This window comes from Sorangiineae bacterium MSr11954 (assembly GCA_037157815.1).
GTDB classification, from domain to species: Bacteria; Myxococcota_A; Polyangia; order Polyangiales; family Polyangiaceae; genus Pendulispora; species Pendulispora albinea.
In genome coordinates, this window is record CP089984.1 from 230,686 (window position 1) to 288,356 (window position 57,671).

Consider the following 57,671-nt stretch of genomic DNA (forward strand, 5'->3'; position numbering starts at 1 on the left):
GCCGCCCGCGCCCCGTGATCCCGAGCGGCAGACGCCCGCGATCCGCGCACGGCAGCCGGCCGCGATCCCGAGCGGCCCGCGCCCGCGATCCCATACGACAGACGCCCGCGAGCCCGTGCGCGGTAGACGCACGCGATTTCGCCGTCCCGGCGGTAAGGTTGCGCTGCGAGACGGAATTTGGTCGTGGGTGGTATAGATGGTCATCGTGCACCACCCTGCTCTGGAGCTTCACGAGGTTACGAAGCGGTTCGGCGAAAAAGTTGCCGTCGATGGCCTCTCGTTGTCCCTCGAACCTGGCGCGTTTCTTGGGCTCCTCGGCCGCAATGGGGCGGGCAAGTCGACCACGCTCAAGATGGTGACCGGCCTCCTTGCACCCACCTCGGGGAGCATTCGCGTGCTCGGCCTCGATTTGGCGGCCGATCCAATGCAGGTGAAGCGCCAGATTGGGGTCATGCCCGAGGACATGGCGCTGCTCGATATGCTCACCGGGCCTCAGTACTTGCGCTTCGTCGGCCGCATGTATGGCCTCGAGGACGAGGTCATCGACGCGCGCGCCGAGGAGCTCTTCATCAAGCTCGATCTCGCGGCGGGCCCCCGCGCATTGCTTGCAGAATACAGCTTTGGAATGAAGAAGAAGATCGCCCTCTGCGCGGCGATTTTGCACGCACCCCGCCTCGTCTTTTTGGATGAGCCCTTCGAGGGGATCGATCCGGTGACCAGCCGCACCATCAAGGACATTCTCCTGGCCATGCGCGGTCGCGGCACCACCCTCGTGCTCACGTCGCACATCCTCGAGGTGGTGGAGCGTCTCTGCCCGCTCATCGCCATCCTGCACGACGGCCGCCTTCATGGGTTCGGGCCCATCGAAGAGCTCCGCGCGGGCGGTGCATCGCTGGAGTCCGTCTTCGTCGATCTGGTGGGCGGCGCACGAACCGGGGAGCTTTCTTGGCTCTAAATTCCCCTGGTCGAAAGCCGCTGGCAGCGTTTCTCGTCCTTCGCGCGGTCATCGCCAGCCATGTGCAGACGGCGACCAACCGCGTGCGCCGCGAGATGGGCCGCCGCGGTCTCATCGCGATGGTGGCGCTGGTGATCGTCTTGATGGCGACCATGGTGCTGCCGCTGGTGGCGTGGGCGGCCACCATTGGGTACCTCGCCGGAGAGTACATTACGGAGATCGACATGCAGCGCATGCTCGGGCTCTTTCTCCTCTTCGTGTCGTTCGGCGGGGGGATCCTCAGCGGCACCACCGGCGGCGGGCGGCAAATCGCGTGGGAGAGCTACCGCGCGTTCCCCATCCGCCACGCCATTCTGTTCGCGGCCGAGCTCTTGGCGAGCTTGTTCGATCTGGTGCCCCTCCTGCTCTCCACGATGATCCTGGCCAACATGATCGCGCTGGGGATCGGGCAGCCGCGGGCAGCCCCGGTGCTCGTCTTGCTCGCCGTGGAGAGCGCCGGGTTCGTGCTGATCACGCAGACCTTGGTCGCCAGCTTGGCGGCCGCTCTTTTGCGGCGGCTTCGTGTGGCGTTCGGCATGCTCATTCTGGTGGGCGCGGTCGCCACCCAGCTGCTCGTCTCCTTGGGACGGCCGACCTCGAGCGGCACGCCGCTGACGGCGGAGGGGATCGGTGCCCGGGTGACGCAGCTGCGCGCGGCGTTGGAGTCGGCGGCGGAGTGGCTGCCGGGCACGCAGGGCGTTCGCAGCGTGGCGCTCATGGCGGAGGGACGCTATGCCGATGCGTTTGCGTGCCATGCGTACCCGTTGGGGCTCTTGCTCCTGGGCGTCTTCGTGGCGTCGCGTTTCATGGCGCGCGAGGTGGCCTCGGGCGGCATCGCGCCGGCTTCGCAAGGTGCGCGGCTCTGGAGCTTTGGCTCGCCCGTGTGGGGGGTGGCGCGCCTGACGTGGTTGACCTTGATGGATAGCGCCATCGGACGATTCGGGTTGATCGCGCCGCTGCTCACCATCGCGCTGATCCGCCTGCCCTTGCTCCACTGGCTCGGCAGCGCGCTCAGCACCCCGGGCGCATATGCTTACGTGATGCTCTCTACGTCGGCCATCCAGCTCAATCAATTTGGCTTGGACGGACACGGCATCAAGTCGCTCTTTCTCCTGCCCGTCTCCACCGAGACATTGTTTCGCGGCAAGAGCCTCGGCATGGGGGCCTATTGTGCGGTGCAGGCGGTGCTGCTCGCGGCCCTCCTCGGCCTCGTGCAAGAGGCGCCGCCGGACGAGCTCCTCGCCGGATTGTTCCTCGGCGGCTCGTTCTTTCTCGCGCAGAACATGGCCGGCCGTTGGACCTCGGCCTGGCTCCCGAGGCGCTTGCCCCGGCGCGATACGCGCGGGACGAGCGCACCCATCGGGCTCGTGCTCGTCTCCCTGGCGCTCACCATCGTCACCGGCGGCTCGCTCGGCGGGCTCTATGCGGTGTGCCAGCGGACCGCATCGAGCTGGCTGGTCCCCGTCATGGGCGTGGTGTTCGCGGCGCTGCTCGCGGCGCACCGGCTCACGCTTGCATCGGCGGTGCGCTATTTCGACGCGCAGCGGGAGCGGGTGCTCCAGGCCATCGGCTGACGGGGTGAAGGAAGAGGAGGGGCCGCGCGCGCCCTCCCTACAGCGGTTTGGTCTCGCTCAGCATGCGCCGGACGCCTGGCGGGGGACGCGGCGGCTTCGTGGCCCGCCCGGTCAAGCCTCCCCGCACCTCGCCCCAGTCGAAGCAGACACCTCCGACCGCAACGTCGTCCTCGTCGCCTTCCGAGGCCTGCACTTCGTGCTGTTTTGCGCGCGCGACGAGCGTCTTGCAGCGCTGCGCCCAAGCGCGAAGGACGGCATCCACGGGTTTGCCGAGGAGCCGCTCGCAGACCGCGGACGCCAGAAGCTCGTGCGACCGAGCTCCTTCGACGGGCGGCGTTCGCGCGCACCTGGCCTTGGTCGCTCGGCGCGCGCCGTCGTCCGTCAGCGAGAAGGATCCGTCGGGCAGCGATCGCGCTACGAACGATGGCCCGATGGTCATCCATCCGGTGATGTCGCCATCCGTGTTCGACAGCTCGTAATGAAGCGGCGTGAGAAGATCGGGCCTGCCATCGTGATCGACGTCCTCGATGCCCACGAGCTGCGGCCGCGTCATGTCCCGGGCACCGGCCGGACCCAACGCGATCGGCGTGCGCGCGGCCTCCTTCGGCGGCAAAAGCTCGGAGGGCGCGTACGGTACGAGCCGCCGTTCCTTTCGTGTCCAGACCTCCGCCGTTGGAATGCGGGGGCCCGAGCAGAAGTCGCTGCTCATGGTACACGTCGACGATTCGCCGGTGACGAGCAGCTCGTTCTCCCCGTCTCCGTCGAAATCGAACACGGTTGCACCGGTCACGGTCGCCCAACGTCGAGGTTCGGATTCCGTCGCGTCGCCGTCGATGGCGTATACGACATGGTATTGGACGCGTTGCTCGAATCCAAACGCGATGGCTTCGGGGGTGGTGCACTCGTGGACGAGCAGCCCCCACGCCCCGCCGCGCGCACCGGTCAGGCACTGCGTGTAGGGAAGCGCGGCCGCGGAGGGAAAGCACGCAGCCCGGTGATCCGCGGTGGCCTCTTGCCGGCGTTCGATGACGTCGCACCCGTTCGTCGATGCCTGGGCGCGCGACGCGGAGGCACCGGCATCGGGAGCGTCCGCCCGCGATGCGTTCGGCACCATCTGGGTGCGTGCGTGACGTTTGCAGCCCCACGCTCCGATGAGCGCTCCCAACACCAACGCGGCCATCCAGCCGCGGCATCGCGACGGCGTTCGGCTCGAGGAACCGTCAACGAGCGCCAAGAACGCAACCTCGCATTCGCATCCGCGCCACGAAAATAGCACATGGCGCACCGCTTGGAACGTCGACCTCCGCGCCTCTCTGCGGAGAGGCCGGCTAAGGCCGCGCGGTCATGAATCGGTCGACGGGCAGCGCATGGTCCACGATGCGCACATCGCCGAGCGAGCCATCGAAGGCCTGCTCGATTTTGTTGTCGTAGCTGGTGGCGCCCACGAGCCACGCCCGGCCCACGGTGGAGATGCCGATGCTCTCGTTTTGAGGATTGCGAACCACCGGTGCGCCGTCGATATACATGATGGTGCGGTGCCCGTCGTTGACGAGGGCGATGTGCTGCCATGTCTGCGCGTAAACGATATGGCTCCAATTCGTTTTGATGCCATCGTAATTGAGCGGGTAAATCGCCCACTGAAAGCCGCGCCCGTCGGTGACCGACAAGGTGGCCACCGGCTCCAAGAGATCGTCGTGATCGGCCGATCCGGTCTTTCCGGCGTCGCCCCCGGTGCCGAGGCGGCCGAGGAGCCCCATCCAGGCGTGGCCATCGCAGCAGTCGTCGGGCAAGTGCACGAAGGCTTCGATCGTATAGCCCGTCTCCAGCTTCGACCCGTTGAGGGGCGCCGTGTCCACCGTTTGCAAGTACGACGGCGGCGTCGTCTTCGATCCTTTGAAGAGGAGCGAGCCATGGCCCGGCTGGGACGGGTGGTAGTCCTTGGCCCAGGCGAGGTCCTCGTCCTTGCCGCCGGCGGCCGTGACCCGCACGAGATCGTTGCCGCGGCCCGAGCGATCGCGGATCGTCCCGGTGACGGCGCCCGTGCCCGTGTCGCCGCTCTCGTTATCGAACCGCCAATAGGCGAGCGTTCCGGGAATGGTCACTTGCTCGGCCGGGAGCGAGGGCGGCGGGGCAGGGGGCTTGATCCCGCTGAAGGCGGCAAACCGCGATTTGAAGTCGATGGACTCGACGAAACGATCGTTCGGACCGGTCATCTCCACCTCCGCCTGCTGCGCCGGGAGCCGCTGCGCCGCGGGGATGGCCGCCATGTACGGCGAGTGGGTGGAGACGTCGATGGTGTTGCGGTCGAGATCGAACTCGTAGAGCCGAATCATCCCGCTGCCGCCGTAATAACGATCTTGGTAGTTCGTCAGGTGCAGGTGCACATCGTGACCCGATGCATTTTTCTTCGTGGTCCGGGCCGGCGTCCAGAAGTGACCATTGAGGGTTAGAAAGATTTGGTCGTTGTTCTGGATCAGTTCGTTCCAGATCTTCTGGCCATAGTCCCGGAGCACGGCATTGTCGGAGGGCGGATCGGTCGCCACGCCGCGGTGGTCGACCAACTCGTGCGTGGTCACGATGACGGGCAACGTCGGGTGCTGCGCGATGACATCGCGCGCCCATTGCATGGAGCTCGGCGACATGCGCCAATCGAGCGCGAGCAGCAGCCACTTCTGCCCGCCCCCTTCGAAGATGTAAAAGGTGTTGAAGCCGTTGGACGTGGCGCCCCCGAAGGTGCGGTTGCCCATCACGCGCTTCGGCGAAAAGTATTTCAGATACGGCTCGTCCGGGTTGCGCTGGTCGTCGAGCTTCGAGGAGGTCACATCGTGGTTACCGGCCGGAAGGCTGTATTGAACGCCATTCTGGTCGAAAATGTCGTACACGCGATCGATGGCCTCGAACTCCTCCGGCTGATGATTCTCCGTCATATCGCCGAGGCCGGCCGTAAAAACGATGTTGTGCTCGCGCGCGTGCTCGACAATCCACCGGACGCTCGCCTCCAGCACCCTGGGATCGCCGCGATCCTTGTCGAACAGATACTGGGTATCCGGAATCACGGCGAGGGTGAATCGATGCCCAGGCAGCGGCTCCGGCCGGCACGCCGGCACCTCCGCATCGACCGGCGAATGGCCCGCACCATCCTTCGGCGCCGCCGCACCCGAGTCGGTCACGACCCCCGGCGCGCTTCCATCGGCGCGCGGCGGCGGGGCATCGCTGCCCCCATCGTCCAGCCCACACGCGACGAACGCCATCGCCAAACCCACGAACAGAACCGAGGAGCGCCTTCGCGCTTTGTTACACAATGTCACAAGCAGCGCATCGTGGTTCAGCCGCGTCGGCTTTTGGTGACAATTGGGCACCAAGTCCGAGGCGCACTTTGCGCGCGGCGGAGCTCGGCGCCATGAGCGTGCGCTCGAGGCGTTTGCGCGCGAGCCGCGCGCTCGGGGCGACCGCTCTAGGTGCCCACCGTGGCCGCCAGCGCTTCGCCGAGATCCGTATATCGAAACGTGTAACCGCTGCGTAAGGCGGCGCGCGGCACGGCGCGGATCGAGGCGAAGAGCACTTGGCTCATTTCACCGAATGCGACTTGCAGCGCCAGTTTCGGCACGGGAAGGATCGCGGGACGGTGCACGGCATGGCCGAGGGCGCGCGCGAACTCCGCGTTGGTGACCGGATTGGGCGCAACCGCGTTGACTGCGCCCACGACAGCGTCGTTGCCTTTGGCGTGCAGCATGAGCCCAATCACATCATCGATGTGGATCCATGGCATCCACTGCTTTCCGCCGGCGAGGGGGCCGCCCACGCCCATGCGAAAGGGCAAGAGCATCGCTCCGAGGGCGCCTCCGCCCTGTGCGAGCACGATTCCGATGCGGAGACATACGACGCGCACACCGAAGGTGCGTGCCCGGAGCGCCTCGCGCTCCCACTGGACGGCCACCTCCGCCATGAAGTCGCGGCCCGGTAAAGCTTCTTCGTCGAGAACCGTATCGCCGGCATCGCCGTAGTAGCCAACGGCGGACGCCGAGACCAGCACACGCGGTCGCACCGGCGCCGTCTCCAAGGCGGCGACGAGGTTGCGCGTCCCGATGGCGCGGCTGTCTGCAATGCGGCGCTTCTTTTCCTTCGTCCAGCGGCCGGCGACAGGCTCGCCCAAAAGGTTGAATACGACATCCACGCCGCGCAGTGCTTCGCGCGGCGCGGGACCCGTCTCCGGGTCCCAGGCGTACGCTTCGACGGAGCCGAGATCACGATGCATTCGGCCGGTATCGCGCGTTAGGACGACGGCGCTATCGACCTTGGGGAGCAGCTTCCGACCGAGCAGTCCCGTGGCACCCGTGATGAGGGCTCGCATCGGTTGGGAGACTACTTCGCAAAAAAGGTCGTCGAGCGCTTCTCTCCGGTTCGGGTGATCAAATTGGCGTCGAGCGCCTTGGCTGCGGCTTGGCGGAACGGAATTTTCTCGAGCTTGAGCTGAGCGCGAAGCTGCTCGGAGCGAAGCCCCTTCGGGTTTTTGCGAAGCACTTCGACGATGCGATCGATCGACACATCGCCGCTCGCCCCGTTACGCTTTGCCGGGCGGCCGCGTTTTGCGACCGGCTCCGCGATGGCTACGGGAGCGGACGATTTGCGCGGGCGGCCGGCTGTGCGGCGGCCCGGGACAGCGCCGTCGCTCTGGAGAATCTCCTCGAGGGAGGCAGATCGTGCGGCTTGGAGGAGCCCCTCGGCGAATGTCTCGGCGAGCTGGCGAATGGTAGCTTGGAGGTTCTGAGGCATGGGTAGGGAGTAGTTCATTTCCTACTCCCGAGTCCATTCAAACTAGCCATTCGAAGCGCGTTGTGTCGCAATTAGTCGATTGGGTCAGGGGTTGGATGGGATGGGATGGTCGAGTATGGTAAAGGATTGCGCAGCGGCGCGGGTCTCCCGTTCGGACGCATTGCTCGTGGTGCTAATGGCATCTTGGAGTTGCGACGAAACGCGACCGACACGTACGAGGTCCGGACAGCTTCCGACCTCGACAGCGGATCCGAGCGGTCGCATATTCAGCTTCCTTAAGAGGTGTTAAGGTGCGGGAGAGGCCGGTGCTGGGTCACCGCATATCTCGTCGAGCTCTCGAAACACCTGTTTGAAAACTGCAATGTCGTTGCGCGGGCGCTCGAACGAAGCAGCTTGAGCGTCCGAGCATGGCCAGATCCGGCCGTCTGGCCTCCACCAAACGTGGACAATCCCGTGTCCCCCGCGGAAACGTGGACGATTCGGGGAACCCCCACGGAAACGTGGACGATTCGGAGAGCTACTCGCGAAGTGTGCACGATCTGTCGCTTTTCGCGACAGGGACGATTCACAGCTCCGCGCCGGGCCGAATCGGCGCTTCCTCGCGCGATGGGGCTGATTCGGCGCTTCGCGCGCCGGGCCGAATCGGCGCTTCCTCGCGCGATGGGGACGATTGTGTGCTTCTCGTGCGCGGGGGCGATTCGGTGCTTCTCGTGCGATGGGGCCGATTCGGAGCTTCTCGCGCCGAGGCGAATCAGCGCTTGCTCGTGCGATGGGGCCGATTCGGAGCTTTTCGCGAGGGACGGTTCGGTGCTTCTCGTACGACGGGGGCGAATCGGTGCTCCTCGCGTGCCGGGAGATTCGGCGCTCGCGTGCGATGGGGCTGATTCGGAGCTGCTTCTCGCGCCGGGCGGATTGAGCGCTTGCTCGTGCGATGGGGCCGATTCGGAGCTTCTCGCGAGGGACGGTTCGGTGCTTCTCGTACGACGGGGGCGAATCGGCGCTTCCTCGCGCGATGGGCGATTCGGCGCTCGCGTGCGATGGGGCTGATTCGGAGCTGCTTCTCGCGCCGGGCGGATTGAGCGCTTGCTCGTGCGATGGGGCCGATTCGGAGCTTTTCGCGAGGGACGGTTCGGTGCTTCTCGTACGACGGGGGCGAATCGGTGCTCCTCGCGTGCCGGGAGATTCGGCGCTCGCGTGCGATGGGGATGATTCGGTGGGGTTTCGTGAAACCGCCATCCGGAGAGTCGCCTGCAATACGTGAACGGATCGAAGTCCATGTTCGGCCGCCATCGAGGTCGCCCTTTGCGTGATCGCCGGGTGCTCGCGGAGCGAGTTGCGCCAACCTTTTGCGCGATCGCCGGGTGCTCGCGGGAGCGAGTTGCGCCTACGCTGCAACGAATGGGGCCATCGCGCACCGCACCATCGTCGCGCGTTCAAAACGCGCCTTTTTGACGGATCGAGCGCGCGAGGTGGGGTGACGATGTCAAAGCTTCACGATCGGTGAAACGAGGGTGTGCAGGCCTCGCTGGGGCTTGCGTCCCATGAGCGGACCCTGCGGATTTGGCGGGAAGCACGCTCGATGGTGGGCGCCGGCGTCAGCATCCACCGCGACCTCGTCGGCGATTCACCCGGCGCGCGCCGCGCGAAAAGCGCTCTCCGCGTGCCGCGGGCGACGGCCTCGTTCGCCGAACGAACCGGCGACTCCGGCAAATCGGGGACAATCGTTTCGATCGCCTCCTGCGGTCCAACCCGCAAAACACCGCCTCCCGAGGCCGGATCGCGCCCCCTCGGAGCCCGGACACGGGGCGTATTTGGATAATTCGAAATACTTTTTTGGAGCCTTCGAGCCTATCGAACCGCGTGTTTTTGGCCTCGCGGTCGGCTGCGGACGGTTCCCGCGTTCACCAAAAATGAGTCCGTGCGCTCCAGATGGGCGATTGTCGGAGATGGGTGGACATCATAACCGCATGAAGTGACTGCATTGCAAATCCGCCGTGCAGTGAGGAGGACGGCGTGCGTATCCGTATTCGTGGCACTAATGACCGGCCCCGAATCAGCGTGGTTTACACGGTGTTTCGTGGTTGGTGCGAGCAATACTAACCCTCTGATACGAAAACAGGACGCCCAGATTCAAGGAGCGAACTCATGAAGAAGATTTCTTCAAAGTGGAGCATGTTGGCACTGGTTCTCGGAACGACGGTAGCTGCCGGCTGCTCTTCAGGGATGGATGCAAGCCAGGGTGGGGGAGATGAAACTTCTCGAAGTGAGAGCTCTGCCCTCTCGATTGTCCAAGGACGCGTAACGAACGAAGGGAATGGAAAGCCGGAGTGGGGCCTCGCAGGTCCCGGAACCCGCGATATGACGAAGACGATCCGCATCTCGCAACTTTGCGGGGGGCGGGCGATGGGGCCATCGGCGTGCGGACCGAGCGATCCCATCGGAGCGTTGAAGTGGATCGCGGACGCCGCGCTCTCGACCGACGGGACCTTCAACTTGAAGGTGCCGAGCGACTTGAGCCTGCTCATCATCGATGCGCTCGATTATTCGGGCAAAGTAGTGGGCTCGGCCATTCTCGAATCCTCCACGCGAGGCACCGGCGAGGTCGTCATCGCGGCGCCGATATCGACCGAATCGTCGATCGAGGCGAAGGCCCTCCTCGACTGGGCGGCGACCCTCGATAGCTCGCTCGAGTTGAGCGCCTATGCAGCCGCCAGCCTGCGCGCACACATCGACGCGTCCCTCTCGGCCGCCGTCGGAGTGGCCCTCGCAGCCGGCGCCGACATCAAGCTCGTGATCCATGCCCTGGCCAAGGCGTCCTTCGTGGCCGCGCGGGCCGAGGAGATGACCGCCCGCGACAGTGGCATCACGCTCGACGCGCTCCAATTGGACCGTCTGGCATCGCAGGCCGCACAAAACCTCAATCGCGCCCTGGAGGCCAATGGTTGCGGGTGCGGCGGTGGTGGTGGCGGCGGCGGTGGTGGTGGCTCGATCCTCACGATCGACGCCGTCCTCAAGCTGACGGCGGAGTTCTCTGCCAGCCTCGACGCGGCCCTCGACGCCGCGGGCGCACTGTCGGCCGACCTGCGGGCGCGCATCCACGCGGCCGCCAGCCTGACCTTCAGCGCGGCGCTCAACGCGGCGCTGAACCTGACCCTCAACGGGGTCATCGACGCCAAGGCCTCGCTCTTCGCGAGCATCAAGGCCGCGGCGGCCGTCGAGGCGAGCCTGTCGAGCAAGGTGGTGACCGACATCATGCACACCTGCGGGTGCGGTGACTCGGGCAACTCCAGCTTCGACGCGACCCTGAAGCTGGCGCTCCACGCCTCGCTGAAGTTCGCGGCCTCGGTCGCGGCATCGACCAGCATCGAAGCCATCGCCGCGGCGCGCGCGGAGTTCGCGGCGACGCTCACCGGTAGCCTCGCGGGCCACCTCTCCGCCGACGTTAAGGGCGTGGTCGCGCTCTTGTTGAACCTGGTGGTCAATGCGCAAGCGACCCTCGACGCGGTCCTGAACCTCTCGGCCGACTTGAGCGCCAAGCTCGACGTCGATCTGAAGGCCGCCCTGGACCTGCTCGCAAAGGTGAACTTGGACGTCGCTGCCGAAGCGTCGGCCAAGGCCTACGCGGATCTCGATGCGGCGCTGCACCTGGTCATCAAGGCCTACGCCACCCTCTCGTCGAGCCTGAAGGCCGGTAGCGTCGGCAAGCTGGTGAGCGCGGGAGCGACCACCTCGCAAGCCAACGCCATCGCCGACCTGCTCTCTTATGCGAACACCACGCTCCGGGACGTGACCCTCAGCGTGAAGTAACGAGTAACAGTTACGATCTCCGTCGCGGCCCACCCCGCCGCGACGGATTTCCCCCAAAAAAGAGTAAGTCGGAAGCGAACGCCGACTTACTCTTTTTCCTTTTTGGGCAGATCATTCTCGCGCCTTTGAAGAGGCCATTCGCGTTGGAAGTCACTCCTGCCGAGCCCGCGGATGGGTTAGCATCGGAGAAATGCGCATCGCTCTCTGGCTCGGCTTGCTCGCGGTCGTGTGCGGCTGCAGTTCGAACGATGGAGGCAGCGGAGGACCCGGCGGAGCCGATGGCGGACCCGGCACGGGCGGGGGTGGAGGAGGTGGAGGCGGCGGCTCGGGTGGCGATGGCGGAGGTCAGGATCGACCCGCGCCCTTGGGCGAGATGCAAACGGGGCAGGCCACGTATTACGCGGCGAATGGGGGAGGGAACTGCTCCTTCGATCCCTCGCCCGGCGACCTCGATGTGGCGGCCATGAACACGGAGCAATATGCCGGGAGCCAGGCGTGCGGCTCCTGCGTGTCCGTTCGAGGGCCGAAGGGGAGCGTGACGGTGCGCATCGTCGATCGATGCCCGGAGTGCCAGCGCGGTCATATCGACCTCAGCGAGCAGGCGTTCGTAAAAATTGCCGAACGGAACGATGGAAAGGTGCCCATCACCTGGCAGACCGTGGCGTGCAACGTGACGGGGAACGTTGCGTATCATTACAAAGATGGAAGCTCGCGAGATTGGACTGCCATCCAAGTGCGAAACCATCGCATTCCCATTCGTTCCCTCGCGGTCCAAACGTCATCGGGTGTCTACGTCGACGCGACGCGTGAAAATTACAATTATTTCGTGGTGCAAAAGGGGACCGGCCCCGGCCCCGTGAAAGTTCGCATTACGGCCGTCGACGGGCAGGTGCTCGAGGATACGCTCCCCCCGCCCAGCTCGGACGGCGATGCCACGGGGGCCGGACAATTCAATTGATCACGGGAGCTTCGGCGCGGCGATCACGTAGATGGCCGTGCCGGCGCCCGCCGCTTCGGGATCGCCTTCGCTCGATTCGAAGGCGATGAACCGGCCATCGGGCGACCACGAAGGGGCGCCGTCGTAGCCGCGGCTATGGGTCACTCGGGTTCGTTTGCCGCCGCTCGTTTGGCCCGTTTGGTCCGCCCGACGGGCGATGACGAACAAATTGGCGTGCTCCAGCGAACCTTCGTCCGATGAATAAACGATGTGCGTTCCGTCAGGGGACCACGCGGCGTCGGTGTCCTCGGCCGGCGATTGGGTGACGTTCTCGAGGGAGCGGCCGTTGGGGTCGATGGTGTAGATATCGAAATTGCCGCGGCGGTTCGATTGAAAAAGGATGCGATCGCCCGCCGGCGACCAATTGGGCTGTCGGTCGTTGCCGCGGCCGTCGGTCAATCGAACGAGGCCGCGCCCGTCGGTCCCGACGCGCCAGAGCGAGCCGTTCGCCTCGCTGCCGACGGCGTGCGACTCGAAGACGATGAAGCGTCCATCGGGCGAGATGGAGGGCTCCCGTGCCTCCGCATGTTTCCGGCGCGTGACCTGGGTGCGCTGGCTGGTCCGGGGATCGGCCAGATAAATCTCGTCGTGCTCGGCCACGTCGGAGCTGAATGCGATGCGCCCGAGCGCCTTGTTCCAGCAGGAGCCGGGGAGGTTGACGTCTTGGGCCGTGGCCTTTTCCCAGGCGATGGGGGTCCCGTCGGCGACCGCGACCCGCGCGACGAGCGAGAGGCCTTTGTTGTACCCCTCGAGAAACCGCGTGATCACGAGCTCGCGTCCATCGGGCGACCAGCAGGGGTTCTGCAAGCTGCCGGTCCATGGAATCGGGATTCGCCGCGCGCCATCGCGGCGCACGAGACCGGCGGCGGTCAAGTCGGGAGGGGGCGAGCTCGGATCACCGACGGCGGACGAGCCCGGAGCACGGGCGGTCGACGAGGGCAGGGATGCCGTCTTGGGTTCGTCATCGCGCGCGGGGCCGGGGGAGTCCGGGCCGCGGTTTGGCTCGGGGGTCGATCCGCGATGGCACGCGGCCGCGAGCAACGCGAACGAAGCGAACGAACCGAGGAAGCTTATCGCGCGTGCGAAGGCGCTCATGGCCTCACGATAGACGGTTTTCAGGCGCATTTGGCGCCGTCGATTCGATGGCCATCGAAGTGTTCGCGTGCACGCCACGGTATACTCGGCGCATGACCCCCGAGCTCGTACTTCCCGCCAGCCGATTCGACGTCGCGAGCTTCGGTGAGCTCGTCAGTGACACCTCGCGCGCCACGATGTTGCTCGCGCTCATGGACGGCTCCGCCCGACCCGCCACCGAGCTGGCGAACATGGCGGGCGTCACCCCGCAAACGGCGAGCTTCCACTTGCAGCGCCTGGTCGCGGGCGGTCTCGTTCGGGTCGAGCCCATCGGACGCCATCGGTACTTTCGTCTCGCGAACGACCAAGTGGCGGAGGCGCTCGAGGCGGTGGCGCTCCTTCATGGCCCGCTGCGCACGCCGACGGCGTCGCAGAGCCCCACCCGCCAGGCGCTCGCGCACGCCCGCACCTGCTACAACCACCTCGCGGGCCAGCTGGGGGTGGCGTGGCTCGCGTCGCTGGAGAACGCGCGCTTTCTTCGCGTGCGCGAAGGGGCGTTGTCGCTCTCGCGGCGCGGCATCGCATGGGCCGAGGGGGTCGGGCTCTCCACCGAGCGCTGGCCCGGCGGAAAGCCGTGCCTCGATTGGACCGAGCGGCGCCACCACCTGGGCGGCCCGCTGGGCGCTCTTTTGACGGCGCACCTCTTTGCGCTCAAGTGGATCGCGCGCCGCGGCGATGGCCGCGCGGTCCGTGTGACCGCCGTCGGGCAGCGCGAGCTTTCGCAGCAGCTCCAGCTGCCCGAATCGGTTCTTTGAACCCCGTCCGACTTCGGTGAAGAAATGGCGCGCGCCGACCGGCTATTCCGGCGAGGTCCTCCTCGAGGACGACGGCGGCCCGGGGACCTGCGCCTCCTCCAGCGCCCATCGACGAAAGGCGACGACTTTGTCGCGCTCCGCCGTGGCGAAGGGGCACACCAGAAAGAAGCCGTAAGGGCCCCGAACGGAGAGATCGCCGAAGGGGCGCACCAGGCGGCCCGTGGTCCAATCGTCCCCGATGAGCGCCGAGCTCGCGAGCGCCACGCCTTGACCGGCCGCCGCAGCCTGCAGGCTCATATGCGAATAGGAGAAGCACAGATCGCGGTGCGCCTCGACGTCGTGCGCGCCCACCGCGTCCAGCCAACGCCGCCAGTCGATCTGCAGCGGGATGCGGCGCTCCGGCTCGTCGTGCAAGAGCACGTGCTTGGCCAGATCCTTCGGTTTGCGCAGCCGCGGCTTTCGCGCGAGCAACGCGGGGCTGCAAACGGGGTAAAAGTCTTCGCGGAGCAAGAGATCGCTGCGAAGGCCCTCGTACGTTCCGGGGCCCAGGCGGATGGCCACGTCGACCTCCTCGCGCGCAAAGTCGGTCTGCGGCACCGACGCGAGGACGCGCACGTCGAGATCCGGGTGGCGCTCCGTCAAGCGACCGAGCCGCGGAATGAGCCATCGCGCCACGAACGAGGGTAGCGCGCTCACCGTCAGCACCTTCGAAGCTTCCCGCCGCTGGAGCTCGGCGGTGGCGTCCGCGAGCTGATCGAGCAGCGCGCCGACGCGCTCCAGGTAATCGCGCCCCGCGTCGGTGAGCATCACGCCGCGCGCGAGGCGCCGGAAGAGCGCGACCTCGAGCCACTCCTCCAGGATCTTCACCAGCCGCCCCACGGCGTTGGCGGAGACGCGGAGCTCGGACCCCGCGGCGTGGAATCCGCCGCAGCGGGCGGCCGCCTCGAACGCGCGCAAGGCGTTCAGCGGCGGCAAGGGGCGGCGCCCGCCGAGGTTCAGTTTTTCTGAACCTTTGCTTCCGTTATCTCGATTTGTCGAAGCTGCCATGCCGATGAATAACCCTTCGTGGAGCCCGAGATGCCTCACGATCATGGAGCATTTGCACAGCGCAGCAAGGTCCTCGTTCCCTGGGCCATTCAACGCGGCCTGAACCCGCCCACGGTGGTGCGCGGGGAGGGCTGCTTTTTCATCGACCGCGAGGGCAAGCGTTACCTCGATCTGACCAGCGGCTTCGTGGCCATGCCCCTCGGCCACGGGCACCCCAAGGTGGTCGAGGCCATCCGCGCGCAAGCGGGCCGGCTTTGCTGGACGCCCTCCAGCTTCTTCAACGACGTGCGCGCCCAGTACGCCGAGGCGCTCGCGCGCATCGCCCCCTGGAGCCAGGGGAGCGACGAGGGCGCCAGGGTCCACTTTGCGTCGGGCGGCGCCGAGGCCAACGACGACATGATCAAGATCGTGCGCCTCGTCACGCGCCGCCCGAAGATCCTCTGCGCGTACCGCGCGTACCACGGCAGCACCATCGGCGCGAGCGCCCTCACCGGCGTGGATCGCTGGCGCGATCCCTTCCCGAACCTCCCCGGGATCGTCCGCTTCTTCGCGCCGTACCCGTACCGATCGCCGTTTCACGCGAGCACGCCCGAGGAGGAGACCGAGCGGGCGCTCGCGCACCTCGAGACGATCCTCTCCCACGAAGGCGCCTTGAACGTGGCCGCCATCGTGCTCGAGCCGGTGACCGGATCGAGCGGCCTCGTGGTATACCCCCCGGGGTATCTCGCCGGCCTGCGCGCGCTCTGCGACAAGCACGGAATTCTGCTCGCGTTCGACGAGGTGATGACCGGCTTTGGCCGCACCGGCAAATCGTTCGCCGCCGTCCGGCTCGGGGTGACCCCCGATCTGCTCTCCTTCGCCAAAGGCGCCAGCGGCTCGTACGTGCCGTTGGGCGGCGTGTTGGTGCGCGAGAAGGTGGCGAGCTTCTTCGACCGGGAGTACTTCGACGTGGGGCACACGCACGCGGGGCACGTCCTCGGCGTGGCCGCGGGGCTCGCCACCCTCCACGTCTTCGAGGAGGAGGGCCTCTTCGAGCGCGCCATCACCCTCGAAACATGGCTCCGCGAGGGCCTCGAAGCGCTCCGCGCGCGCCACCCGCGCATCGTGGGCGACGTGCGCGGGCTGGGGGCGCTGTTCGCGCTGGAGCTCGTGAGCGATCCGGCGCGCAAGACGCCGCTCGTCCCATGGCATCACGCGCAGGGGTCGGAGCCCATGAAGGCGTTCTACGGGGAGCTCCTACGCCAAGGTGTTCACGCGTACGGGCGCTACAACATCGTCCTGGTCGCCCCGCCGCTGACGATCGCGCGCCACGAGCTCGAGCTCGGCCTTCGCGCCCTCGACGGGGCGCTGTCGGCCGCCTCCCGCGCGTCCAGCCCGTCCAGCGCGCCCGTGGGACGCGTGGCGAACGGCGGCGCCGCATGATATCGAACGGGCATGCGAAGAGTCCCCTTGGTCCTCGTCTTCTTAATGCTTGCATCCTGCAAAGGTTGCACGGAGACCATCGTGGAGAAGGGGGTTCAGGTCTCCAAGGAGACGGCCAAGGGGATCGAAGAAGGCGTCGAGAAAGGCCGAAAGAGCGGTGAATCGGTCGATGGCGCCGTCATCGTTTCGAGCGGCGAGGAGCTGAAAGACAAAGGCTCGCTCCGCGTCTACGCGGTGAACAAGGCCGCCGGGGCGGAGGGCACGTCCGAGGTGGTGCTGGCGGCCGAAAATACGCTCGACAAGCCGCTGCGGCTCACCAAGCTCGAGTTCACCATCCTCGACCGCGAGGGCTTCGTGAAGCGGCCGGCGAGCGTGGCCCCGCGCTCCGAGGTCACCGTGCCCTCCAAGGCCAAAGAGAAAATTACGGTGACCGTCACCGAGCCGCCCGAAAGGCTCGGCAAGTTGCGGGTTTATGGCCTCGAGCTCGATCTGGTGGCGGCGGTGGGGGCGCGCGCGCGATGACCCTGCCGTTCACCGTTCATACGACCGATCCCGGCTCGCGCGCCCGCCGCGGCACCTTCATGACCGCGCACGGGCCGGTGGAGACGCCCGTCTTCATGGCCGTGGGGACGCGCGCCACCGTCACCGGCTTGACCCCCGCGGACTTGAGCGAGGTGGGCGCGCAGGTCGTCCTCGGCAACACGTACCATTTGATGTTGCGACCGGGGCCGGAGCTCTTTCGCCGGGTGGGCGGCATCCACCATTTCATGCGTTGGTCGGGCCCGGTCCTCACCGACTCCGGCGGTTATCAAATCTTCTCGCTGGCCGAAGATCGCACCTTGAGCGAGCGCGGGGCGCGGTTTCGGAGCTACACCGATCAACGGATGCACATGCTCTCGCCCGAGCGATCCATCGAGATGCAAACGGCCATTGGCTCCGACATCATGATGGTGCTCGACGTCTGCGTCGATTCGCGCTCCGATCTCCCCACCATGCGCGACGCCATGGAGCGTACGCACCGTTGGGCCGTTCGCAGCTTGGCCGCGCGCACCAACCCGGCGCAGGCGCTGTTTGCCATCGTCCAAGGCGGGGTGGTTCGCGAGCTTCGAAAGGAGTCGGCCGGTGTGCTCACGCCCATGCCCTTCGATGGCTTTGCCATCGGCGGCCTGGCGGTGGGGGACGCGCGCGCCGAACGGGAGGACATTACGCATTTCTCGGCCGAGCTCTTGCCGCCCGATCGCCCGCGTTACTTGATGGGCGTGGGGACGCCGCCCGATCTGCTCGAGGCCATCGCGGCCGGCGTGGACATGTTCGACTGCATCTTGCCGACGCACCTCGGCTGGCAGGGCACCGCGTTCACCAGCACGGGACGCGTGCGCGTCACCCGCGGCCCCAACGCGCACCTCGACGTGCCGCTCGACGCGGAGTGCCCGTGCTCCACGTGCACGAACTACAGCCGGGCGTATTTGCATCACCTCTTCAAGTGCAGCGAGCCGCTCGGTCCGCGGCTGCTCTCGCTCCATAATTTGCATCACTACCACGCGCTGGTGGCCGAGGCCCGGCGCGCGATCGAGCAGGGAACGTACGCGTCGTTCGCCCGCAAAAAGCTCGAGGCCATCGATCGGCACGAGCACAGCGAAAGGCGGCCAGGATGCCGGACGATGTCCGCTGCGAGGTGGTGACCACGCGAAGCGGCGTGCGCGCGATGCGCGATGGGGAGACCGGGGAGCTGATGCACCCGGTGGTGGGGCCGCAGGTGGAGGCCGAGCAGCTCTATGTGGCGCCGTCGCGCCTCGCGCAAAGGCTGAACGAGGGCGCGGAAGGGGCGCTGGTCTTGCTCGAGGTGGGGCTGGGCGCGGGGTCGAACGCGGCGGCGGCGTGGAAGCTCTCGGAGCGCATGCCGCAGACGGCGCGGCGCCTCACGATGGTGAGCTTCGACCGCACGTTGGCCGCGTTCGAGCTGGCGCTGGCGGAGGAGCACGCGGCGGACTTCGGGTTGCAAGGCGACGCGGCGACCGCCGCTCGAACCCTGCTCGCCTCGGGCGCGTGCGAGACGGCGCGTACGAGCTGGCGGTTGGTTCTCGGGGAGCTTCCATTCACCTTGGCCTCGATGCCGCCGAGCATGGCGGACGTCGTGTTTTGGGATCCTTTTTCGCCGCGCGCGAATCCGACCCTCTGGACCGTGGCGGCTTTTGCCGCGCTCCGGCGCCTTTGCCGGGCGGGGGCCACCGTGCACACGTACAGCAGGGCGACGGCCACGCGCTCGGCGCTACTTCTCGCGGGCTTCGCCGTCGGTCGCGGCGAGTCGACCGGTGAAAAAGCGGAGACCACGGTGGCGGCGGTCGACGCGAGCGATCTCGAGCGTCCGCTGGATGGGCGGTGGCTCGAACGGCTGGCTCGATCGTCGGCCCCGCTTCCCTCCGATGCACCGCCCGACGCGCTGGAGCGGATCCGGGCGATGCCGCAATTTGGCCCCGTCTAGCTATCCTGGAGATCCCATGCATCTCCGCGTTCCCAGGCCCCCGCTCGACGCGCACATCGAGCTCTTCTGGCACTATCCGGGCGAGCCGTTGCCCGCGCATCGCCATGAGCGGGTGCTGCCGAATGGGACGGTCACCATCCTCTTTCCCATCCCCGAGGCGCCGATTGGCATTTACGATTCGACCACCTTGGCGCCGACGGCGGCGGCGCGCGGTGCGCTGATCTCGGGCCCGCAGGTGAGCTCGTTCGCCATCGACACCACCTTGCGAACCTCGATCATCGGCGTTCATTTCAAGCCGGGCGGGGCCTCGGCCGTTCTGGGGGTGCCGCTTCATGTGCTCCTCGGGAAGCACGTCGCGCTCGAAGACGTGTGGGGCTCGTTCGCGGCCGATCTGCTCGATCAGGTGCGCAGCACGCGTGATCCGGTGGAGCGGCTGGCTCGTCTCGAGCGAGGGGTGGTCGCGCGCACGCGCGGCGCGCCGGGGCCGGGGACGATCCCTGGCGCGGTTTTGTATGGGCTGAACGCGTTTCGAGCGAACGTGGAATCGGCGCGCATCGACGATGTGGCGCGCGATATCGGATTGAGCACCCGCCGGCTGTCGCAGCTCTTTCGCGATTGGGTCGGTATGCCTCCGAAGCGCTATGCGCGCCTCCTGCGATTGCAGAGCGCGCTGGCGATGGCCGCGCCCGAGGTGGGGTGGGGCCGTGTTGCACACGCCTGCGGCTATTTCGATCAGTCGCACTTCATCAACGAATTTCATGCGATCACCGGGACCCATCCGCATCGTTATTTCGCCGAGCGGACGGCCGAGACGAATCATTTGATTCTCGCGGGGTGAGACCGTTTCCGATTTTTCCAAGACACCGGCGACGGGTATGTGCACGTTAACGCGCATGGACATTCATGACACGCTGGCCTTGGCCGCCGGCTTGCCTACATTGGATTTGGCCGTCGTTCGCGACGAGGCGGAGGCCCTCTCCGCCATGCGTATCTTGGGAAAGTTCAATCAATGCATGCCCGGTCTCACGCGATTTTGTGGTGAATCCCCGTGGGAGCGCCACCCGGACGACGAGCTGCTCTTCGTGCTCGAGGGGAGCGTCCAGCTCATCGTGCAGCGCACCGATCGCATGCTCGACATACACAACCTCGCGAAAGGGAACGTTTGCGTGGTGCCGCCGCGCCTCTGGCACAAGCAAATTGCGCACGTGCCGGTGACCCTGTTCTTCGTCACGTCCGCACATGGAAATAAAACGTCGGACGCGGTGCGCCCGGTCTAAACGTAGGACGGCTCGCGCTGGCGTGTGATACGTCCGCCGAGGACCTCATCGAAGTTCGTTGTCGGTACGGGTTAGCGAAGTACGCCATCGAGGAGCAGCTCGGCGAAGCGCTCCGGCGGTGCGGAGATGGAGTCCGGTTGGAGTGCGGCCGATACGGCGATGCCGTTGAGGAAGATCAGGATGGCGCGGGCGCGCGTGATGCCGTCGCCCAGGCGACCACCTTCGTCGATGAGGGCGCCGAGATCGCGGGTTAACGCGTCCAAAACGTCGCGCTTGTCCGAGAGGGAGCCGTGGAACTCGGGCAGGTTCGTGTCGCCCGAGAGGCTCATTTGCATGAGCGCCTGCATGGCCGGCTCCCTCTGCACGGCGCGCACGAACGCGCAGACGAAGGCGCGGATCTTGGCCTTTGGCTTTTTGGGGCCGCGTAGCTCGTCGAGCACGGGGGCCATCACCTTGGCCCAGCGCTCCCGCAGCACGGCCAAGTACAGATCGGCCTTGTTGGTGAAATGGTGATAAAAGGCACCCCGCGTGACCCCGGCGCGCTTGGCGATTTCCTCGAGCTGCGCGGCGGCGAATCCGAGCTCGGCGAAGGTCTGAAGACCGGCGTCGAGGATGGCGTCTCGGGTCTTGGCGGCTTCTTCAGCGGTCCTTCGGGCCATGGTCGGTGGGGGGATCGGTGTTCGTTGGCGTGGGAGGGAGCCGTGGCGGTTCTAGCCGCATGAACCACATTCGACAAACATCCGCGGTGGCAAAGGTGCTCGGCCGCGCAAAGCGCAGGTGGTGCCGGTCCGGATCGATGCTGTCGATCCAATTGAGATCGGCCCGGCACAGCACGGGCTGCACCTCCGTGCGGCCGCACGCCTTCAGCGCCTCGTGGAACATGCAGCGCCGGATCTCGAGCACATAGCCGAATCCATCGTCGATGGGGCGCTCGAACGCGAACGAGGGGCCGAAATAGTGGGCCTCGCGCTGCCGCGAGACGTCCGTGAGCGCCTCGAAGGGATCGGGCGACGCATCGAGCATTTGCCGGGTTCCGTCGAGCACCCACGCGCGCAAGGGATCGTTCAGGCAGGCATCCACGGTGCTCAGGGCGCGGCTCGGCGGTAGCCCCGCGGCGAGGAGCACCTCGTAGGCTGCGGCCGCGAGGACGGCGAAGCCGACATTGCCTCGATCGAGGTCGTTGTCGACGAGCGTTTGGGTTCGCTCGCAGAGCTCGGCGGCGCGCGCGCGAATGCGATCGGGGAGCCCGGCGCGCGCCTCGTCGGGCAGATTCAATGGCGCTTTCGCGAGATGTTCGAAGAACGCGGCTTCGATGAGCTCGAGGTTGGAGAGGGGTGTCATGGGTGGGATTAATGATACATCCATGTATGTATGTCAATCGAGCCCATGCAGCCGCGCCGGGCACCGACTAAGCTGGGGGTGTCATGTCCCGTCCGACGACGCGCGTGCTGGCCGTGCTCGAGCTGCTGCAAACGCATGGCCGAATGAGCGGCTCCCAGCTGGCAGAGCGGCTCGAGATCGACCGGCGCACGGTGCGCCGGTACATCGCGATGCTGGAGGAGCTCGGCATCCCCATCACGGCCGAGCGGGGTCGCGATGGCGCGTATGCGTTGGTCTCCGGCTTCAAGCTGCCGCCGCTGATGTTCACCGACGACGAGGCCCTCGCTTTGTCCATCGGGCTCATCGCGGCCCGCGGCCTGGGGCTCGCGGCGGCGGTGACGGCGGTGGCCAGCGCGCAAGCCAAGCTCGAACGCGTGCTGCCGGACAACGTCAAGCGTCGGGTGCGCGCGGTGGATGAGACGGTGTCGCTCGAGCTCTCGCGCGCGGCGACCCCCGGCGACAATGGAACCTTGGCCGCGCTCACGGCGGCGGCGCAGTCGCAAACGCGCGTGCGCCTCGAGTACCGCACCGCGCAGCGCGACGAGACGCGGCGCGATTTCGACCCTTACGGTCTCGCCTACCGCGGCGGGCGTTGGTACGTCGTGGGCATGTGCCACCTTCGCGGGAGCCTGCGCTCGTTCCGCTTGGATCGCGTGGAGGCCGTGCGCCCGCTGGACGTGCGCTTCATACGCCCGCATGGCTTCGATGCGCTGGAGCACGTGACCCTTTCGCTCGCCAAGCTGCCGCGCGCGTTCAGCATCGAGGTGCTCCTCGAGACGGACATCGAGACCGCGCGCCGCGCGCTCTTTCCTGCCGCCGGTGTGCTCGAGTGGACCGACGAGGGCACGGTGCTGCGTAGCCAGGCCGACGACATCGACTGGTTCGCGCGCGAGCTCGCGCACTTGCCGTTCGGCTTTCGGATCCGCGAGCCCGCCGCGTTGCGCGAGGCGGTGGAGGCCCACGCGGGGCGGTTGCTTCGGCAGGTGAAGGGGCAGGCGTGAACCGGCATCAGCCCATCACGTGCGAGCGGGTTCGCTCGGCGCGGCTCCACACGCAGCCGGCGGCCACGCACGTCGATCACACCGTTTTGTTTCTCGTGGACGGGCAGCTTCGCATGGAGCACGGGGGGCCGATCGTGGCCGAGCCGGGGATGGCGGTCCTGGTCCCCTCCGGTGCGCCGCATCGGCTGGTCGGGGGCTCGGGGGTCGAGGTCGTGCGGCTGACGTTCTGCGCGAGCTGCCTTGGCTTCGACGAGGGTGCGCCGCTGATGGGGCCTTTTCGCAGCGTGCGATGGGGGGCCTTGCCGCTGGTGGTGATCCCGGAAGCGCGCCGCGCGCACCTGCTTCGCGTGTGCGAGGAGCTCGTGGACGAGGTGGGGCACGATACGCTGGAGTCGCGCGAGGTGCAGCGAAGCTTGCTCGTGCTGGTTCTGGCCGAGCTGCGGCGCGCGCCCGCGTCGCCGGCGGCCTCGGATGGCTCGCGCGAGGGTTCGCTGGTGGCCAGCGCCCTGGAGTTCATCCAGGGCCACTGTTACGAGCCCATTTCGTTGAAGGACGTTGCCCGTGCGGTTCATCGCACGCCCGCGCACGTGACCACGGTCTTGCGCCGGGTCACGGGCTTCTCCGTGGGCCATTGGATCAAGGAGGCGCGGTTGCGCGAGGCGTGCATTCGACTGGCGCACACCGACGACTCCATCGTCGCCATCGCGGGGCACATCGGGTGGAAGGACGAGACGCACTTCATTCGTCAGTTTCGCAAATCCATCGGGTCGACCCCCGCCGCCTGGCGAAGGACGCACCGCGGAAAAATTCCGGACGTCGCGAACGGCGTCGTTACTCCGGGCGGAACGGGCTGACCGCTTTGCGCGCGGCGTAGACGATGGCGGGCTTCATCTTCGGCCAAAAGAACGCCGCTTGGCAGGAGTACGGCGGGAAGAAACCTCCGCACGACAATCCGTCGTTCGGCGCGTTGTCGCCGACCTCGATGGTGAAGATCGAGGTGCCGAGCTTGTCGTAGGCCCAGTTACTCCGGGCGGAACGGGCTGACCGCTTTGCGCGCGGCGTAGACGATGGCGGGCTTCATCTTCGGCCAAAAGAACGCCGCTTGGCAGGAGTACGGCGGGAAGAAACCTCCGCACGACAATCCGTCGTTCGGCGCGTTGTCGCCGACCTCGATGGTGAAGATCGAGGTGCCGAGCTTGTCGTAGGCCCAGTCGCCCGAGTTGCCGCCGGAAGCGTAGAGCACTTCGCCCGATTGGCCCGCGTCGTAGCCGGTGAGGGTGCCGAGCTTCTTGGCGATGGCGCGCTGGGTCGCGTCGTTGGCGCTGTGGACGCTGGACGAGTAATACCAGGGGAACATCACCGTGTTGGCGTCCGAGTGCAGGCTGACGATCAAGCCTTTGGCGTCCACCGGGGATGGATCCTGGCGGTTGGGGCCGCGTACGTCGGCGAACAATTGGCGCCAGAGGTTTTCGGTCGCCGAGACCTCGAGCTCCGAGTCGGGGGAGGGGCCCAAGTACGTCTGGCTGCAGGGGTTGGTCGAGGTGGAGGAGCCGCCCCACGATGAATCGAAATTGCGATTCATGTCGATTCCATGGTTCGGAACGGTGCAGGCCCTCGTTTCGTTGGACGTGTTCAGGTTTTTGCGCTGGAGGAGCGGGTTGTTTCCTCCGGATTGAACGACCTCCGTGCCATCGGGGTTGGCGAGCGGCACCACCCACATTTCCTCGCCGTCGAGCAGCTCTTTGACCGCGGCGTCGGTGGGATAATTCTCGACCAAATAATCGATCCAGCGCCACGCGACGTCGCCCGTGGTGAGCTCGCGGGAGTGCATTTGTGCGTAGAGGAAGAAGCGTGGTTTGGGCGAATTGGGGTTTAGCGCACAGTCGCCGTCCGTCCGCTTGGTGATGCAAATGGCTTTGAGATCGTAGCCGCCCAGGCCGCGCTGTTTGCGCCAGGATTGGCCGTAGGTGATCACCCTGACCAAATCGGGGTGATCGGCGGCGACTTTGTCGAGGTGCGCGTACTGGGCGCGGATCGTATGGTATCCGCCATAGTACGTTTCGGTGATGGGGTCTGCGGCGGCTGAAGAGATGGATGAGGAGATGGATGCCGAGGTATGCTCGAGGTCCGGCTTGGGTGGATCCCAGGAGGGGATCGGCAGGACTTGGTGGATGGTCGCCTCGAAGCCGAGGGCGCGTAGCTCGTTTGCGGTGTTGGCATCGCCGAGGACGAAGAGGTCGTTTCCGCTGCGTTTTTCGAGCAGATCGAGCCCGGCGCCCGCCAGATCGTCGGCGCGGGCGACGGCGTCGTGGACGCGGTACTCGAACATGGGGCCGGACGACGCGGCGGTCGTTTCGTCACCAGAAGAGCCTGCGGAGCTGCACGCGGCCGCGCCGAAAATCACCGAAAATGCCATTGCGCCCAATCCACGTCGTTTCATGGTGCCCGTCCCCTCGAGGGTGAACTGCAATGTGTCGCGGATTACGGGCTATACCATCGAAACGATTTCACCGCATCAGCGACGCTGTGGGAAATAGCTTCGGACCATCTCGAAGAAGGAGCGGCACCCGGGGCGATCGGGCTCCCCTCCGATGCTCCAATACGTGATTCCGCCGAGCTTTCCTTGTTTCGCTTCTCGCACCTTCTCTTCCAACGATTCGAGATCGTCGAAGAAGAGATGATCGCCGTTGGCCAGATAGAGATTCGGGGCGCGGCCCGGCTCGAACGGTTTGGAGGCCATCGTACAATGGCTCATGTGGTCGGTCGTGGTGGAATAGGAGCCGGAGAGCATGGCCTGACAGCGGATGAGCGGCTCGCACGCGATCGTCTGGAAATTATCGGGAGGCTGCTCGGGGCCATAGAGGCCATAGTTGGGGAGGCCGAGTATGAATTTGCCATTCCTCTGTCCGCCGGCCACATTTCCAATGTAGGCCACGGCCTCGTGGACCCAACCGAGCGGCGAGACGGGGCCGGGGTGCTCGCCTGCCTCGTAGTGGAAGTCGTAGGTCATCACATGGACTTGATCGGCGGCGGCGGAGAGCGCGTCGTAGTCGAAAATGGGATGGGGCTCGCCCGCCTCGACCGGCACCGCGAGCGATACGATTTTGCCGGCCGCGTGCATGGCGGCCGAGAGCTCGCGGATGAAGGTGGAGAAAGCTTCCCGCTCCGTGTCCCGCGTTTGCCCCGGCCCGATGCCGCGCGAAAAATGCTCGTAGTCGATGTCGAGCCCATCGTACCGATTGGAGACCGCGAGCGCGACCAGGTTCTTGACGTGCTCGCGGCGCACCGCCGGATCGTTGATCATCGTGTGCGCGTACAGATAATCGGGTTTGACGGAGGCCGCGACCAGCGGAACCAGCTTGGTGCGTTTTCCCGAATACGTGGTATGCGCGAGCACGCGCCGGTCGTGAAATCCGCCAAAGGGCGTGGCGCGATCGGCGGGGTGATTGGCAAAGGTCGTGGTCGAGTCCATGCGCCACCACTTGGGGTGGACGGCGTCGAAGGTGCGCGCGTGGCGCGCGAACGTGTCGTAGCCGAGATCCGTCATCTTCGGATCGGCGGGGAACTCGTGGAGCCAGCCGCAAAAGCGATGGTCCGCATGACCGTGACCGTGTGGCTCGGCCGCTTCGAGCGCGCCTTCGGGGGGTGGCGGCGCCGTGGAATCGGCTTCGGCGGTGGTTCCCTCGGCGCGGGGGGCTGCGCCGCAGGCCGCCATCGAGGGGAACGAAACGAGGAAAAGAACAGCGACGGCTCGTAGTTTCATGCCGACTCCTATCGAGGAAGCTGAGCGGACCCGTTACATGGCCCAGGCACTGTACCACTCGAGCGCGAGTCCGGCGAGGCCACCTCCGAGCACGAGCCATGCGGAGTTGATGCGCCATCGCAAGAGCACCGCGGCGCTGGCGAGCGCGAGGAGTACCGTCGGCACATCGACCAATGCCGTGCGCGCGAGCACGAAACCGACGACCGCCATCAGCGCGAGCGAGGCGGCGTTGACCCCGTCGAGAAAGGCGGAAAACGTAGGCGATTGACGCAGCTTGGGCAGGATCGGGCCGCTCACCGCGACGAGCGCAAACGAGGGAAGAAAGATGCCGACGGTGGCCGCGATAGCGCCCGGCATGCCCGCGAGGACGTAGCCGATGAATGTTGCGGTCGTGAAGACGGGGCCGGGGGTGAACTGTCCGATGGCGACGGCGTCGATGAGCTGGGATTCGGTGAGCCAGTGCGTTTGCTCGACCAGGTCCGTGCGCAAAAATGCGAGCAGCACGTAGCCGCTGCCGAATACGACGGCGCCAATCTTTGCAAAGATGAGAAACAGCTTCACCAAGCTGGGGGCGGCGTGGGCAATCGCCGGGGCGGCGAGGGTGGATGCGGTGAGGGCGGGGGCGATGGTGGGCGTGGCGATGGGACCCCATGCGATGGTCTTCGCGGCGGTGTTGTTGCCGTCGTTGCCATGTCTGCGCGATGCGGCGCGCGCGAGGGCGTGGAGGACGCCGGCGCCGGCGAGGATGGCGACCGGTGCGGCGCCCAGCGCGTGCGCGATGGCTGCCAGGGCTGCAAGGGCCGCGAGCCACTTCGATTTGATGGCCGTGCGCGCGAAGGCGACGAGGGCTTGCACGATGACGGCGATGATGACCGCCTTGATGCCGTGAAGCACGCCGTTCGCGGAGGGGAGCCAGCCGAATCGGACATAGGCCCACGCGATGAGGGTGACCAAGAGTGCAGCGGGGAGCACGAAGCAGGTGCCGGCGACGAGCAGGCCGCGCCAACCTGCGCGTCGATAACCGACGTAAATGGCGACCTCCGTGGAGCTGGGGCCCGGGATCAAGTTGGCGGCGCCCACGAGGTCGAGGAATTGCTCGCGCGTAAGCCATCCGCGCCGGCGGACGAACTCGTCTTCCATCATGGCGATATGGGCGGCGGGGCCGCCGAACGCCGTGGTGCCGAGGCGCAGGAAGACGAGCGCGAGCTCCTTCATCGCGTTACTCGATCACCTAGCACCCGTCACCCTGCCACCCTTTCATCCTGTCTCGTTGGCAGCGCGTTCACGAGGTCCTCGAAGCGGCGCGCGGGTGGGAATCGGCCTTCGGCGCGCTCTTTGTTTCCGCCTCCGCGTCCGCCGAGGCTCTTGGCGGTCGTCTTGAACCACGTCCCGCAGTCGAAATCGGCGTTCGCGCCGCGCTGGACGATGACGATGAGATCGCGGCTGTCGCGGTCGATGGTGCCGGTGAGGGCGATGACGTCGGCGCGCGCCGTGAGCTTGCCGGAGAGGGTGCGCAGCATCGTGAGGTCGTCGTTTTCGCGCAGGAGCGCGATGACCGTGTTCGTCCCGGTGCGCGGCGCGTGCTCGGCGAGGGCGCGCTCGGCGATGAAGCCGGCGAGCTCGCCGCGCACCTGGGTGAGCGCCTCGGTGCGCGCTTTGAGCTCCGCGCGGAGTTTGTCGACTGCGGTGGTGACGTCGAGCGGGCCGCACGTCAGGTCGCGGGCGAGGCTCGAGAGGGCGCGCTCTTTGTCGCGCATGTCGATGAGGGCGCGGCCGGCGGCGTGAAACGAGAGTCGGATCTTTCCTTTGTACCGCTCGACCGAGGTGATACGAACTACGCCAATTTGTCCGGTGCGGGTGCAGTGGGTGCCGCCGCACGGTGTGAGGTCGAAGCCCTCCACCTCGATGAGGCGGATGCCGGAGGACACTTTGGGCGCGCGGCGCAGGACCAGGGCGGCGAGCTCTTGGTCCGTCGGAAACAATTGGCGGACGATGACATCGTCGCGTATGACCGTGTTGACCCGATCTTCGGCGCGCGCAAGATCGCGCTCGTCGACGTTGGGGACGTCGATGTCGATGGTGCAGCTGGTGGCGCCGAGGCGCGCGGAGACCGTGTCGGCGTCGGCCGCCTGCACGAGGGCTTGCGACAGCATATGTTGCGCGGTGTGCTGCGCCATGTGATCGCGGCGGCGATCCCATTGGATCGCGCCGCGTACGTGGCTTGCGCGGGCGATGCGTTCGAGTGTGGCTCCGGCCGCCTGGTCGCAAAGGTGATGAATGACGCCGTCGTCATCGACTTGGACGTCGACGATGGAGAGCTCGGCGTCCCCGTCCGCCTCGCCTGAGGCGCCTGGGGTGACGACGAGGATGCCGCGATCGGCGAGCTGGCCGCCCGCCTCGGGGTAGAACAAAGTGCGGTCGAGGACGATCGACGGGCGGCCTTGAAAGGTCGATGCGCTCGGGCGCGCCTCGAAGGTGGTGGCGAAGGGATCGTCCCAATAGAGCTTCTTGGTCGGAGATGGCGCGGTCATGCTCACATGGCCGGGTGTACCACTGGGCCGCGCGGGTTACAAATCCAGCTGAATGCCGATTTCGATGACCTGGTTCACCGGGATCTGGAAGTGGAGATCGGCCGCGATGGCGTTTCGCTGCATGTAGCCGTAAATCAGCTCGGCGACCCGGCCCATCGCGCCGGTGTCCAGGCCGAGGACGCGCTCGCGGCCCAGAAAATAGGTGACCCTCTCGGGGTCGATGCGGAGCTGTTTGCGCTCGGCGGCGCGCTGCACGATGTCGGGGACGTTCGGTTGCTCCATGAAGCCATAGCGGGCGATGACTTGGTAGAAGCCGCTCGGGAGCTCGATGACCTCGACCCGGCGCTCGCGCGGGACCACCGGAATGGTCTCGGTGATCACGGTCAAGAGCAGCACCTGCTCGCTCACGGCGTGCATGCGCTCGACGACGTGGGCCAAAATGGGCGGCATGTGCTGCGTGCTCGACGCCATGAACACCCCGGTTCCGGGCGCGCGAAAGGCGGCCTTCTCGATGATGCGCGGGAGCGCGTCGTGGATGGAGCCAAAGCGCTGCGCATATTGCTCGATGACCAACGTTCGGCCTTTGCTCCAGATGAGCATCGCTCCGATGAACGCCATGCCGATGAGCACCGGGACCCAGCCGCCGTCCACGATCTTCATGGTGTTGGCGAGGAAGAACGGGACGTCGAACGATAGAAAGAGCACGAGGACGAGCAGCGCGATCGGGGTGGGCCACTTCCAGGTGTGGCGCATCACCACGTAGTACACGATCGACGTGAGCATCATGGTGCCGGTCACCGCGATGCCGTAAGCCGACGCGAGCCTTCCGGACTTCTGGAAGCCGACGACGAGGAGGAGGCAGAACGCCGCGAGGAGCCAATTGATCTGGGGGATGTAGATCTGCCCTTCGGTGTGCGCGGCCGTATGGCGGATGTTGACCCTTGGAAAATAGCCGAGCTGCTGCGCCTGGCGGGTGAGGGAGAACGCGCCGGAGATGAGCGCTTGCGATGCAATGACGGTGGCCGCGCTGGAGAGCGCGACGAGGATCAAGGTGGCGGGCCCCGTGGGGACCATGGCAAAGAAGGGGTTCTCGAAGGCCGAAGGGTCGGACAAAACGAGGGCGCCCTGCCCGAAGTAACAGAGGACGAGCGCCGGCATGACCATGGCGAGCCACGCAATGCGAATCGGGCGCACGCCGAAGTGCCCCATGTCCGCATAGAGCGCCTCACCGCCGGTGACCGCGAGCACGACCGATCCGAGCACGAGAAATCCGGGCATTCCGTGAGCGGCGAAGTACCTCACGGCGTGGTGGGGCGAGAGCGCCGCGAGCACCTCGGGTCGTTTGACGATATGGTAGACGCCGAGCGCGCCGATGGTGAAGAACCACGCCGCCATGATGGGGCCGAAGAAGGCCCCCATGGTGCCCGTTCCACGTCTCTGAACCGCGAAGAGCGCGACCAGGATCGCGCACGTGAGGGGTACCACCAAAGGCTCGAGCGACGGGTGCGCGATGGCGAGGCCTTCGATGGCGCTGAGCACCGAAATGGCGGGCGTGATGGCCCCATCGCCATAGAGCAGCGCCGCGCCGATGACGACCACGATCGCGATGGCGGAGATGCGCAGCGCGCCCGTGGACGCGCGGAGCTTTTCGGGAACGATGGCGAGCAGCGCGAAGATGCCTCCTTCGCCGTGGTTGTCGGCGCGCATGATGAAGGTCAGGTACTTCACGGTGACCACCATCGCGAGCGACCAGACGATGAGCGAGAGCAGCCCGAGCACATCCTCGGCCGCGACCCGACCTCCGTGTGCCGTCTCGTGGAGGCACTCGCGCAACGTATAAAGCGGGCTCGTTCCGATGTCCCCGAACACGACACCAAGGGCGCCCAAGGTCAGCACGGCGAGCGACGCCTTCGGCGTATGCGAAGCAACGGCGGCCGAGCTTTCTGCCGGAACCGAAGCGGGACTGTTCTCCATGCTCGCGCGAGCGTAATGGTGAAGCTTCACCTTGGCGAGATCTCGCCTGCATGGGGCGGGCCTGACGGTCGTGCTCGCGTGTGGCGGGGGCGAGGGTGTCCGGGACACCCGGATTTTGTCGCGGGACAGGGGGTGGGGCGGATCGACCGCTTCGTTTCTCGATGAAATCGTGTGATGCGGAGTTGGCGTCGAACTCGCAGTGGGGCTGGTTAGGTCAGATGCGCGGTGCGCCGGACATCGCGTGGTAAGACCGAAGACGATGGGTCGCTAATCGGTAAGAGTGGGAGGCGACAGCCCCCGCATGCCTCGTGAGCTTCTTAGCCAGAGTCTCCACAGCGGAGGGCGGAATAAGCGAGGGTTCCCATGCGACGGGTGACGGGAAGCGCAGCGGGCGCGGACCGGTGGCCGAATTCCTCGTTGGGGCAGCTGCGTCACGAACAGCTCGTATCCACCGGACCTATTCTCTCCACCTTTTTCGTCTGGTTTCGAAAAGAAAGCCAGCAGCAGAATGTGTGCGATTGCGCGGAGCGCTTCGTTCGCGCCGTCGTTTTGTCTCGCCCCGCGGCGCGCGCCCCGCGCCCCGCGCCCCGTGCAGACGCAGCCTTGACGGCTCAGGCGTTGCAGCTCCTCCCGCACGTTTGCAGCGGTGCCCCCGACGTCGATCCAAAACGACCCGAGCCGTCCGCGACCGGAGCCCCCACGCAAAAGCTAAACCCGCGTCGCGTTCGAAGACGAACGGTGCGCGAACGGTCACGGTGCCGGGTGCTCGGTGTGCATCAAACGCCTACATGGGTTTGCCTGCGCTCGACCTGATTCTCCACAATTTGGTCGCGCTCGGGGTCACCGTGGTTGCGCTCATGCTCGCGGCGCAGCTGCTCTTGACGGTGCTGCTGCGGATCTCCAACCGCGTACTCCGTTCCTCCTTATTGGGTGGTGAGGCGGGGGCACATGCGGATGCGTTTCGGCGACGCGTGAAGCGCACCACGTTGATCGTGGTTGCGGTCATGAGCGCCTTGCTCCTGATGGGCGCCGCGGCCCTGAGCTTCATAGGCCTTCGCGCCCTGGGCTTGCTCAAAGCATGGTTCGGCCACCTCCGGCACGAGGACTTTGCGGCCGCCGGCGTGCGCCTGGCGTATGCGGGGGGCATCCTCGTGGCCGCGTTCATCGCCAATGCACTCGTCCGCTCGTGCGTCGATACCCTCGAAAAGGTGACCGAACGCTCCGCGCGGCTCGAGGCGAGCCGTGCGCTCGTGACGGAGGCCTTGCTTCGCCTTCGGACCGCGCTGCGCACGGCGGTTACGGCGGGTGCGGCCATGCTGGTCAGCCTCACCTTGAGTCTACCCGCGGGCGTTCACCGCGTCGTGGTCTCCGCCGCGTACGTCCTGGTGGCGTTGTCGACGTGTCGCTGCGCCGTCGTGGTGGCGCACCTGGTGGTCGACGTGCTCTTCGAAACGTCGAATCGGTTCAGCAAGCTCGAGAGCCCTCTCAAGTACCTCGGCAGCCTCACGCATTTGTCGGGTGTCACCAAGCGAGCCATCGATTACTTCGCATATGTGGGCGCGGCCACCTGGGTCGCCGATCGGCTCACCCCCGATACGTGGATTTCCCACGCCGGTCGCGTGGGTATTCGAATCGTGGCCCTCTTTTATGCCGCGCGCGTGTTGGTCGAAATCTGCCTGCTCTTCATCCATGAAATTTTCATGAACAAGACGGCCGGACACACCAGCGCCGAGATTCGGCAGCGAAAGACGCTGGTGCCGGTGGCCGTCGGTGTCTTGCGGTACGGCATTTACTTCTCCACCATCGTCATGGTGCTGCGGGAGTTCGCCATCGATCCCACACCCCTGCTCGCCGGCGCCGGAGTGCTCGGCGTCGCGGTTGGTTTTGGCGCCCAGTCGTTCGTCGGCGATATCGTGGCCGGCTTCTTCATCTTGTTCGAAAACCTGCTCCTGGTCGGCGACGAAGTGGAGGTGAGCGGGGTACGCGGCACGGTCGAGGAGATCGGCGTGCGCATCATCAAGATTCGGGATGATGCGGGCGTGCTGCACGCCATTCCCAATGGTCAGGTTCGGAAGGTCGCAAACCACTCCAAGGTGTATGTCAAAAGCGTGGTCGACGTGTATGTCCCGTACGACGAGGACCTCGCGCGCATTCGCGCGATGCTCGAGTCGGTCGCCGAGGAGACCCTTTATGCGAAGGTGGGTGAACGCGTTCGCGTGGAGGTCCGGGTGCAGGAATTGGGGCAAGGCTGCGTCTTGCTGCGCGTGATGGGCCGCGTCCCGCCCGGTAAGGACGACGATATCTCCATTGCCTTGCGCGCGCGCATCCTGGATGCCTTGCGGGGCGCCAATATCATGACCGCACCGCGCCCCATGCAGGTCGCACTCCCCGAGAGCGCAGCGTTGAGGATTGCCCCTCCGGCCGCTCCATCCCAGGTCGAACAAGCCGAGATGACCGAGTCGGGCGAAACCATGCCAACATCCATTTTCAAACCGCCCGCAGCCTGACGTCAGCTCGAGCGAAAAGCATGGGATCGGGCCTTGACGGCCCGCGTCGGTCCAGTAGTTTTGCGGGCTAATTCGATATTTCGTACGGAGGGTCGAAATGCGCAATCCGATTGGACGTCGGTCGTTCGCTGCAGTTGCCCTTGTTCTCGCGCTCGCAGGTAGCTCGTACGGCTGTTCCGCCGATGCCCCCGCAAATCATGAAAATGAGGCCGACGCCCGACCGAGCGCGTCCACGTTATGGGAGCCGTATCTCGTGGGGAGGGGCATCGCGGACATCACCGGCGAAGCGGCCGAAGGCCACGGCGCCAATTATGGCCGCCTCGATCAGGTGACGCATGGAATCCACCTTCGCCAGCGCTCCCGCGCGTTCATCGTGGTCGATCGCAACAGCGGCAAGCGGGTCGCGCTGGTCACGACCGATGCAGGGTCGATGTACGCGAGCGTGCGGCAAGCCGTAGTGCGCAAGCTGAGCGAGCATTACGGGACACTCTACAACGATCGCAATTTGCTCCTCGGCGCCACGCACACGCACGCCACCCCGGGTGGATATGCCGATTACAATCTCTACAACATCGTAACTTTCGGCTTTCACCAAAAGACGTTCGATGCGCTGGTCGATGGAATCGTGGAATCGATCGACCGCGCCCACGCCGATTTGAGCCCCGGCGTGATCTCCCTGGGCCGCGGCGAGCTGTTCAACGCCAGCGCCAACCGCTCGCGCGGCGCCTTCGAGCACGACCCGCAGTCCGACCGGGCGCCGTTCCCCAACGGAATCGACCCGACCACCACCGTCCTTCGCTTCGACCGCGCCGGCGCGCCGGTCGGCGCCATCGATTGGTTTGCCACCCACGGCACCAGCTTGCCCGGCGAAAATGGATTGATCAGCGGCGACAACAAAGGATACGCCGCCTACCACTGGGAGCGCGAGGTCGCCGGCGTGGACTACCGGCGCGGCGTTCCCAGCTTCGTCGCGGCCTTTGCGCAGACCAACCCCGGCGATTTGAGCCCCAACCTCGCCCTCAAACCCGGAACCGGCCCGACCGACGACCCCTTCGTCAACACCCGCATCATCGGCACCCGCCAATACGAAGGCGCGCGCGCCGTCTTCGACCATCCGAGCGAGACCATCGGCGGGGATATCGATTACCGATTGTCCTATGTGGACATGAGCTCGCTCGTCGTCAAACCCGAGTTCACCGGCGATGGCCGAGAGCACACCACCTGCTCGGCGACCTTGGGGGCGAGCTTTGCGGCCGGGAGCACCGAGGACGGGCCGGGGCCGGAGATCTTCAAAGAGGGGGTCGGCAACAATCCTCTGATCGAAATCGTGACCAAGGCGCGCTATGTCGCCTCGCCCGAGCTCCGCGCGTGCCAGGCTCCGAAGGATATCCTCCTCGACACCGGGGCGCTGGGGTTTACGGCCAAGATCCTGCCGATTCAATTGCTTCGCATCGGGCAGCTCTACATCGTCTCTCTCCCGATGGAGCCCACGGTGGTCGCCGGATTGCGCCTGCGCCGAAGGGTGGCGAGCCGCCTCGGTGTGCCGCAGAAGAACGTGATCGTCGCCGGCTACTCCAACGATTATGCGGGGTATTTGACCTCGCCCGAAGAATACGATCAACAGGACTACGAAGGCGGTCACACCATGTACGGCCGCTGGCAGCTCCCCGCCTGCGAGCAGGAGCTTGCGCGCATCGCCGACGATCTCAAGGCGGGGCGCGCGAGCGAACCGGGGCCCAACCCGCCCGATCTGTCCGGCTCCCGTCAGAGCTATCAGCCCGGCGTGGTGATGGACGCGCCGCCCATCGGCTACGCTTATGGCGACGTGGTTTCCCCACCCGCCGAGCGCTATACGCGCGGGCAGCAAGTGCGCGTAGAGTTCGCCGGCGCGCACCCCAGCAACGATTTGCATCGCGGCGGCACGTACATCGAGGTGCAGCGTCAGGACGGGCAGAGCTGGCTCTCCGTCGCGGACGACGGCGACTGGTCGACCAAGTTCCATTGGGCGCGCTGGGGTGTTGCCGCCTCCTCGGTGGTGGCCACATGGGACATTCCCGACAACACCGCACCCGGCACCTACCGCATCGTGTACCGCGGGGACGCCAAGTCGCTCTTCGGATCCATCACGCCCATTGGCGGCGCCTCCCGCACCTTCGTCGTCGCTCCCTAACACTCGACACGGAGGCGCGGAGGTGTACGTGCGGCGTCATGCGTGAAGCGCCGGAGATGTGGTACGCTCGGCCATGCTGGCCAACCCGACCAACACGGTCCCCCTCGCGGTCTTCGAGAAGTTGCCAAAGACCGATCTGCACGTCCACCTCGATGGATCGCTTCGCCTGAGCACAATCCTGGACCTCGGGGAGCGCTACAAAGTGGCGCTCCCCGGCGACAATCCCGATTCGCTCCGCAAAGCGATGCACATCGGCGAAAACTGCGGCTCGCTCGTCGAGTACTTGAAGGCGTTCGACGTCACCCTCAGCGTGATGCAAACCGAGGAGTCGCTGCGGCGCATCGCCTTCGAGCTGGGCGAGGACGCGGCACGTGAGAACGTCCGCTACATGGAGGTGCGCTACGCACCCATGCTCCATACACGGCGCGGGCTGAAGCTCACCACGGTGGTGGAGGCCGTGCTCGAAGGGCTGCGCGCGGCGCGTGAGAGATACGGGGTCGAATCCAATGTGATCCTTTGCGGCATTCGCAATGTCTCGCCCGAAATCTCGCTCGAAATGGCGGAGCTCGCGGTCGCCTACAAAGGGCGAGGTGTGGTCGGCTTCGATCTGGCCGGGGCCGAGTACGATCACCCCGCCAAACACCACAAGGCCGCCTTTCAGCTGGTACGTGACAACAACATCAATGTGACCATCCACGCGGGCGAGGCGTACGGGCCCGAGTCGATTGCGCAAGCCATTCACGTTTGTGGTGCCCATCGCATCGGCCACGGCTGCCGCCTGCGCGAGAACGGCGATTTGCTCCACTATGTGAACGATCACCGCATCCCGCTGGAGTGCTGTCCTTCGTCCAACGTGCAGACTGGCGCGATCCGCGAGCTCTCGGCGCACCCGCTGAAGCTCTACAAGAATTTGGGGCTGCGGGTGACCGACACCACCGACGGCCGGCTGGTGACCGACACCACCGTCTCGCGCGAGCTATGGCTTTGCCACACGGAGATGGGTCTCAGCTTCTCCGATTTGAAGCAAATCATCCTCTCCGGCTTCAAGAGCGCGTTCCTGCCGTTCCACGAGAAGCAGCAATACCTGCGCAAGGTGAGCGAAGAGCTTGCGGCATTTTCCGATGATGTGGACGATGTCATGGCCCTTCAATCGTCACCCGCACCCGCCGAATGAATGCAACGCTCGGGGGCCTGCCTTGACAAAGCTTTCCTCACGCCTCAAACAACGCGGCTCATGATTTGTCACGAGGTGCTCTTCGAATTTGGTGAACGCGGAGCGGGGCCGTAGGGCGGAAGCATCGAGAATTCTCGAGCATCTTCGAGCCCGGCTCCGTCTCATGGCTCGTGGTTCGTGGTCCGCGATCCTGATTCGTGATTCGCAATCCCGCGAATCCTCGGTCTCGCGAACCCGCGAACGCGGGCAGCCGGCCTCGGTGCTTCGTACGCATCGAGGGACTCGTTTTCTCGTCTCGATGGTTATGTGCCGGAGCGCGCGCTCCGACGCCAGAGGATACGTCCATGCCACCCGATAACCCCCTTTCGCCCCTTCGAAAAACGCCCCCCCGGGCCGATCCCGACTCCGGACGGATCTCGGTGCGCCAGCCCGCCTACCGCGAGACGATCCTGGCCCCCGCGCAATCCGAATACCGTCACGTCGCGCGAAATCGCGCCACCGAGCACGTTGCCAGCGTGCTGCTCGCCGTCTTCCCGAGCGCGCGAGGGGCGGGGCTCACCTTCGCGGACGAAACGATCGCCGGCAGCCTTCCCCGCAAGTTCGCCTCCGCCGTGGAGGAGGGGGTTCGTGCGGCGGCTGCGTGCGGTGTCGTTACGGGGCACCCGGTCGTGGACGTGGCCGTTTCGCTCCTCGACGGCGAAGCGCGCGGCAAAGATTTGCACGCGGACGCCTTTCAGCTTGCAGGCTCCACCGCGTTCGAACGGGCATGCTTGGACGCCGGCCCGGTCATCCTCGAGCCATTCGTCGCGCTCGAGATCGTCGTGCCCCAGGCTCACGCCGGCGATGTCGTGCGGGGTCTCGAAGCCCGTCGCGGCGTCGTTGCGCGCGTGATTCCGCGCGGCCACGCCGTGATGATCGTCGCGCGTGCACCGCTGGGTATGACATTCGATTACGTGTCTCGCCTTCGGGGCCTCACCCACGGCCGCGGCACCGCCACCATGGTACCCGACGGCTACGAAATCGCCCCGCGAAGCGTGGTCGAACAGCTCCTCGCGCACGTAGATTGAAACGGGAATGCCCCCCGCGCTGGATTCAGAGGCGCGGGCGCGGGCATGAACATTTACAATTACGCGCTACACGGCATATGTCGCGTTGTCCCGAACTCGGTGTGACGATGACGCAACTGAAGGGTGTCCTCCGACCAGGCGGGTGATGCGTCGCGTTGGTGGATTTCCTTTGGCGATACAATGAACTCGCTCATGGCCACTTGACGGGAGGCATGCATTGTCATCCCTTTAGCGACCCGCGTTGGGGCTTGCCTTCCCCGCATCTCGGCGGGGTTTGTCGCGTTGCCCACCGCTTACGTGAAGGAGAGAGATGCCGTGAACAGACGACTCGTTGGTAGCAGGCCGCCCCTTCGTTTTCTTCGGTATGGTATTCACCTCATGCTGGCGCTCGTGCTGCTTTTGATCAGCGGCGAAGCGCTGGCCAATACGCTGACCCAAAATACCTCGTGGACGATCGACCGCGCGAATACGTCGACCAAGCATCGGGTCGTTGCCTACGGTGACTCGATTTATGCCGGCTACCAAGGGAGCTTGTCGAACGTCGCCCGGCGCTCGGCCACCTGGGTGCAAGGCGAGTACCTCTCCAACACCTGGAACGCGGACATCGAGGTGATCCGCCGTACCAAATCCGGCGCCAAGGCCGATGACATCTACGACAACAAAATCATCGCCGAGAAGTCGTACATGCAGGACGCCAGCACGAAGGTGGTCGCCTTCGAGATGTGCGGCAACGACTTCTTGCAGGCCCGCAGCGCCTTCGCCGGGCAGTCGGGGACGTGCGATATCGGCGTCATCGACAACGCCCTCGCGACGTGCACCAAGTACCAAGAGCTGGCGATGAAGGCCATCAACCAGTACGCCACCACCGCCAAGGTCAAGATTATCATGAACCTTTATTACCCGGGCTACGACGCCGACAATGGCCAGTCGTCCTGTACGGTGAACGGGGCCACGGTGAACAAGCAGGCGGTGTTCTTGCCCCGCCTCGCGCGCAGCAACTACCGCGCGTGCGACTTCGCGCGCCGCAATGGCTTCCAGTGCGTGGACGCGTTCGCCGAGTTCATGGGCGCCGACTATGACGCGAACGGCGATGGAACCGTCGACTCGCAGGCGCTGCGCTGGTCGTCCACCGAGAGCGAAGATCAGTACGTGAACCGCATCACCTCGGTGCTGCGCAGCACCATCCGCGACGCGAACGGGCACCTGGCCTCGCCGAACACCAGCTACGACTACATCCTCTCCGACAACACCCACCCGACCTTCTCCGGCTCGACCATTTACGTCGGCTTCTTCGGCGGCACCGGCACGGGATCGGGCGCGCCCGATTACTCCGGCGGCCAAATCGTCAATGGGAAGAATCCCATTTACAACCAGTTCGGCCACGAGCGCGCCGGCTGGGCGCACTCGCTCTTCAACCCTGCCACACCCTGAGCGCGAGTCCGTGACCGTGCGAGCCAAAGCTGCATCACCTCGGCGCACCGTCGATCGCGACGGGGTGGTCGAAATCGAGCTCCCGCGCAAAGGCGGGGCGCTCCTTTGGCTCGCGCTGCTCTTTGCCATCGCCGTCGCGGGCCTCGTTCTTTACGTTCGGGGCCGCGCGCCCTCCGCCCCTCTGCCTGCGCGGCCGATGGCCGAGAAGGAGTCGCCGGAGGAACCGCCGCGCCAGATGCCGAGCCTTCCCGGTCCAACCGCCATGAACGACGAGCCGTCTCCACCCGAGGCCCCCGCCCCCGCGGCCGAGGAGCCTTTGGCCGCACCGGCGGCATCCGCATCGTCGCTGCCCGAGGGGATCCGCGCTTTTCCGCGGCCGGGCACGAAGCGGATCAAGGTGGGGATCGTGGTGCCCGAAGATTTCGAGCTACCGCCGGGGTATGTGCGCCACTATCAAAGTACGGATAAGGGCGAGGGGCTCCGGCCCATTTTGATGTTTCACCCCGACTATGCGCCAAAAGACGATCAGGGGCATCCCTTGCCGATCCCCGCCGATCGCATCGTGCCGCCCGAAATGGCACCCCCAGGTTTGGCCCTCGAACGGCTCGAGGTGCCCCTCGATCCCTACGCGGATCCCGAGCGTTGAAGCGCGCCGCCATCTCCCTCGCGGGCGCCATTGGATCGGCGGCGCTCCTGGCGATCCTCGCGCGCGTCTCGGGGGCGTCGTTCGTCGTAGGGTTCGTGGCGCTGGTGCCGTGGTTGATCGCGCTCGCGCGGACGCGCTCGCCGCTGGAAGCCTTGGGGGCAGGGCTCGCCATGAGCATGGCCTTCGTGGTGGCGGTCTTCGATTGGCTGCCGCCCACGATCGAAAGCTATGCAGGTGGAAGGTCGCCATGGCCTTGGGTGCTGCTCGTAGCCTTGGCACCGATCCTGGAACCACAATTTCTGACCTTTGCGCTGGTGCGCCACCTCGTGGGGCGCTCGCCTGCGCCGCGGGCCATGGTGCGCGCCGTCCTCCTCGGGGCCGCGACATACGTGGCAACGGAGCTGCTTTCGGACAAGCTGCTCTTCGACACCTTGGGGCAGGGGCTCTACCCGTCGCGGGCGCTGCGGCAAGGCGCGGATCTCGTGGGCGTCCACGGGTTGACGCTCATGCTCCTCCTGGTCAACGAGGCGGTGGCCGCCACCCTCCGCAGGCACCCCAAGCCGATGTCGCGCGCCGCGTTCGCGCCGATGGCCGGCGCGCTCGCGCTGATCGCCGCCTGGTTCGGTTACGGATGGATCCGTTGCGCGCAGTTCGATGCGCAGGCCGCTCGGGAATCGCAAGGGCCCGTCGTCGGCGTGGTGCAGGCGAACCTGACCGAGTACGACAAATTGCGGGCCGAGCGCGGCGCCTACGATGCGGTGCGCCTGATCCTCGCGGAGCACGATTCGCTGTCCGACGAGCTTCGCCGCCATGCGAACCCCGATGTGATCGTGTGGCCCGAGACCGTGTACCCCACGACCTTCGGCTCCCCCAAGAGCGAAGCCGGCGCGGCCCTCGACCTCGAGCTCCTCGCCACGGCCTCCGCCTCGGGCGCGGCCCTCGTCTTTGGCGCCTACGACACCGACACGGCGGGCGAGTACAACGCCGCGTTCTTCGTTTCGCCCACGCCGACCGCGCACCCGCCCACCGTAACCACCTACCGCAAGAACCACCTCTTTCCCTTCACCGAGCACGTGCCCGCGCCCTTCGACACGACCTGGGTGCACGAACAGCTCCCGTGGGTCGGCCACTGGATCCGAGGCCCCGGCCCCGAGGTGGTACCGATGAAGCTCCGAGACGGCCGGACCCTGTCCGTCCTCCCGCTCATCTGCTACGACGCGCTCTCCTCCGAGTTCGTTGCCAAGGCAGCAAACCGCGGCGCGGAGCTGATCGTCACCCTCTCGAACGACTCCTGGTTCCCCGATGCGCGCGCGCCCCGATTGCATGGGGTATCCGCCGCCTTTCGCAGCATCGAAACGCGCCTCCCCCAGGTGCGCGCCACCAACTCCGGCATCTCCAGCGTGATCTCACCCACCGGCGACTGGCTCGCCACCGCAGGCTGGAACGAGCGCCGCGTCCTCTCGGCCAGGGTGCCGCGCGCCTTGCCCGGCTTCGTCCCGGCCGTCCACCTGGCACCGTGGCTCGGCCCCACCTTGGCGTGCGCCGCGCTGGTGGCGCTGCTCGTCCTCAGAACAAAAGGCGAAACGCGACGTACGCCGGCACCAGCCCAAAGTACGCGAGCCAACAAACCGACTCCGCGATCCGGCGAACGGGGCGCGCGCGGCCGGGCGCGATCGAAGTGACGAGCAGCGCGAGCGGCTCCACGCAAAGACGCACGACGCTGGCGTAAATCACCAGATACGCCGTCGTCCCCGCCCAATACGTGCCGAACGACCGCAGGTACGCGCCCAGCCCAAATGCGTAGTACTGCCCGAACGCACCGCCGAATACGATGTATTGGTCCAGGCGAAAAAGAATCACCGCGAGCGCCAGCGGCAGAACGAGCCACTTTGCGGCCAGGAGCCAAGCCCGCGGCCGCGCGTGCCCGCGCTTGGCATCGGCGTACGCCACCGTCGCTCCACCCGACACCGTCACCGCCTGCGCGCGCCCGTCCGCGAGCGATCCGAGCTGCCCGAGCACCGCACCGGCGTCGTCGACCGCCAGCCGAAAGCGCCGTCCCGAGCTCGTGGTGAGCACCAACCCCGGTTCGGGCAACGGCAGCGCGAACGGCCGGATCGACCCGAGCGCCGCGCGCGGGATCTCGATGCGCGCGCGCCGCAACCCGAGGACCCAATGCGCGCCGTCCACGTCGAGCGTCCCCGACACCCAACGTCGCACCAGCGCCACGGCCAACCATGGAACGCCCGAGAAGAGCGCCAACCCGAGCGCGACCGCCAGCGGCGGCGCCGTTTGCGTCCCATCGACGAAGTCGTACACGATGTGCTCGACCAGGTAGGCCAGATTGGTGACCGCCACCATCTGCAACGCCACCGCGCCCACCTGCGCGACCGACGAGTACGCGCGGACCGCGACGCGCAGGGGGCGCTCCCCCGAGATCGAAACGGACGGATCGAAATCGTCGGACATGGCAGCTCGCGCGCTCAGACCCGGTTCCGTTCGCGGTAAGCACGCGCCTTGGCCACCCCGCCGCACGTTCGCATTTCGCACCATCGCCGCAGGTGGTTGCGGCTCGTATCGACGAACAACCACCCGCACGGACTTCCCTCGCACTCCCGAAGGGCCCGCGCGCGCTCGGGCGACCGAACGAGCGAGAACGCGGACCACGTGACGCGCTCGAGGATGCCGCGGCCGGCCGCGTTCTCCGGCCAAACGAGCGCGAGCCGCTCGTCGCGCGGCTCCAGGTGGCTCGCTTGCAGCGCCCGTTTGATCTCGCGTTCGAACGCGAGCCGCGCGGCCGCCAAAGGCTCCTCCCGATGGGCGAGGGGCACCAAGATTCGGCGGAGCAGCACCCGCAGCCGGTGCGCGTCCTCCACGAGCGAGGCGGAAGGCTCAAGGTGCCCCGGGCCATCCTTGCGGACGCCGGGGATCTTCGCCTCGGAAGCCCAAGCGAAGAGCGCTTCGGCGCTCGTCAGACGATCGTTGACGGTGTTCTCACCGGTCCAAGACGACGTATTGACGAAATCGAGGCAGAGCGCCCCGCCGACGAACCGAAACATCGCCGCGCAGTCTAACGCGTTCCTCCCGCGATGGGAGCTACATCGAGCCCGAGCTCACGCATGGGAATGCGGTAGATGTCACCCTTGCGCCCGTCCGCCACGCCCGCGACCGTGCGATCGTCCCTCGGAGCGTCGAAGCGCTCGCCAAGCGGCCCGGCGTGCCGTCGCCCGGAGCTGAAATAGAGCCACTTTCCATCGGGCGAGACGCTGTGATTGAACTCGGAGGCCGCCGTGTTGACCGCGGTCAAAGGCCGGGGCTTCTCCCATCGACCCTCGATGCGACGGCTGAAGAACAGATCGTAGCTGCCCACGCAGTCCGGCCGGCGCAGCCCCGCGAAGATCAGGTAGCTCTCGTCGGGCGCGATCCACGGCTCGACCTCCAGCCCGGCACCGTTGATCGCGTCGCCGAGGTTCTCGGGCGCTTGATACACGCCGTCCTTCCAGCGGGAGACCCAGAGATCCGTCTTGCCGGGACCGCCCAGATCCGCGCCGAAATGGAGGTTCCCATTCTGCGCGACCGCGGGCGACCAGCGATCGTTCGTGCCATCGTTGACCGGCGCCGGAAGATGGCGAGCCTCGCCCCACGGGTCTCGTGCGCCCCGTGCGCCCTGCGCGTCGCGCTCGGCCACCCAAATATCGTGAATGGGGCGCGGTGCCTCGCCGGGTTTGCCGCCCTCGGGGCGATTCGAAATGAAGAACACCCGACGGCCATCCGGGGAAATATGCGGATCGGCGTTGCTGTAGTGGGCGGCAAAGCGCGGCTTGACCGGCGGGGACCAATGTCCGTCCGGGCCCAGGCGCGTCTCCAGGATATCGAAGACCTCGAAGGCATCGTCTGCCCGCCCGAACAGGACGCTCCGCTGATCGGGCGAAAAAGCCATGAAGAAGTCCCACGCCCCGGTCGTGAAGAGCCCCGCGCCGTACAACGCTGCGCCCTTCGGCCCCGCCTCGGGCTGCGCCGCGCCGGGGGACGCACGGGGCGATGCGCGGCAGCCGGAGAGGCCGATCGCGAGCGCCGCGCAACCGCCCAGCGCGTAACCTGTCAAACGCCACATATAGGTGACGTAGACGATGGGCCGCGCCTTGTCAACGCGCCGCCGGCTCCGCGAGCAGCAAGCGGTTCTTCTCCGTGATGGCGTGCGGAATGAGCTCCGTGCGAACCGTATAACCGTGCAAACGAAGCCGCATCGCGCGCTCCACGTCGATGGCGAGGACCGGATCGAGCCACCCCTCGAGGCCGCCCGTCGCGCACAGCCGCACGTCCTGGCAGCAGGGGAGTACGGCCACCCGCGCCGATGCGGCGACGGCGCGCTCGATGACCCGATCGGTGAGCGTCCCGCACGCATGCACGGAGACGACCAGATCTTCGGGCCCCACGTCCACCTCTTCGATCCGGCGCTCCACCCGCTCGATCCGGCCCTCGATCCGGGGCCACCCCCGCACCATGGCCTCGGCGATCTTGGCGGCGCTGATGGGAATTCGAATGTCGGCCGCGATGGCGCGAGGCGACGTATCGTCGAGCAACATCAGGATATGGGCGAGGAGGCCGTGCCCGCACGCCAGATCCACGATACGGCCCCCGCGAAAGCGCCGGCGCACCCGCCGCGCCACCTCCCACGCCTCGAAGAGCTCCTTGCGCGGCAAGCACTCGGCCTCGCACACCGCGCGGCCGATGGCATGAAAGAGCGAGCCATCGGGGAAGCGACCGAGATCGCGGCGCGTGAGCCGCGAGCGGCTCGATGGATCGAAGGGGAGGCGAGGGGCCGAAGGGTTCACGCGCTACCGTCGCAAAAAGGCTACCACGCCCCAAATCACCAGGCCGACCAGGGCGAGCAGCACCCCCACCGCGATGACGGTGAGCCTCGACTCCGCGCGCTGAAAGCGCTTTACCCGCGCCTCGAACTCCGCGATCGCGCGCTGCGCCTCCGGCGTATTGCCCTGGATGCGCAGGCGCATGGCGATCGCCTCCAGGCGATTGGCCGCCACCTGGGAGACCCCGTCGGCCTCGCCGTCCCGCAGGAGCGGATAACATTGGAGCCCTGCCTCGACCAAGGCCTGCCAGTGGCTGGGAAAATAGCCCGTGGTGAGCAGCTGCTTCTGCCGCGCGGGATCCGCCTGCGGCAAGAGCGCATGAAACTCGGTCAGCGCCTCCAATTGCGCGGCGACCCCGGAGGCAGGACGCGCGAGCGTGCCGCAGTACGCGCAGATACGCTCGGGTACGTGGGCTCCACATTGTACGCAGCGCGCGGGATCCATGCTGGCAGCTTATAGCTTACGCCAAGCGCCGCCGAATCCCCCCGGAGCACCACCGTAGCCTGCCGTGCACGGAATATTTGCTCGCGTAGACGCTACGATTGAAGCGGACCGCGCCGGGCCGAAAGCGCGCGGACTCGGTTTCAAAGCCACCTTCGAACCGCGAATCAGAAGTGCGCGTCGCCGGTCGCGTGCATCGTCGTGGCGGCCTCGGAGTGAGGCGCCCGGCCGATCGCGCCCTCCATCCGCTCCGTCGACCATCGCTCGCCCACCCCGCCATCGTCGTCTTGCAGAAGGTGCACCGCCGGCTCGGCGGCCAACGTTTGCGGTGGCGTGGGCACGCTCGGCTTGGGCGTGCCGAGCGCCACCAGCGCGGAGCCCGCGCGCAGCAACGCCACGGCGACGAGCGCCGAGATGGTGGCGGCCACCAAAACCCGCTGCGCGAGACGCTCGCGGACCGCGTGAACCTTGCTGCGCGCAATGTCGCTCGAGAGGCCGCGGGACGTCTGAGAGGGGTCCCAGGCCGCGGATGGCTTACGCGCCTCGTCGATCGTATCCTCGATCCGGCTATTCATGATGTCCCTCCGGGCACGGGACGAGGCGGCCATAGCGGCCTTCCTCGGTATCGGCGAGACGGCATTTTACAGTCGCGAGAACCACATATCTTAAGTACATGGTGAGAGCACGATCGGCTAAAAAAAGATGGCCGGGCCGAACATCGATCCAAGGTGCGCCTCAGGAGTATGATGTTCGCCATTCACGCGACGCGTTGCCATACCGCAATTGCCGGCAAATTCGTTGTCGCGATTCTCGACACATGGCCGAGTCGTACCATCCGATGCCCGCGCTTCGTGTTGGGACCCGCCCTCGAGCAAGCGCTTTCAGGGCGCCTCGAGGCGTGCGCGGACGCGCGCGGCGACCTCGTTCATCGCCTCGTCGCTGGCGTACTTGGTGCGGGGCCAGAAGAAGCCTTTCAAGCCGTCGCCCTTTCGCCGGGGCACCACGTGCACGTGCAAATGGGGGACGCTCTGACTGACCTTGTTGTTCATGGCCACGAAGGATCCCTCGGCCTCGAGCGCGGCCTCCACCGCCCGCGCGACCCGCTGAACCACGGGAAAAAGGGCCGATAACCCCGCCGGGGGGAGCTCCGGGAGCGTCTCGACGTGGGCGCGCGGAATCACCAAAACGTGCCCGTGAAAGAGCGGCTTCTTATCGAGAAAGGCCACGACATCCGGCTCGTCGAGCACCCGCGCCGCGGGGAGCTTGCCGCCCGCGATCTCACAAAAAATGCAACCCATACGGCGCCCCATCTTATCGGCCCCCGCGCGGGGTGGCTACGGTTTCGCGAACTGCTCCGCCACCCAATCGACGAAGACCCGCACGCGCGGCGAGAGCTGCCGGTTGTGGGGATAGAGCAATGACACCGGTGTTCTCGGCGGCGGAAATTTGATGAGCACCGGGCGAAGACGGCCTTGCGCGAGCGCCTCGGCCACGTGGTAGCGCGGCACTTGGATCAAACCGAGGCCCGCGATAGCTGCTCCAATGTAGGCCTCGGCGCCGTTGACGGAGAGCGCCCCGCGCAGGGTCTTCAGCTTCACGCTCCCGCCCACGAGGAACTCGAACGGAAACGGCTTGTTCGTCGCCGATGAGACGAAGTTGACGGCCCGGTGCTCGCCCAGCTGCTCGAGGGTGCGCGGGGTGCCGTATCGGGCCAAGTAGGCGGGGCTGGCGCAGGTGATCTCCTCCAGCAAGGTGACCTGCCGGGCGATCATCGAGCTGTCGCGGAGCTCGCCCACGCGCAGCACGCAGTCGATCCCATCGCGCACCGGATCGACTAGGCGATCGCCCTCGCTCATGTGCAGCTCGACGTCCGGATAGCGCTCGAAGAACTCCGGCAAGGCCGGGATGACGAAGTGGCGCGCCAAGGTGCCGTGCACGTCGACGCGCAAGAGCCCTTTGGGCTTGGCGTCTTTGAACGCGCTCTCCGCCTCCTCCACGTCGGCGAGGAGCCGCAGGCAGCGCTGGTAATACGCTTCGCCGTCCAAGGTCGGGCTGACATGGCGGGTGGTGCGCTGGATCAAGCGCACGCCGAGCCGCGCCTCCAGCTGCTTCAACGCGTGGGTGACCGTGGCCTTGGGCAACCGCAGATCCTCGGCCGCCAAGGTGAAGCTGCGGCGCTCCACGATTCGCGTGAACACCCGCATGGCATCGAAACGGTCCATCGAGAGGGCTCCTGGCAGTTCGCGACCCCGGCAACGTCATCTCACGGGCCGCCCGAATTGTTGGCTATTTTTGAATAGTGATAGCAAATGTTGCCCATTTATCCAACCGATGAGGCCATCCATATTCGTCGCATCGGAATCAACCGATGCACGGAGTGAGCAAGGTCATGAACAACGGAAATCGGAAGGTCGCCATCGTCACGGGAGCCTCGCGCGGGATCGGAGCCGCCATCGCCTCGCGCCTCGCGGCCGATGGAATGGCGGTGGTCGTGAACTATGTCGGCAGCGCCGAGGAGGCCGAGACGGTCATCTCCACCATTCGCGCGGCCGGCGGGGTGGCCACCGCGGTGCGAGCGGACGTCGCCGATCCGGCGGCCGCGCGGCGCTTGTTCGAGGAGGCCGAGGCCGCGTTCGGCAAGGTGAGCGTGCTCGTCAACAACGCGGGCATCATGCAACCGGGCCTCGTGCCCTTGGCCGACACGAGCGACGCGCTCTTCGATCGGCTGGTGGCCGTCAACCTCAAAGGCACGTTCAACACCTTGCGCGAGGCGGCCAGCCGCCTCGGCGAGGGCGGGCGCATCGTCAACTTCTCCTCCAGCACCGTCGGCCTCACGCCGCCGGGCTACTCGGCCTATGTGGCGACCAAGGCTGGCGTGGAGGCCATGACGAACATCTTTGCCAAGGAGCTGCGCGGAAGGTCCATCACCGTCAACGCCGTGGCGCCGGGACCCACGGCCACCGCGCTGTTCTTCAATGGCAAATCGCAGGAGCTCATCGACCACTTCACCAAGGCGGCCCCGCTGGAGCGGCTGGGAACGCCCGAGGACATCGCGGCCGCCGTCGCCTTTTTGGTGGGCCCCGACGGAGCGTGGATCAATGGCCAAACCTTGCGCGCCAACGGCGGGATCGTCTGATCGGCGCGCGCCGGTACCGATCGGGATCGAGCCGACGTGACGACGTCCCGCTTCCTCCGCGCGCAGGCTCGACCCCGGCGGCGGCGCGAGCTCAATGCGCCGCCGCCCGTCCTTCGAGAAAGAGCTTGCACCACCCCGGGTGGCCGATCCCGCGACTCTCGATTTTCCCCCGCGCGTAGAGCCTCGGAAGCAACGGCAGCACATGCTCCTCCACCCGGCATATCGCGCCGCGCGGAAGTGCACCCGTCGACAACTTGTACTTGCCGAATAGAAAATCCGTTCCTGCGATATGCCCATAGGGCCCAATGGGTTTGCTCTGCCGCGTCGTCTCCATCGGCTCGAAATGCCCGCCCCACACCGCGTCGATCCAGATCGCCCCGCTCCCATCGTCGAGCGCGAAGCGAGCGGCCTCGTGCCGGCTGTCGAGCACCCTTTGCCGGCGCATCCCCGCCTCGTGCCAGCGAACCGTCGCCCGGATCGAATAAAAGAGACAGGGCGTGCCCGTCACCGGAGAGATGACCGGCTCCGTGCACACCACATTTCCCTCGGCGCACAGAAGACCGTGCCGCGACGCGACCGCCTGCCCGCGCACCAGCGCATCGCCCGTGCGCACCAACGGCGCGAACAAGGGGCGTATTTTCGATCGCGGTGCGGGCTCGACGGAGGCGTGCACGTCGTGCGCACGCGAAGACGAAGTAGGAAGGGGAGGCGAGGGTAGAGAAGGCGCCACCGGAATGGCGGGACTCGAACGCACGACCCGATTGCGAGCCACCCATTTGGCGAGCGGCGGAAAAACTTGCCACATACACCGCGAAGATGCGGGCCGACCGCTCAGGTTGCAGGCGCCCTTCGAACTTTCGTCAAAAAGATGCAAACCGAGGCCCGCGCGCTGCAACACCGACCTTCGCCCCGCGTCTCAATGGCGATGGGAATTCGAGGTTTGCGAGGTCGCGTCCGTGCCCATGTCCGTGGGACACAGCGCATTTCGAAGCGTGATATCGACCACTCCATCCAGCGCCCGCATCGCGCTCTGGAGCTCGCTTGGCGTGGCGTTCAGCCGCTCCGCCAAGAGCCGCCGAGTCGCGAGGACCAGCGCCTCGCGCGCACGATTCAACCGCCGCGCGGCGGTCACCCGGTGGATCCGGTAGATGGCCCCGATTTCGTCGATGGAGAGCCCGTCGAGGTAATGGTGGCGCAAGAGATTGCGCTCGGCGCTCTCGAGCGAACGCGCCGCCTCCGCGAACGCGGCAGAAAATTCCGACGCAAAACGACGCCGCAAATGGGAGAGCTCGGGATCCGCTTGCGTGCACGGAGTCATGGCCATGGACCGTTCGTCCAGGCCCACCTCGCGTTTGGTGGCCCGCGCCGCGCTCAGCGCCTCGCGCGTGATCGCGACCCGAAACCAACCGCGCAAATCCCCGCGCCCGGAGTATTCGGCGATGCGCGGCGGCGCGTCGCCCACCGGCACCAGGAGACGCGTGCTCAAGGCTTGGAGCGCATCGTCGGCGTGCGAGGGAGAATGCTCGTGCGGGCTTGCCGCGCGCGGACCGGTGCCCCACATCCGACGAAGGGCGACCTCTGCCACCTTGCGCATGGCGCCGTCAAAAGCCGCCAGGGCAGCCTCGTTGCCCTTCACGCAACCGCATGCCAGATACAAGTCCGAAGCATGCAACGACTCCAGCGCACCGAGGATCGAGTCCGTTCGAGCGAGACGCTCCGCCACGTAGCGCACGAACGCGCGCTCCTCGAGGACCACGGTGGGCCACGCCGCGCGCCCCGCTGCGACCATGTCGCGAAGGCGCTGCTCGATGGTCTCCCAGCCATCGGGCGCGTCGAAGCCGCACGTCTGGAGCTCCATCGACAGAATCATGAACGACGTAGGATGTGAAGGCGATACGTCCCCCTGTCAAGCGGTACAAAACCCGAGCGCTCCGTGGTTGCCCATGCCGTCGTGCGATTCCAATACGATAGCCGCCTTCATCGAGGGCGCTCTTTCGGCCGAGGAGGAAGCTCGCTTCGAAGCGCACGTGGACACGTGCCCCGAGTGCCGCGCCCTGCTCGGCATGCTGGGGCGCTCCGCCGTCGCCCTGCGCGACGGGCAGCCGGATCCCGAGGCCTCCCCGCCCATTCGAATCGGTGAGCGCGTCGGCCGCTACGTGATCCTCGATTGGCTCGGCGAAGGGGGCATGGGCGTGGTCTACGCGGCCCACGATCCCGAGCTCGATCGGACGATCGCGTTGAAGTTCCTTCGCCCCGGTCTCTTGGATACGCGCTCGGCCGGCGGCGAGCGGCTCCTGGGGGAGGCCCGCGCCATGGCCAAGGTCGCGCACCCCAACGTGGTCAATGTGTTCGACGCCGGGGTGCACGGCGAACGAATCTTCGTCGTCATGGAGCGGGTCGACGGCTCCACCCTGCGCGAATGGCTGGCCGCCGCGCCGCGCGCACCGCGCGACGTCCTGCACATGTTCGTGGAGGCCGGGCGAGGGGTGGCGGCCGCGCACGCGGCGGGGCTGGTGCACCGCGACTTCAAACCCGACAACGTGCTCGTGGGCGCCGACGGGCGCGTGCGCGTCACCGACTTCGGCCTCGCCTTGGCCCGCGCCGCCAACGTCGAGCGGCTCGGACCGACGGACGACGCACGCGGACCGGGCACCCCCGCGTACATGGCGCCCGAGCACGGCGATCCCGATCGCATCGACGCCCGCACCGACCAATTCAGCTTTTGCGTCGCGCTCTACGAAGCGCTGCACGGCGCCCCGCCGTTTCCGCGCAAGGCCGCCCCCGAAAAGTACGCGCGCACCCCCGATCCGCCGCGCGGCGTGCCGCGCAGGGTGGCCCGCGCCATCGTACGCGGGCTGCGGGCGAACAAGGAGGAGCGCCACCCGTCGATGACCGCGCTCTTGGACGAGCTCGCGCCGCCTCGCTGGCCCTTGCGCGTGGTGCTCGCCCTGGGAATTTTGGTGCTCGCCATCGCGGGCGGCGCCTCGTTCGCCATGCACCGCCTGGCGGCGCGTCCAGCCGTCTGCCCCAGCGCCGAGCCCAAGCTCGCCGGGGTGTGGGACGGGCCCTCGCGCGAACGGGTGCACAAAGCGTTTCTCGCCACCGGGCAACCTTATGCCGAGGACACGTGGAAGAAGACGGAGCGCATCCTCGACACCTACGTGTCCCGCTGGACGGCGATGAACGTGGAGGCGTGCGAGGCCACCCAGATCCGCGCCGAACAATCGCCGCAGCTCATGGATTTGCGCATCGATTGCCTGGCCGGCGAGCTCCGCGAAATGAAGGCGCTGATCTCCGTCTACGCCGATGCAGATGCAAAGACGTTGCAAGAGTCCGTCAAATCGGCCCGCGCCCTCCGCAGCGTCGACGCGTGCTCCGACGTGCGCTCGCTGGTCACCAAGCTCGCGCCGCCCTCGGATCCCGCCCAGCGCGCGCGCATCGACGAGGTGCTGGAGCGGGTCGGCCAAGCGGCGGCCCTGGAGAGCGCCGCCAAGTACGTGCGCGCGGCCGAGGTGGCCCAGGCGGCGGCGACCGACGCCGCCACCCTCGGCTACCCGCCCGCGCTCGCCGAGGCCCTGCGCCGCCGCGCGAACATCGCATGGCGCCGCGGAGACGATGCCGCCGCCGTCCTCGATTTGTTCTCCACCATCGAGGCTGCCGAGATGGGCCGCGACGATCTGCTCAAGGCGCGCGCGCTCACCACCCTCGTCTACGTGCTCGGCGATCGGCAGCAGCGCTACGCGGACGCCGAGCGGATCGCGCAGCTGGCCCGCGGCGCCATCGAGCGCAGCGGCGGCCACGGCGAGCTCGAGGCGCGGCTCTTGGAGGGCCTGGCGGCCATCCACCAAGGGCAAGGCCGCTACGACGAGGCGCGAAAGCTCGGCGTGGAGGCGCTCGCCCTCTGGGAGAAGGCCAACGGCCCCGACGATCTCGAGGTAGCCATCTCGCTGAACAACCTCTCGCTCGCCTTGCGAAGGCTCGGCGATCTCTCCGGCACCCTGGCCAAACGCGAGCAGGCGCTGGGCATCCTCCAGCGCGTGCTCGGCCGCGGTCACCCCACCACCGCCACCATCCAGGGCAACGTCGCCGTCGCGCTCACCGATATGCACCGCCTCGACACCGCGTGGGCCATGGCCGAAGAGTCGCGCGATCTGCTCGCGCAGACCCTGGGCCCCGATCATGTTCAAGTCGCATACATCGAGGACACCCTCGCAGCGATCCGCCTGGAGCAAGATCGCTGCGCCGAGGCCTTGCCGCACGCGCAGCGCGCCACGGATATCATCGAGCGCACGCGGGGTCCGAAGAGCCCGACCCTGGCCGAGGTGCTCAACACCGTGGGCCGCATCGAGCGCTGTCTGGGGCGGGTCGAGCGCGCCATCGAGCTGCACCGCCGCGCCCTTTCCATCTGGGAGCCCGCGTCCACCGAGAGCGGGGGCTACGCCACCACCCTGCACGCCATGGGCGAGGACTGGCTCGCCGCCAAGCGGCCCTCGAGCGCCCTCGCCCCCCTCGAGCGCGCCCTCCAGCTCCGCAGCGGACCCGATCGCTTGCAAGAAGATCTGGCAGACACTCGATTCACCCTCGCCCGGGCCCTGGACGGCGCCCGGCGCGAGCCCGATCGGGCGCGCTCGCTCGCCGACGCCGCCCTCGACTTCTATGCGGCGACACCGGGTTGCGAACGCGATCGCGATACGGTTGCAATGTTCTTGCGAACGTTACGCTAGTTCATCTCCGGCTGCGCATCCGAACCCAGACCCTGCACCGGCGCCGCGGCCGCGCCGCCCAACCACAGGAGCCCGTCCACGATGAACCGGTTCTGGACCTCGCTGGCGAACGTGGACGAGAGGGGCTTGTTCGCCCCGTAATCCATGGCGTCGTGCCCGAAGTTCGCATAGAGCATGCGGTAATTCACGTTGGTCCAAAGGATCGGGTAATACCCGTTGTACCAGGTCTGATTGGGATCGGTGCCCAGCGGAAAGCTCGAAGGATCGACGGACGCCAAGATCCGAATGTTGGCGTCCTTCCTCAAATCGTTGTTCCAGCTGTACCACTCGCTGACCGCCGACCTGAACGTCGCCGGCAGCCGCGCGGTGGCCGGGTGCGTACGGTTCTCCACGCGCAGCACCGCCGTCGTCGGGCCCCACGTGTTCGATTTGAAGGCGCCCGTTCCCAGGAATTGACGGTGGTACCAGGACCACGATCCGGGATCGGTGTTGAACGCGGCGACGTGGAACCCGAACCACGCGCCCCCGTTCTGCATGTACGTTTGAAAGGCCGATTTCTGAGGGGCGGTGTGCGGCAGATCGTCGAGGAACATCACGACCTGGTACTGCCCCAGCTCGTTCGCGTTCAATCGATTCCAATCGTTGGTCGACGTATACGAAAACCCATGTTGCGCGGCCACCTGCGGGAACCAGCGGTTGGCCTCGCGCACGAAGCTGATATGGGCTGCGTCGTACGTGCCATTGTAAAAGGCGAGCACTTTGAATTTGGGAGCGGCTCGTTCCTCCCCGTATGCCAAATTCGAATCGAAACAAACACAGCCGAGTAGCAGGACGATGATTCGTGCCAAGGTGCTGGCTCCGGATTTTGCAGTCGCAGTCATGTTGCCTCCCCACGGTGAACGTCGATTCGCTGCAATAATGTCGATCAACATCATTGTATTGAAGATGAACGTCATCGTAAAGGCTCCGCGCGGGGCTCTGTGCAAGGCTCGATCGAGTCAAATTGACATCGTCAACGGGTGCAAAAAGACATCGAAAACGACGCGAAAGGGGGTAGGCTGCAAGCCATCGTCCGCACGTGCCGGGGCCGCGGCCTGCGGCCGATCGTCGCGGGTTAACAGCTTCTCTTCGCGCGACCGCCGCGATTAATTTCAATTACGAGGCGCCCACGATCGTCGTTGTGCGCTGCGCCATCGCGCAGTTGTTGCGCGCGGAGGAGCCGTGGCGCGAAAGCGCCAGACCCGTCGTTCGGGAACCCTTGGGGGCGCTTGGGACAGAACACGCACGCCCCCTTGCTCGGCACGAAAATCACCGCCGCCAGCATCGTAACGGGCACGTCAGATTCGTATCGCGCAAATCCAAGATTCATATTTGTATTGCGGGCTACGTTCACCATGCTATGAGCCATCTTGACGATAACTTGCGCGTGAGCTCCCGAATCGAACGCACGCTTGCACATCGACCCTGTGTTGGTTCGTAGCTCCTAACCGGGTCGCAAGATTTCGCTCCCTCTCATCGCACTCGCATCTCGAACCTCGGCGCGGGCCCACCTAACGGCGGCGAGGCTTGGGACACTCGGAGGGAGTGGCCACTCGGCCGTTTCCTCCATCATGACGCTCGAACGAAATGCGGAACCGTCGGCGCCGCAAACTCGCCGATGACCAAGGACGACGCTCCCATGAGATCACGATTCAAGCCCGTCATCAGAAATGTTGCCATCACCACGCTCGCCCTAGCGCCGCTCGCGGCCTGCGGTGACTCGGAGAGTCTCTCGGCTCCCGGTTCCCTGACGGGCGATGGCCCGGTTTCCGGCGCGCCGGGCAACCCGAACGTCGGCCAGCCCGGGACCAAGGAGCCGGGGAACAAGCCGGCGCCCATCGCCGAAATCGACAAGTCGGCCAAGCCCATCGAGCTGCCCGATACCGTCTGGCCGAAGAACTACAAGCTGTGGTTCCGCCCCGACGCGACCTTGAAGACCTTCGTCGGTCGGGCGGACGTCGAAATCGAGGTGCTCAAAGCGGTCGACGCGATCACCGTCGCCGCGCACAACTTGAATTTCGCCAAGGGTCGCACGACCTTGCGCAAGCTGTCGAATGCGTCCTCGGCCATTGCGTTGACCCCCGTGCCGCAAACCCTTGGCGACCTCGTGCAATTGCGCGTCAGCCACGGCCAAATCGCCCCCGGCAAGTATCAACTGCACATGGAGTGGGACGGCAAGATTCAGTTCTCCGACGCGGAGTACTGCCCGCCCGATGAAGTGGCACGCAATCCTTTCTGCTCTTCGGCCACCGGCATCTTCAAGGTCGGCCTGCAGACCCCCGACGGTGTCACCAGCGACGCCATCGTCACGCAGGGCGAAACGAACTATGCGCGCCAGTGGTTCCCGGGCTGGGACGAGCCCGCCTTCCGCCACACCTTCGAGGTGAGCGCGGAGGTCCCGGGCGAATGGAAGACCGTATCCAATGGCGCGAACCTGCCGGCGGTCAAGCTTCCGGACGGCTACCAACAGGTGTCGTTCGAGAAGACGCCCGTGATGCCGATGTATCTCCTGTTCTTCGGCGGCGGCAAATTCGACATCCTCGAAGACAACTTCAAGAACCCTCTGGACGGCAGCGACGTGCACCTGCGCTGGTTCACGCCCCCGGGCCGTTCGACTTGGGCCACATTCCAGATGCAGTGGACCAAGGAGGCGATGGACTTCTACTACAAGTACACGGGCATCCCGCTGCCGTTCAAGAAGTTCGACACGATCGCCGCCAACGACAGCTATGACAACAAGCCGCGCACCGGCTTTGGTGGCATGGAGAACTGGGGCGCCATCTTCGAGTTCGCGGATCTGGTGCTGACCAAGCCGGGCGATCGGCCCGAGCCGTACTCCGTCAGCGTCGTAACGCACGAGATTGCGCACCAGTGGTTCGGCGATTTGGTAACGCCCGACTGGTGGGACAACGTTTGGCTCAACGAGTCGTTTGCGACCTGGTTCGCGAACCGCACCGTCATCCAGTACCACCCCGAGTATTACACGTTCACGGACTTTGCGAACGGCAAGCGCGGCGTCTTCAACGCGGATGTTCGCAACACCGCGGTCCCCGTGCAGCGCAACCTGAGCGATCCCGGCTCGTTCGGCTTCATCAACCCGTCGGTGTTCGTCTACACCAAGGGCAACTACCTCCTGCAGATGTTCGAGAACTACCTCGGCGCGGAGGGCATGCAAAAAGGCCTTCAGATTTATCTGAAGAATTACGCCTTCGGCAACGCCACCCCGGCGCGCCTCTGGAAGTCGCTCGAGGAGGGCAGCGGCAAGAAGATCGCCGACATCGGCGACAGCTTCATTCGCCAGACCGGCATGCCGTTGGTCACGGTCGACGGGCAGTGCGTGAACAACACCACGTATGTCTCGATCACACAGGCGGCGTACCCCAATCAAAACGTGTACCCGGCGTCGAAGTGGAACATTCCGCTGACCCTCGCCTATGGCAATGCGCTGCAGGAGCGCAAGACCATCGTCCTTTCGGAGAGCTCCACGCAAATCGAGCTGCCCGGATGCACGGCCGTGGTCGCCAACCCCACGGGCCTCGACTACTACGTGACGAATTACAGCGGCCCGTCCTGGTCGGCGCTCCTGGCCAAGGTGCAGTCGGTCGCCAGCAACAAGCCGCTGCTGAGCAACATCGTCAACGACGCCACGCGCTTGCTGGCATCGGGCCTCATCTCGCAAGCGCAATACGATCAAATCAAGAACGTCATCAATTTGCCCACGACGTTCAAAGCTGACGCGTTGGAAGTTCAGTCGTCGGAGCCACTCAGCTCTCAAAACGCATTGCGTTATCAGGGTGAGCTGAAGCTGCGCGAAAATACGTCGCGCTAAAGTGGATTGACGGATGGCCGAATGACGCCGCCCATCACGGGCGGCGTTCTTTCGTAAGTATTCTTTCGTAAAATCGTCACAGAAGGACGGGATCCGACGTTTGTCGCAGATTTTTCGTCCTTCTGTGCTTTTATGATCGCAAATTGCGAATGTGCGATTTGGGCCTTGCGATGGTTTGGCAATGGCCGAAAGCCCCTTCGCGCCCTATCAATGCTCGTCGTTCGAACGCGATGCGGAACCGTCGGCGCCGCAAACCGCCGATGACCAAGGATGATGCCATGAAATCCATCTTCAAGCCCGTCATCAGGAATGTTGCTATTACCACACTTGCTCTGGCTCCGCTCGCTGCATGCGGTAGCGGAGAGGGGCAGTCCGGTCGCGAGTTCCTCACCGGCGATGATCCCGGCGCCCAAGGCCCGGGAAAACCGGGGGCCCAGCAGCCCGGGACGACGGAGCCGGGGAGCAAACCGGGTCCGATCGCCGAAATCGACAAGTCGGCCAAGCCCATCGAGCTGCCGGATACCGTCTGGCCGAGGAACTACAAGCTATGGTTCCGTCCCGACGCGGCCTTGAAGACCTTCGTCGGGCGCGCAGACGTCGAAATCGAGGTGCTCAAGGCGGTCGACGCCATCACGGTCGCCGCGCACAATTTGAATTTCGCCAAGGGCCGCACGACCTTGCGCAAGATCTCGGACGCGTCCAAAGCCATCGCGTTGATCCCTACGCCG

At 66.2% G+C, this 57,671-nt stretch carries 49 protein-coding genes (1 of these 49 running past the window's edge); 25 read left to right on the top strand and 24 right to left on the bottom strand.

Annotated elements, in window-relative coordinates:
* The first annotated feature begins 205 nt into the window (after positions 1–205).
* Complete coding sequence (locus tag LZC94_00925) at positions 206–955, top strand: ABC transporter ATP-binding protein (protein WXB15842.1); 750 nt, start codon at positions 206–208, stop codon at positions 953–955.
* Positions 946–2,568, top strand: coding sequence for a hypothetical protein (locus tag LZC94_00930; protein WXB15843.1), 1,623 nt, complete (start codon positions 946–948; stop codon positions 2,566–2,568). The genes LZC94_00925 and LZC94_00930 overlap by 10 nt, the downstream gene beginning before the upstream one ends.
* 37 nt (positions 2,569–2,605) lie before the next feature.
* Here LZC94_00930 and LZC94_00935 read toward each other — a convergent pair whose 3' ends face one another.
* The 4 genes from LZC94_00935 to LZC94_00950 all read right to left on the bottom strand — a co-directional run bounded on the left by LZC94_00935 (position 2,606) and on the right by LZC94_00950 (position 7,341).
* Positions 2,606–3,682 carry a hypothetical protein gene (locus LZC94_00935; protein WXB15844.1) on the bottom strand — a complete coding sequence of 359 codons (1,077 nt, stop codon included), beginning with the start codon at positions 3,680–3,682 and terminating at the stop codon, positions 2,606–2,608.
* Between the two features lie 214 nt (positions 3,683–3,896).
* On the bottom strand, positions 3,897–5,819 hold the full coding sequence (locus LZC94_00940) for a hypothetical protein (GenBank protein WXB15845.1): 1,923 nt from the start codon (positions 5,817–5,819) through the stop codon (positions 3,897–3,899).
* 203 nt (positions 5,820–6,022) lie between these two features.
* Positions 6,023–6,919 (bottom strand): TIGR01777 family oxidoreductase, encoded by an 897-nt coding sequence (locus LZC94_00945; protein WXB15846.1) that lies wholly within the window; start codon positions 6,917–6,919, stop codon positions 6,023–6,025.
* Positions 6,920–6,930: 11 nt separating this feature from the next.
* Positions 6,931–7,341: a hypothetical protein gene (locus LZC94_00950; GenBank protein ID WXB15847.1), complete on the bottom strand. Its 411-nt coding sequence runs from the start codon at positions 7,339–7,341 to the stop codon at positions 6,931–6,933.
* A 2,358-nt stretch (positions 7,342–9,699) separates the two neighbouring features.
* Between LZC94_00950 and LZC94_00955 the strand changes: the two genes are divergently transcribed.
* Positions 9,700–11,148: a hypothetical protein gene (locus tag LZC94_00955; GenBank protein ID WXB15848.1), complete on the top strand. Its 1,449-nt coding sequence runs from the start codon at positions 9,700–9,702 to the stop codon at positions 11,146–11,148.
* A gap of 190 nt (positions 11,149–11,338) precedes the next feature.
* Positions 11,339–12,106, top strand: a complete 768-nt coding sequence (locus LZC94_00960) for a hypothetical protein (GenBank protein ID WXB15849.1) — start codon at positions 11,339–11,341, stop codon at positions 12,104–12,106.
* Here the strand turns inward: LZC94_00960 and LZC94_00965 are convergent, their stop codons facing one another.
* Positions 12,107–13,240: a hypothetical protein gene (locus tag LZC94_00965; GenBank protein ID WXB15850.1), complete on the bottom strand. Its 1,134-nt coding sequence runs from the start codon at positions 13,238–13,240 to the stop codon at positions 12,107–12,109. It lies immediately after the preceding gene.
* 92 nt (positions 13,241–13,332) lie between these two features.
* On the opposite strand from LZC94_00965, the gene LZC94_00970 reads away from it, so the two are divergent.
* On the top strand, positions 13,333–14,034 hold the full coding sequence (locus tag LZC94_00970; protein WXB15851.1) for a winged helix-turn-helix domain-containing protein: 702 nt from the start codon (positions 13,333–13,335) through the stop codon (positions 14,032–14,034).
* 42 nt (positions 14,035–14,076) lie between these two features.
* Here the strand turns inward: LZC94_00970 and gcvA are convergent, their stop codons facing one another.
* Positions 14,077–15,081, bottom strand: coding sequence for a transcriptional regulator GcvA (gene gcvA, locus LZC94_00975; GenBank protein ID WXB15852.1), 1,005 nt, complete (start codon positions 15,079–15,081; stop codon positions 14,077–14,079).
* A 30-nt stretch (positions 15,082–15,111) separates the two neighbouring features.
* On the opposite strand from gcvA, the gene LZC94_00980 reads away from it, so the two are divergent.
* The 6 genes from LZC94_00980 (at position 15,112) to LZC94_01005 (ending at position 20,262) form a co-directional block, all read left to right on the top strand.
* Positions 15,112–16,503 (top strand): aminotransferase class III-fold pyridoxal phosphate-dependent enzyme, encoded by a 1,392-nt coding sequence (locus LZC94_00980; protein ID WXB15853.1) that lies wholly within the window; start codon positions 15,112–15,114, stop codon positions 16,501–16,503.
* Positions 16,504–16,584: 81 nt separating this feature from the next.
* Positions 16,585–17,025, top strand: a complete 441-nt coding sequence (locus LZC94_00985) for a hypothetical protein (protein ID WXB15854.1) — start codon at positions 16,585–16,587, stop codon at positions 17,023–17,025.
* Positions 17,022–18,185: a tRNA guanosine(34) transglycosylase Tgt gene (gene tgt / locus LZC94_00990; protein ID WXB15855.1), complete on the top strand. Its 1,164-nt coding sequence runs from the start codon at positions 17,022–17,024 to the stop codon at positions 18,183–18,185. Before LZC94_00985 ends, tgt begins: the two co-directional genes overlap by 4 nt.
* Positions 18,155–18,985: a methyltransferase gene (locus LZC94_00995; protein ID WXB15856.1), complete on the top strand. Its 831-nt coding sequence runs from the start codon at positions 18,155–18,157 to the stop codon at positions 18,983–18,985. Before tgt ends, LZC94_00995 begins: the two co-directional genes overlap by 31 nt.
* A gap of 16 nt (positions 18,986–19,001) precedes the next feature.
* On the top strand, positions 19,002–19,823 hold the full coding sequence (locus tag LZC94_01000; protein ID WXB15857.1) for a helix-turn-helix transcriptional regulator: 822 nt from the start codon (positions 19,002–19,004) through the stop codon (positions 19,821–19,823).
* Between the two features lie 55 nt (positions 19,824–19,878).
* Entirely contained in the window at positions 19,879–20,262 is a 384-nt protein-coding gene (locus LZC94_01005; GenBank protein WXB15858.1) for a cupin domain-containing protein, read from the top strand.
* A gap of 71 nt (positions 20,263–20,333) precedes the next feature.
* Here LZC94_01005 and LZC94_01010 read toward each other — a convergent pair whose 3' ends face one another.
* The gene (locus LZC94_01010) at positions 20,334–20,921 is read right to left on the bottom strand and encodes a TetR family transcriptional regulator (protein WXB15859.1); all 588 of its coding nucleotides are present in this window, start codon (positions 20,919–20,921) and stop codon (positions 20,334–20,336) included.
* Positions 20,902–21,603, bottom strand: coding sequence for an L-2-amino-thiazoline-4-carboxylic acid hydrolase (locus LZC94_01015; GenBank protein ID WXB15860.1), 702 nt, complete (start codon positions 21,601–21,603; stop codon positions 20,902–20,904). Before LZC94_01015 ends, LZC94_01010 begins: the two co-directional genes overlap by 20 nt.
* Positions 21,604–21,686: 83 nt before the next feature.
* Between LZC94_01015 and LZC94_01020 the strand changes: the two genes are divergently transcribed.
* The 3 genes from LZC94_01020 to LZC94_01030 are packed head-to-tail and all read left to right on the top strand — an operon-like array spanning position 21,687 to position 23,658.
* Complete coding sequence (locus LZC94_01020; GenBank protein ID WXB15861.1) at positions 21,687–22,643, top strand: YafY family transcriptional regulator; 957 nt, start codon at positions 21,687–21,689, stop codon at positions 22,641–22,643.
* Positions 22,640–23,497 carry an AraC family transcriptional regulator gene (locus LZC94_01025; protein WXB15862.1) on the top strand — a complete coding sequence of 286 codons (858 nt, stop codon included), beginning with the start codon at positions 22,640–22,642 and terminating at the stop codon, positions 23,495–23,497. The genes LZC94_01020 and LZC94_01025 overlap by 4 nt, the downstream gene beginning before the upstream one ends.
* Positions 23,498–23,520: 23 nt before the next feature.
* Positions 23,521–23,658 carry a hypothetical protein gene (locus LZC94_01030; protein ID WXB15863.1) on the top strand — a complete coding sequence of 46 codons (138 nt, stop codon included), beginning with the start codon at positions 23,521–23,523 and terminating at the stop codon, positions 23,656–23,658.
* 6 nt (positions 23,659–23,664) lie between these two features.
* Here the strand turns inward: LZC94_01030 and LZC94_01035 are convergent, their stop codons facing one another.
* The 5 genes from LZC94_01035 to LZC94_01055 form a co-directional block, all read right to left on the bottom strand.
* Positions 23,665–25,083, bottom strand: coding sequence for a hypothetical protein (locus LZC94_01035; protein WXB15864.1), 1,419 nt, complete (start codon positions 25,081–25,083; stop codon positions 23,665–23,667).
* Positions 25,084–25,158: 75 nt separating this feature from the next.
* The gene (locus LZC94_01040) at positions 25,159–26,406 is read right to left on the bottom strand and encodes a glycosyl hydrolase family 18 protein (GenBank protein ID WXB15865.1); all 1,248 of its coding nucleotides are present in this window, start codon (positions 26,404–26,406) and stop codon (positions 25,159–25,161) included.
* A gap of 33 nt (positions 26,407–26,439) precedes the next feature.
* Complete coding sequence (chrA, locus tag LZC94_01045; protein ID WXB15866.1) at positions 26,440–27,621, bottom strand: chromate efflux transporter; 1,182 nt, start codon at positions 27,619–27,621, stop codon at positions 26,440–26,442.
* 26 nt (positions 27,622–27,647) lie between these two features.
* A complete protein-coding gene (locus LZC94_01050; protein WXB15867.1) occupies positions 27,648–28,937 on the bottom strand; it encodes a DHHA1 domain-containing protein in 1,290 nt (429 codons plus the stop codon).
* Positions 28,938–28,973: 36 nt separating this feature from the next.
* Complete coding sequence (locus LZC94_01055; protein WXB15868.1) at positions 28,974–30,911, bottom strand: KUP/HAK/KT family potassium transporter; 1,938 nt, start codon at positions 30,909–30,911, stop codon at positions 28,974–28,976.
* A 788-nt stretch (positions 30,912–31,699) separates the two neighbouring features.
* Here LZC94_01055 and LZC94_01060 point away from each other — a divergent pair.
* From LZC94_01060 to lnt, 7 genes are all read left to right on the top strand, one after another.
* Positions 31,700–33,418: a mechanosensitive ion channel family protein gene (locus LZC94_01060; protein WXB15869.1), complete on the top strand. Its 1,719-nt coding sequence runs from the start codon at positions 31,700–31,702 to the stop codon at positions 33,416–33,418.
* Between the two features lie 253 nt (positions 33,419–33,671).
* Positions 33,672–35,588, top strand: coding sequence for a neutral/alkaline ceramidase (locus LZC94_01065; protein WXB15870.1), 1,917 nt, complete (start codon positions 33,672–33,674; stop codon positions 35,586–35,588).
* 73 nt (positions 35,589–35,661) lie between these two features.
* Positions 35,662–36,762: an adenosine deaminase gene (gene add / locus LZC94_01070; protein WXB15871.1), complete on the top strand. Its 1,101-nt coding sequence runs from the start codon at positions 35,662–35,664 to the stop codon at positions 36,760–36,762.
* 344 nt (positions 36,763–37,106) lie between these two features.
* Positions 37,107–37,829 (top strand): hypothetical protein, encoded by a 723-nt coding sequence (locus tag LZC94_01075; GenBank protein WXB15872.1) that lies wholly within the window; start codon positions 37,107–37,109, stop codon positions 37,827–37,829.
* A 378-nt stretch (positions 37,830–38,207) separates the two neighbouring features.
* Positions 38,208–39,260 carry an SGNH/GDSL hydrolase family protein gene (locus tag LZC94_01080; GenBank protein WXB20338.1) on the top strand — a complete coding sequence of 351 codons (1,053 nt, stop codon included), beginning with the start codon at positions 38,208–38,210 and terminating at the stop codon, positions 39,258–39,260.
* 10 nt (positions 39,261–39,270) lie between these two features.
* Positions 39,271–39,906 carry a hypothetical protein gene (locus tag LZC94_01085; GenBank protein ID WXB15873.1) on the top strand — a complete coding sequence of 212 codons (636 nt, stop codon included), beginning with the start codon at positions 39,271–39,273 and terminating at the stop codon, positions 39,904–39,906.
* Positions 39,903–41,588 carry an apolipoprotein N-acyltransferase gene (gene lnt / locus LZC94_01090; GenBank protein WXB15874.1) on the top strand — a complete coding sequence of 562 codons (1,686 nt, stop codon included), beginning with the start codon at positions 39,903–39,905 and terminating at the stop codon, positions 41,586–41,588. The genes LZC94_01085 and lnt overlap by 4 nt, the downstream gene beginning before the upstream one ends.
* Here lnt and LZC94_01095 read toward each other — a convergent pair.
* From LZC94_01095 to LZC94_01130, 8 genes are all read right to left on the bottom strand, one after another.
* Positions 41,473–42,372, bottom strand: a complete 900-nt coding sequence (locus tag LZC94_01095; GenBank protein WXB15875.1) for a hypothetical protein — start codon at positions 42,370–42,372, stop codon at positions 41,473–41,475. The two genes, lnt and LZC94_01095, sit on opposite strands and share 116 nt — an antisense overlap.
* 14 nt (positions 42,373–42,386) lie before the next feature.
* Complete coding sequence (locus tag LZC94_01100; GenBank protein WXB15876.1) at positions 42,387–42,962, bottom strand: CGNR zinc finger domain-containing protein; 576 nt, start codon at positions 42,960–42,962, stop codon at positions 42,387–42,389.
* A gap of 11 nt (positions 42,963–42,973) precedes the next feature.
* Entirely contained in the window at positions 42,974–44,008 is a 1,035-nt protein-coding gene (locus LZC94_01105) for a Xaa-Pro aminopeptidase (GenBank protein ID WXB15877.1), read from the bottom strand.
* A gap of 40 nt (positions 44,009–44,048) precedes the next feature.
* The gene (locus LZC94_01110) at positions 44,049–44,738 is read right to left on the bottom strand and encodes an SAM-dependent methyltransferase (GenBank protein ID WXB15878.1); all 690 of its coding nucleotides are present in this window, start codon (positions 44,736–44,738) and stop codon (positions 44,049–44,051) included.
* A 3-nt stretch (positions 44,739–44,741) separates the two neighbouring features.
* On the bottom strand, positions 44,742–45,218 hold the full coding sequence (locus tag LZC94_01115) for a hypothetical protein (GenBank protein ID WXB15879.1): 477 nt from the start codon (positions 45,216–45,218) through the stop codon (positions 44,742–44,744).
* Between the two features lie 164 nt (positions 45,219–45,382).
* Positions 45,383–45,790, bottom strand: a complete 408-nt coding sequence (locus tag LZC94_01120) for a hypothetical protein (GenBank protein ID WXB15880.1) — start codon at positions 45,788–45,790, stop codon at positions 45,383–45,385.
* 306 nt (positions 45,791–46,096) lie between these two features.
* The gene (locus LZC94_01125) at positions 46,097–46,513 is read right to left on the bottom strand and encodes an HIT family protein (protein WXB15881.1); all 417 of its coding nucleotides are present in this window, start codon (positions 46,511–46,513) and stop codon (positions 46,097–46,099) included.
* A gap of 36 nt (positions 46,514–46,549) precedes the next feature.
* Positions 46,550–47,437, bottom strand: a complete 888-nt coding sequence (locus tag LZC94_01130) for a LysR family transcriptional regulator (GenBank protein WXB15882.1) — start codon at positions 47,435–47,437, stop codon at positions 46,550–46,552.
* Positions 47,438–47,604: 167 nt separating this feature from the next.
* Between LZC94_01130 and LZC94_01135 the strand changes: the two genes are divergently transcribed.
* Positions 47,605–48,351, top strand: a complete 747-nt coding sequence (locus LZC94_01135) for an SDR family oxidoreductase (protein WXB15883.1) — start codon at positions 47,605–47,607, stop codon at positions 48,349–48,351.
* A 91-nt stretch (positions 48,352–48,442) separates the two neighbouring features.
* Here the strand turns inward: LZC94_01135 and LZC94_01140 are convergent, their stop codons facing one another.
* Complete coding sequence (locus LZC94_01140) at positions 48,443–48,979, bottom strand: E3 ubiquitin ligase family protein (GenBank protein ID WXB15884.1); 537 nt, start codon at positions 48,977–48,979, stop codon at positions 48,443–48,445.
* Positions 48,980–49,267: 288 nt separating this feature from the next.
* On the bottom strand, positions 49,268–50,221 hold the full coding sequence (locus LZC94_01145) for a sigma-70 family RNA polymerase sigma factor (GenBank protein ID WXB15885.1): 954 nt from the start codon (positions 50,219–50,221) through the stop codon (positions 49,268–49,270).
* Positions 50,222–50,294: 73 nt separating this feature from the next.
* Here LZC94_01145 and LZC94_01150 point away from each other — a divergent pair, with 73 nt between their 5' ends.
* On the top strand, positions 50,295–53,075 hold the full coding sequence (locus LZC94_01150; protein WXB15886.1) for a tetratricopeptide repeat protein: 2,781 nt from the start codon (positions 50,295–50,297) through the stop codon (positions 53,073–53,075).
* On the opposite strand, the gene LZC94_01155 is transcribed toward LZC94_01150, so the two are convergent.
* On the bottom strand, positions 53,072–53,956 hold the full coding sequence (locus tag LZC94_01155) for a ThuA domain-containing protein (GenBank protein ID WXB15887.1): 885 nt from the start codon (positions 53,954–53,956) through the stop codon (positions 53,072–53,074). The two genes, LZC94_01150 and LZC94_01155, sit on opposite strands and share 4 nt — an antisense overlap.
* A gap of 797 nt (positions 53,957–54,753) precedes the next feature.
* On the opposite strand from LZC94_01155, the gene LZC94_01160 reads away from it, so the two are divergent.
* Positions 54,754–56,943 (top strand): M1 family metallopeptidase, encoded by a 2,190-nt coding sequence (locus tag LZC94_01160; GenBank protein WXB15888.1) that lies wholly within the window; start codon positions 54,754–54,756, stop codon positions 56,941–56,943.
* Positions 56,944–57,221: 278 nt separating this feature from the next.
* Positions 57,222–57,671, top strand: partial view of a M1 family metallopeptidase gene (locus LZC94_01165; GenBank protein WXB15889.1) — the 5' portion only. 1,740 nt of this gene lie beyond the right edge of the window; only the first 450 of its 2,190 coding nucleotides appear in the window; the start codon lies at positions 57,222–57,224; the stop codon falls past the right edge of the window.

What these genes read in the sequence shown, in the direction of transcription:
- LZC94_00935 (WXB15844.1), bottom strand. Translation starts at nt 3,682, where the DNA reads ATGGTGCCGAACGCATCGCGGGCGGACGCTCCCGATGCCGGTGCCTCC.
- LZC94_00940 (WXB15845.1), bottom strand. Translation starts at nt 5,819, where the DNA reads ATGGCGTTCGTCGCGTGTGGGCTGGACGATGGGGGCAGCGATGCCCCG.
- LZC94_00945 (WXB15846.1), bottom strand. Translation starts at nt 6,919, where the DNA reads ATGCGAGCCCTCATCACGGGTGCCACGGGACTGCTCGGTCGGAAGCTG.
- LZC94_00950 (WXB15847.1), bottom strand. Translation starts at nt 7,341, where the DNA reads ATGCCTCAGAACCTCCAAGCTACCATTCGCCAGCTCGCCGAGACATTC.
- LZC94_00955 (WXB15848.1), top strand. Translation starts at nt 9,700, where the DNA reads ATGACGAAGACGATCCGCATCTCGCAACTTTGCGGGGGGCGGGCGATG.
- LZC94_00960 (WXB15849.1), top strand. Translation starts at nt 11,339, where the DNA reads ATGCGCATCGCTCTCTGGCTCGGCTTGCTCGCGGTCGTGTGCGGCTGC.
- LZC94_00965 (WXB15850.1), bottom strand. Translation starts at nt 13,240, where the DNA reads ATGAGCGCCTTCGCACGCGCGATAAGCTTCCTCGGTTCGTTCGCTTCG.
- LZC94_00970 (WXB15851.1), top strand. Translation starts at nt 13,333, where the DNA reads ATGACCCCCGAGCTCGTACTTCCCGCCAGCCGATTCGACGTCGCGAGC.
- gcvA (WXB15852.1), bottom strand. Translation starts at nt 15,081, where the DNA reads ATGGCAGCTTCGACAAATCGAGATAACGGAAGCAAAGGTTCAGAAAAA.
- LZC94_00980 (WXB15853.1), top strand. Translation starts at nt 15,112, where the DNA reads ATGCCTCACGATCATGGAGCATTTGCACAGCGCAGCAAGGTCCTCGTT.
- tgt (WXB15855.1), top strand. Translation starts at nt 17,022, where the DNA reads ATGACCCTGCCGTTCACCGTTCATACGACCGATCCCGGCTCGCGCGCC.
- LZC94_00995 (WXB15856.1), top strand. Translation starts at nt 18,155, where the DNA reads ATGCCGGACGATGTCCGCTGCGAGGTGGTGACCACGCGAAGCGGCGTG.
- LZC94_01000 (WXB15857.1), top strand. Translation starts at nt 19,002, where the DNA reads ATGCATCTCCGCGTTCCCAGGCCCCCGCTCGACGCGCACATCGAGCTC.
- LZC94_01005 (WXB15858.1), top strand. Translation starts at nt 19,879, where the DNA reads ATGGACATTCATGACACGCTGGCCTTGGCCGCCGGCTTGCCTACATTG.
- LZC94_01010 (WXB15859.1), bottom strand. Translation starts at nt 20,921, where the DNA reads ATGGCCCGAAGGACCGCTGAAGAAGCCGCCAAGACCCGAGACGCCATC.
- LZC94_01015 (WXB15860.1), bottom strand. Translation starts at nt 21,603, where the DNA reads ATGACACCCCTCTCCAACCTCGAGCTCATCGAAGCCGCGTTCTTCGAA.
- LZC94_01020 (WXB15861.1), top strand. Translation starts at nt 21,687, where the DNA reads ATGTCCCGTCCGACGACGCGCGTGCTGGCCGTGCTCGAGCTGCTGCAA.
- LZC94_01030 (WXB15863.1), top strand. Translation starts at nt 23,521, where the DNA reads ATGGCGGGCTTCATCTTCGGCCAAAAGAACGCCGCTTGGCAGGAGTAC.
- LZC94_01035 (WXB15864.1), bottom strand. Translation starts at nt 25,083, where the DNA reads ATGAAACGACGTGGATTGGGCGCAATGGCATTTTCGGTGATTTTCGGC.
- LZC94_01040 (WXB15865.1), bottom strand. Translation starts at nt 26,406, where the DNA reads ATGAAACTACGAGCCGTCGCTGTTCTTTTCCTCGTTTCGTTCCCCTCG.
- chrA (WXB15866.1), bottom strand. Translation starts at nt 27,621, where the DNA reads ATGAAGGAGCTCGCGCTCGTCTTCCTGCGCCTCGGCACCACGGCGTTC.
- LZC94_01050 (WXB15867.1), bottom strand. Translation starts at nt 28,937, where the DNA reads ATGACCGCGCCATCTCCGACCAAGAAGCTCTATTGGGACGATCCCTTC.
- LZC94_01055 (WXB15868.1), bottom strand. Translation starts at nt 30,911, where the DNA reads ATGGAGAACAGTCCCGCTTCGGTTCCGGCAGAAAGCTCGGCCGCCGTT.
- LZC94_01060 (WXB15869.1), top strand. Translation starts at nt 31,700, where the DNA reads ATGGGTTTGCCTGCGCTCGACCTGATTCTCCACAATTTGGTCGCGCTC.
- add (WXB15871.1), top strand. Translation starts at nt 35,662, where the DNA reads ATGCTGGCCAACCCGACCAACACGGTCCCCCTCGCGGTCTTCGAGAAG.
- LZC94_01075 (WXB15872.1), top strand. Translation starts at nt 37,107, where the DNA reads ATGCCACCCGATAACCCCCTTTCGCCCCTTCGAAAAACGCCCCCCCGG.
- LZC94_01080 (WXB20338.1), top strand. Translation starts at nt 38,208, where the DNA reads ATGCTGGCGCTCGTGCTGCTTTTGATCAGCGGCGAAGCGCTGGCCAAT.
- LZC94_01095 (WXB15875.1), bottom strand. Translation starts at nt 42,372, where the DNA reads ATGTCCGACGATTTCGATCCGTCCGTTTCGATCTCGGGGGAGCGCCCC.
- LZC94_01100 (WXB15876.1), bottom strand. Translation starts at nt 42,962, where the DNA reads ATGTTTCGGTTCGTCGGCGGGGCGCTCTGCCTCGATTTCGTCAATACG.
- LZC94_01115 (WXB15879.1), bottom strand. Translation starts at nt 45,218, where the DNA reads ATGGATCCCGCGCGCTGCGTACAATGTGGAGCCCACGTACCCGAGCGT.
- LZC94_01120 (WXB15880.1), bottom strand. Translation starts at nt 45,790, where the DNA reads ATGAATAGCCGGATCGAGGATACGATCGACGAGGCGCGTAAGCCATCC.
- LZC94_01125 (WXB15881.1), bottom strand. Translation starts at nt 46,513, where the DNA reads ATGGGTTGCATTTTTTGTGAGATCGCGGGCGGCAAGCTCCCCGCGGCG.
- LZC94_01130 (WXB15882.1), bottom strand. Translation starts at nt 47,437, where the DNA reads ATGGACCGTTTCGATGCCATGCGGGTGTTCACGCGAATCGTGGAGCGC.
- LZC94_01135 (WXB15883.1), top strand. Translation starts at nt 47,605, where the DNA reads ATGAACAACGGAAATCGGAAGGTCGCCATCGTCACGGGAGCCTCGCGC.
- LZC94_01145 (WXB15885.1), bottom strand. Translation starts at nt 50,221, where the DNA reads ATGATTCTGTCGATGGAGCTCCAGACGTGCGGCTTCGACGCGCCCGAT.
- LZC94_01150 (WXB15886.1), top strand. Translation starts at nt 50,295, where the DNA reads ATGCCGTCGTGCGATTCCAATACGATAGCCGCCTTCATCGAGGGCGCT.
- LZC94_01155 (WXB15887.1), bottom strand. Translation starts at nt 53,956, where the DNA reads ATGACTGCGACTGCAAAATCCGGAGCCAGCACCTTGGCACGAATCATC.
- LZC94_01160 (WXB15888.1), top strand. Translation starts at nt 54,754, where the DNA reads ATGAGATCACGATTCAAGCCCGTCATCAGAAATGTTGCCATCACCACG.